This window comes from Pseudomonas sp. NPDC087690, assembly GCF_044743175.1.
Lineage (GTDB): Bacteria > Pseudomonadota > Gammaproteobacteria > Pseudomonadales > Pseudomonadaceae > Aquipseudomonas.
The window spans coordinates 1-44921 of sequence record NZ_JBIUVX010000022.1; the positions used below are offsets into that span (position 1 = coordinate 1).

A 44921-nucleotide genomic window follows, 5' to 3' on the forward strand; every position below is an offset into this window, starting at 1 on the left:
CAACCAGCGGAGATAGACGTACGGCGAACCGCAACGTGATGCTTATTCAGCAACGATCTTGCCCGCGGAACGCGTGGAGCCGACGAACAGAATCTTGTTTTTTCCCTGGGCCAGACGCTCTACGAAAGTCAGAGCTTCGTTGAACATTGGCAGGGTTTTTTCAAGGTTGATGATGTGAATCTTGTTACGCGCGCCGAAAATGTACTTACCCATTTTCGGATTCCAGTAACGGGTTTGGTGACCGAAGTGCACACCGGCCTTCAGCATATCGCGCATATTGACTTGGGACATGATAGTTCCTTAATAAGTCGGGTTTGGCCTCCACGTATCCCAATGACCAACCAGTGGCATAAAGCCAAAAGCACCCAGGTCATCGTGTCGACACGTGTGTGGATTTAAGCTTCTCGGGGTATCCCCGGAAAGCGGCGCATTTTATACCACAGGGTGCGCAGAAACGGAACACGAAATCTGTATTCGCACCAAGGACATGGGCGCAGCCCCCTTGGAATCGGCTTCAGGGGCACCATTGTATAGAGAGAAGCGATGCACGCAGGCGCTGAATTGCGCCGCGCGTCTGTTAGAATCGCGTTTTTCAGGGTCGCAAAACGAACACTTGCCACCCCATTCGTACCAGCAAGCGCCGCCGAGCGCAGAGAGAGCCTGTATGACCGTCAACCTCAAAACTCCCGAGGACATCGCTGGCATGCGTGTCGCCGGCAAACTGGCCGCCGATGTGCTGGAAATGATTGCCGAACACGTAAAACCGGGCATCACCACCGATGAGCTGAACCAGATCTGCCACGACTACATCGTCAACGTGCAGCAGGCCATCCCTGCCCCGCTGAATTACAAGGGCTACCCGAAGTCGATCTGCACCTCGATCAACCACGTGGTCTGCCACGGCATTCCGAACGACAAGCCGCTGAAAAACGGCGACACCCTGAACATCGATGTAACCGTAATCAAGGACGGCTACCACGGCGACACCAGCCGCATGTTCCACGTCGGCGAAGTACCGGTCTGGGCCGAGCGCCTGTCTCAGATCACTCAGGAATGCATGTACAAGGCGATCGAAATCGTCAAACCCGGCTGCCGCCTCGGCGACATCGGCGAAGTGATCCAGAAGCACGCTGAAAAGAACGGCTTCTCGGTGGTTCGCGAGTTCTGTGGGCATGGCATCGGCAAGGTTTTCCACGAAGAGCCGCAGATTCTGCACTACGGTCGCGCCGGCACCGGCATGGAACTGAAGGCCGGCATGACCTTCACCATCGAACCGATGATCAACCAGGGCAAGGCCGACACCAAAGTATTGGGTGACGGCTGGACCGCAATCACCAAGGACCGCAAGCTGTCGGCGCAGTGGGAACATACCCTGCTGGTCACCGACACCGGCTACGAGATCTTCACCCTGCGCGCTGACGACACCATCCCGCGCATCTCGGCCTGATCTACACAACGCTCCCAGCCTTATAAAAGGAAAGCCAATCGATGCCGCAGGTGGATCCCGAACTCTTCGACCGCGGCCAGTTCCAGGCTGAACTGGCCCTGAAAGCGAGTCCTATCGCGGCGTTCAAGAAGGCGATCCGCCAGGCTCGCGAGGTACTCGACACGCGTTTTCGCAATGGCCGCGACATTCGCCGCCTGATCGAAGACCGCGCCTGGTTCGTCGACAACATCCTGCAAAAGGCCTGGGACCAGTTCAACTGGAGCGAAGACGCCGACATCGCGCTGGTCGCGGTCGGCGGCTATGGTCGCGGTGAGCTGCACCCTTATTCCGATATCGATCTGCTGATCCTGCTGGACAGCGCCGATCACGAAGTCTTTCGTGACTCCATCGAGCGTTTTCTGACGCTGCTGTGGGACATTGGCCTGGAAGTCGGTCAGAGCGTGCGCTCGGTCGATGAATGCGCCGAAGAAGCCCGCGCCGATCTGACCGTGGTTACCAACCTGATGGAAAGCCGCACCATTTGCGGCCCCGAGCGCCTGCGCCAGCGCATGCTCGATGTCACCAGCACCGCCCACATGTGGCCGGCCAAGGAGTTTTTCCTGGCCAAGCGCGCCGAGCAAAAAGCCCGCCACCACAAATACAACGACACTGAATACAACCTGGAACCCAACGTCAAAGGCTCGCCGGGCGGACTGCGGGATATTCAGACGATTCTCTGGGTTGCGCGTCGCCAATACGGCACGCTCAACCTGCGCGCCCTCGCCGGTGAAGGCTTCTTGGTCGAGAGCGAAAACGCCCTGCTCGCCTCCTCCCAGGAATTTCTCTGGAAAGTGCGCTATGCGCTGCACATGCTGGCAGGTCGCTCGGAAGACCGCTTGCTGTTCGATCATCAGCGCACCATTGCCGGTTTGCTCGGTTTTGAAGGTGACGACGCGAAACAAGCGGTCGAAAACTTCATGCAGCAATACTTTCGCGTGGTGATGAGCATCGCCCAGCTCAGCGACCTGATCATTCAGCATTTCGAGGAAGTCATCCTCGCGCCGGAAGACGAAGCCCCGCCACAGCCGATCAACTCGCGCTTCCAGCTGCACGATGGCTACATCGAAGCGCGAAACGACAATGTGTTCTGCCGCACACCGTTCGCCATGCTCGAAATCTTCGTGCTGATGGCCCAGCAGCCGGAAATCAAAGGTGTGCGCGCCGATACCATTCGCCTGCTGCGCGAGAACCGTCATCTGATCGACGACACTTTCCGCAACGATATTCGCAACACCAGCCTGTTCATCGAGCTGTTCAAGTGCAAGATCGGCATCCATCGCAACCTGCGCCGGATGAACCGTTACGGCATTCTCGGGCGTTATCTGCCGGAGTTCGGCTTTATCGTCGGGCAGATGCAGCACGACCTGTTCCACATTTATACCGTCGACGCGCACACGCTGAACCTGATCAAGCACCTGCGCAAATTGCAGTACACGCAAGTGTCGGAAAAATTTCCGTTGGCCGCCAAACTCATGGCCAAACTGCCCAAGCCCGAACTGATCTACATGGCCGGTCTGTACCACGACATCGGCAAGGGGCGACACGGCGACCACTCGGAGATCGGCGCGGTCGATGCCGAAGCGTTCTGCCAGCGCCATCAGTTGCCGGTGTGGGACAGTCGCCTGATCGTCTGGCTGGTGCAGAACCACTTGGTGATGTCGACCACCGCCCAGCGCAAGGACTTGTCCGATCCGCAGGTGATTCACGATTTTGCCCTGGCGGTCGGCGATGAAACCCGTCTCGACTACCTCTACGTGCTGACCGTGGCCGACATCAACGCGACCAACCCGACGCTGTGGAACTCGTGGCGCGCCAGCCTGTTGCGTCAGCTCTACACCGAAACCAAACGCGCCCTGCGTCGTGGTCTGGAAAACCCGGTGGATCGTGAAGAGCAGATCCGCCAGACCCAAAGCGCGGCCCTGGATATTCTGGTGCGAGGCGGCACCGATCCGGACGACGTCGAGCAGTTATGGGCGCAGTTGGGTGATGACTATTTCCTGCGCCACACCGCTGGCGATGTGGCCTGGCACAGCGACGCGATCCTGCAGCAGCCCGTCGATGGCGGGCCGCTGGTACTGATCAAGGAAACCACTCAGCGCGAGTTCGAGGGCGGCACGCAGATCTTCATTTATGCACCGGATCAGCATGACTTCTTCGCCGTGACCGTGGCCGCGATGGATCAGCTCAACCTGAACATTCACGACGCCCGGGTCATCACGTCGAGCAGCCAGTTCACCCTCGACACCTACATCGTGCTCGACAACGAAGGCGAATCCATCGGCGACAACCCGGCGCGGGTCAAGCAGATCCGCGAAGGCCTGACCGAAGCCCTGCGCAACCCGGATGACTACCCGACGATCATTCAGCGCCGGGTGCCGCGCCAGCTCAAGCATTTCGCCTTTGCGCCGCAAGTGACGATCCACAACGACGCGCAACGCCCGGTGACGGTGCTGGAATTGACCGCACCTGATCGCCCGGGACTGCTGGCGCGGATCGGCGGGATTTTCCTTGAATTCGACCTGTCGCTGCAGAACGCCAAGATTGCGACCCTGGGCGAGCGAGTGGAAGACGTGTTCTTCATCACCGATGCGCACAATCAGCCGCTGTCCGACCCGCTGCTGTGCAGCCGCTTGCAGGATGCGATCGTTGAGCAGTTGAGCGTCAATCAGGAACCCGATATCAAGCTTTCGCGTGTCAGTATTTGAATTGAAGTAACCATTACTCCTGTGGGAAGGAAGACTCCGATACCAGCCTGTTCAACAAACCCCTTGTAGGAGTGAGCCTGCTCGCGATAGCGGTTCATCAGCTGCATAGATATTGAATGAGTCTTCCTCATCGCGAGCAGGCTCACTCCTACAGGTTTTGTGGATGGCGGATATTGAGGCAATCCCTCCCACATTCAACGAGGCCCCCATGAACAACGCTCTGAACCAGCTCCAGCCTTACCCGTTCGAAAAGCTCCGCGCCCTGCTCGGCACCGTGACCCCGAACCCGGACAAACGCCCGATAGCCCTGTCGATCGGCGAGCCGAAACATCGCTCGCCGAGCTTTGTCGCCGAAGCGCTGGCGAACAACCTGGATCAGATGGCGGTCTACCCGACCACTCTCGGCATCCCGGCCCTGCGCGAAGCAATCGCCGGCTGGTGCGAGCGTCGCTTTGGCGTGCCAAGCGGCTGGATCGATCCGGCGCGTAACGTACTGCCGGTCAACGGCACCCGCGAAGCGCTGTTCGCCTTCACCCAGACCGTAGTCAATCGCGGTGATGACGCTCTGGTAGTCAGCCCGAACCCGTTCTATCAGATCTACGAAGGTGCGGCGTTCCTCGCCGGGGCCAAACCGCACTATCTGCCGTGCCTTGACGAGAACGGCTTCAACCCGGATTTCGATGCGGTGTCGCCAGACATCTGGAAGCGCTGCCAGATCCTTTTTCTGTGCTCGCCGGGCAACCCGACCGGCGCGCTGATCCCGGTCGATGTATTAAAGAAACTGATCGCCCTGGCTGACGAATACGACTTCGTGATCGCCGCCGACGAGTGCTACAGCGAACTGTATTTCGAAGAACAGACCCCGCCGCCGGGCCTGCTGACGGCCTGCGTTGAGTTGGGCCGCAAGGATTTCAAACGCTGCGTGGTGTTCCATAGCCTGTCCAAACGCTCCAACCTGCCGGGCCTGCGTTCCGGTTTCGTTGCCGGCGACGCCAATATCCTCAAGGGCTTCCTGCTGTATCGCACCTACCATGGCTGCGCGATGCCGGTACAAACCCAATTGGCCTCTGTTGCCGCCTGGAACGATGAAGTCCACGTTCGCGCCAACCGCGCGCTGTACCGCGAGAAATTCGACGCCGTACTGGCAATCCTCAGTCCGGTGATGGACGTCCAGCGTCCGGATGGCAGCTTCTACCTGTGGCCGAACGTGCAGGATGACGATGCTGCGTTCTGCCGCGATCTGTTCGAACAGGAACACGTGACCGTAGTCCCGGGTTCTTACCTGTCCCGCGATGTCGATGGGGTCAACCCGGGCGCAGGTCGCGTGCGCATGGCGCTGGTTGCGCCGCTGGCAGAATGTGTCGAGGCTGCGGAACGTATTCGCGACTTCATCAAGCGTCGCTAACAAGCGTTTATATATTTCCGCACGACGCAATGTCGTGCGGAAACAAACACTACGCAACACATCAACTCTTCTTTCATCTTCCTATCTCCCCCATCGATACTTACTCTGTCCGCTCAAGCTGAACCTGGTTGTTTAAATATCAAACCCCATTAATAAACCAAACAGCAAATCATCAACTACGGAAAGTAATTCATGGATGATATAAAAGATTGTCTTGTTAAAGCACCGCAAGACATTAATGTGTCCTACCAAGCGGCCATCAACGAGAACTCCGCCAATCGCGGTACGTCCGGCGGTCGTCAGAAAAGAGCCGCGATCAAGCACCGCAAACTCTGGGCACCCGGCCGAACCCTGCGCGTTCGCGTGCTAGCGGGTGACGCAGCCTACAAGCAAGCCATCCGCGCGGCGGCAGCAACATGGACAGCGTTTATCAATCTGAACTTCGACTTTGTTGATGAAGGCGATGCCGAGATTCGCATATCCGATGACAACGGCGACTACTGGTCGCTGATCGGTACTGACGCATTGACCCAAGATGATCAAAGCGAAGCAACCATGAATCTTTCGCCTGATCACAACTTGTCGCCCAAGTTCTTCATGGCCAATGCCTTGCATGAGTTTGGTCACGTACTGGGTGCCGAACATGAACATCTGCACCCACAAATGACCATTCCCTGGGACAAGCAAGCCGTCTACGAGCACTTTGGCGCAGAAGATGATGATCTGGCTCGCAGCAACATCGACGAGCGCTATTTCAATCTTCTCGATGCCAGTGAAGTCGACAACTCGACTTACGACCCGAAGTCCATCATGCACTACGCCATCCGCCAGAGCTGGACCCAGGGTGACTTCCAGATTCAGCTGAATCTGCAGCTCAGCGACAAAGACAAGGCTTTCATGGCCGCCGCTTATCCACACCCCGATGCCTGACAGGACGTCAGGCTTCATCAAAACCACCTACCTCATGCATTACTTAAAAAGGATTTCAAGAATGCCAGTCTGCAAAATCTGCACGACACTGCCGCCGAAAAGCCAAAGTCTTTCCTATCAGGCCGCGCTTGCCGAGAACCCTGCCAACGTCAGCAGGCAGGGTATTTCCTTACTGGGCGTGGCCCTAGATGGAAAGGTATGGAAAGCGTTCAGGACGCTTAGCGTCACGTTTCTCGATAACCTGACGAACGAAGAGCAAACGCAGTATCGGGAAGTCATTCGGGAATGGGGTAACCATATCAACCTGGATATCGTGTTCACGAGCGAGCGCGATGCCGACATTCGCATCAAGACCAAAACCAGTGACAACAGCTCTGCCGTTGGCACAGACGCACTCACCGTCGATGTGCAGAATCCAACGATGTACATTGCCGAAAAGCCAGGCAGCAGCAGATTCAGAACGGTATTACTGCACGAGTTCGGCCACGCCCTGGGCTTCGAACACGAGCATTTGCACCCGTACGCCAACATCCCCTGGAACAAGCAAAAGGTTTACGACCACTTCACTCGACTCGGCATGAGCAGAGCCGCCATTGACGAAAACTTCTTCACCAAGATCAATCAAAAGATGTCTGTGACCGCTTATGATCCAAAGTCGATCATGCACTATCCGATAGAAAAAACCTTCACCGACGGAGTATTTGAGGTCACTGAAAACACCGAACTAAGTAGATTGGATATACACATGGCGCGAACCGTTTATCCCCGATAAAACCAGCAATCCGATCAACACCCATGCGGGACTACTTCAACGTTCCCAGATTGGCCTCACTCAAATCAAGCTCACCTAATACCTCGCGCAATACGTCATCACCGATCTGGTGATGACGGCTGAGGCTGTAGAGTTCCAGACGTTGCGCGCGCAGTGCCTTGAGGCGTAAACGACGCTCGAGCAGATCCATCTGAAACGCCAGGGCCTGTGCTTCGGCCGAGTCGTTGAAGACATCGAGCTGATGGCGGTACTCGGACATGATCCGCGCCTTGAGTTCTGCCGCGAGTGCGGCCTGCGCTGCATCCTGCGGGCCGACCTCCTCGGTTTCCAGCGCATGAATCGCTGCCTCGGCGGTCTTGCGCCAGGCGTCGCGCACTTCCTGGCGCCGCTTGTCGTCCGGGCTTTTCTCAATGCCGCGCAAAAGCAACGGCAAGGCGATGCAGGCGCAGACCAGCGACAGCAGAATCACCCCGGCAGCGATGAAGATCAGCAGATCACGCTCGGGAAACGCCTCCGCGCCCATCAACATCGGCACCGACATCACACCCGCCAGCGTCACCGCACCGCGCACGCCGCCGACCGTCAACAGCCAGCAGGAGCGCGCTGTCGGCACCTGAGTCAGCTCGTTCTTGCCACGCAAACGCCGCAGCAGCACCGACAAGCGCCAGATGCTCTGTACCCAGATGAACCGCAGCAGGACCAATGCAAGAAAGATCGCCACCACGTCGAGACAGCGATAGAACAGGGTCGGCCATAACGTCGGTTCGTGACTGACCACCGCTTTGATGATGTCCGGCAATTGCAGGCCCAGCAGCAGAAAGATCAATCCGTTGAAAGCAAATTCCAGAAGCGACCAGACACTGCGGTTGAGCAGGCGGGTGCTCGTCTGCCGTGGCAGCAGATCGAGCCAGCTCTGCATCATCCCCGCCGCCACCGCCGAAAGGATACCCGAGGCACCCAGTCGCTCGGCCAGTACATACGCGGCGAACGGCAGCAGCAACATGAACACCACGTGGGTGGCCGGATCGTCCCAGCCCCGGGCAATCATCCACGCGCGCAAGCGCCCGACCAGCCAGCTCAGTGCCACGCCGACTGCCAGCCCGCCGACTGCCACCAGCACAAACGTCAGGCTGGCATTGGCCAACGAGAACGCTCCGGTGATCGCCGCGGCCAGCGCGAATTTGAACGTTACCAGGCCCGAGGCGTCGTTCATCAACGCTTCGCCCTGCAAGATATGCATGAGCGGCGTCGGCAAGCGATTCTGTGAAATCGCCGAGACCGCCACGGCGTCGGTCGGCGACAGCACAGCGGCGAGTGCGAAGGCCACCGCCAGCGGAATGCTCGGCATCAACCAATGAATGAAGTAGCCGGCACCGACCACGGTGAACAGCACCAGCCCAACGGCCAGCGTCAGAATCGGCCCGCGCAGATGCCAGAACTCGCGTTTGGGCATGCGCCAGCCATCGGAAAACAGCAGCGGTGGCAGGAACAGAAACAGGAACAATTCGGGATCAAGGACCACATGCAGACCGAGGGTCGGCCAGGCGAGCAAAGCGCCGGCGGCGATCTGCACCAGTGGCAGTGGCAACGGGATGACCCGTCCGACCAGACGCGAGACGCTGACCAGCATCAGCAGGATCAGGACGGTGTAAGCAGTTTGCATAAAGCGCGAATCTCAGGCAGTCGACAGCGTTGAACTGCCATATTAGCCGTTTAGCATGCGTCTGACCCTTGCACCTATGTCGCAGCTGCTGGAACGCAGTCCCCTTGTGGGAGCGAGCCTGCTCGCGAATGCGGTGCGTCATTCAACAGAGATATTGCCTGACACGGCCCCTTCGCGAGCAGGCTCGCTCCCACAGGTTTTGCAGCGTTACGACAACCGTGGCCGACGAAACCGTTTGGTCATGGCATAATCCGACACCATTTTTCTCCAGCACCTGTAAAGGGGGCAATTCCTTGACCGTCTCAAGTAAAACGTTGCACCTTTTCGGCATCAAAGCCTGCGACACCATGAAAAAGGCGCGCACCTGGCTTGATGAGCACGCTGTCAGCTACGACTTTCACGATTACAAAACCGCCGGCATCGACCGTGAACACCTGACCCAATGGTGTGACGAGCATGGCTGGCAAACGGTGTTGAACCGCGCAGGCACGACCTTTCGTAAACTCGACGACGAACGCAAAGCCGATCTCGACCAATCGAAAGCCATCGAACTGATGCTCGCTCAACCCTCGATGATCAAGCGCCCGGTGCTCGATCTCGGTGACCGAACCCTGATTGGCTTCAAGCCAGATATCTACGCGGCCGCTCTGAAGTAAGCAGCCCGTCACTCTTTGTAGAGGTGTATTTACATGTCCAATTCCCTGTTCAGCATCGCCTTTGGTGTCGGCACTCAGAACCGTCAAGGCGCGTGGCTGGAAGTGTTCTACGCACAGCCACTGCTCAACCCATCGGCCGAGCTGGTCGCGGCGGTTGCGCCAATCCTCGGTTACACCGAAGGCAACCAGGCCATCACCTTCACCACCGCTCAGGCTGCCCAACTGGCCGAAGCCGTGAAAGGCATCGATGCCGTGCAAGGCAAGCTGCTGACCCGTCTGGCTGAAAGCCACAAGCCGCTGGTCGCCACCCTGCTGGCCGAAGACGCACAGCTGACCTCGACACCTGAGGCTTACCTCAAGCTGCACCTGCTGTCGCACCGTCTGGTCAAGCCACACGGCGTGAGCCTGGCCGGGATCTTCCCGCTGCTGCCGAACGTCGCGTGGACCAGCCAAGGCGCCATCGACCTGAGCGAACTGGCGGAAATGCAACTGGAAGCCCGTCTGCGTGGCGAGCTGCTGGAAGTGTTCTCGGTGGACAAGTTCCCGAAAATGACCGACTACGTGGTTCCGGCCGGCGTGCGTATCGCTGACGCCGCGCGTCTGCGTCTGGGCGCTTACGTCGGTGAAGGCACCACCGTGATGCACGAAGGTTTCATCAACTTCAACGCCGGCACCGAAGGCCCGGGCATGATCGAAGGCCGCGTATCGGCTGGCGTGTTCGTCGGCAAGGGTTCCGATCTGGGCGGCGGTTGCTCGACCATGGGCACCCTGTCGGGCGGCGGTAACATCGTGATCAAGGTCGGCGAAGGCTGCCTGATCGGCGCCAACGCCGGTATCGGTATTCCGTTGGGCGACCGCAACACAGTTGAGTCGGGCCTGTACGTGACCGCTGGTACCAAGGTGGCGCTGCTCGACGAAAACAACAACCTGGTTAAAGTCGTGAAGGCGCGTGAACTGGCCGGTCAGACTGATCTGCTGTTCCGCCGCAATTCGGAAACCGGTGCTGTGGAGTGCAAAACCCACAAATCGGCGATCGAGCTGAATGAAGCGCTGCACGCTCACAACTAAGTGCTTGGATAATCCATTGTAGGAGTGAGCCTGCTCGCGATGCCTTTAGCGCCCTCACGGACGCCATCGCGAGCAGGCTCACTCCTCCAGGATTTGGCGTACATCCCGCCCCTCTTCACCAGGGCTAAAGACCGTGATGATTCCCTCCCCGTGGCGCGCCGACTTCCCGGCCATCGCCGCACTGCAACGGCAAGACCAGACCTATCTGGACAACGCCGCCACCACGCAAAAACCCCAAGCCCTGCTCGACGCACTGACGCATTACTACGCCAACGGCGCAGCCAATGTGCACCGTGCGCAACACCTGCCCGGCGCTCACGCGACGCAGGCGTTCGAAGACAGTCGACTCAAGGTTGCCCAGTGGCTGAATGCCGGTGACAGCGGGCAGATCATCTTTACCCACGGCGCCACCAGTGCGCTGAACCTCCTGGCTTATGGCCTGGAACATCTTTTCCACCCGGGCGATGAAATTGTCATCAGCGCCCTGGAGCATCACGCCAACCTGCTGCCGTGGCAGCAACTGGCGCAACGGCGCAATCTGAAGCTGGTGATTCTGCCGCTGGATGCCGACGGTCTGATCGACCTTGCTGCCGCTGTGCACCTCATCGGCCCGCGCACGCGATTGCTGGCGGTCAGCCAGTTGTCCAACGTGCTCGGCGCCTGGCAGCCATTGCCGGCCTTGCTGGGCATGGCCAAGGCGCAGAACGCGCTGACCGTGGTCGATGGCGCGCAAGGCGTTGTCCATGGTCGGCATGACGTGCAGGCGCTGGGTTGCGACTTCTATGTGTTTTCCAGCCACAAGCTCTATGGCCCCGATGGCCTCGGCGTGCTGTTCGGGCGCAACGCTGCGCTTGAGCAATTGAAGCCTTGGCAGTTCGGCGGTGAGATGGTGCTGGAAGCCAACTATCACGACGCGCGCTTCCGCCCTGCTCCGCTGGGTTTTGAAGCGGGTACGCCGCCGATTGCCAGCGTGATCGGCCTTGGGGCGACGCTGGATTATCTGGCCGGGCTCGATCAGGACGCAGTGTCGGCCCACGAAGCGGCGCTGCATGACTATCTGCTGCGTGGACTCGCGGCGCGTAACGGCATTCGCTTGCTCGGCAAGCCGCAACTGGCGCTGGCGAGTTTTGTCGTCGAGGGTGTGCATAACGCGGATCTGGCGCATTTGCTGACCGAGCAAGGCATTGCCGTGCGCGCCGGACATCATTGCGCGATGCCGCTGTTGAAAAGCTTAGAGCTGGCCGGGGCGATTCGCGTGTCGCTGGCGTTGTACAACGATTCGGAGGATCTGGAGCGTTTCTTTGAAGCCCTGGATCAGGCGCTGGAGTTGTTGCGATGAGCCTGCCGGTCGAGGCAGCTGAAGCGCTGCAGACTTTTCAGAATGCAGCGGGCTGGGAACAGCGGGCGCGGTTGTTGATGCAGATTGGTGATCGATTGCCGGCGCTGGATGACGCGGACAAGTGCGAGGCCAACCGGGTGCATGGCTGTGAGAGTCAGGTCTGGCTGGTGGGGGCGTTGCGCGATGGTCACTGGCAGTTCGCGGCGAGTAGCGATGCACGGATGATTCGCGGGTTGGTGGCGTTGTTGCTGTTGCGGGTTAACGGCTTGTCTGCCGCTGAGTTGCAGCAGGTTGATCTGCCTGACTGGTTCAATCAGTTGGGCCTTTCGCGGCAGCTATCGCCGTCGCGCAGCAATGGCCTTAACGCCGTGCTCCAGCGGATGAATGAGTTGGCTCGCTGACTGATCGTTCCCACGCTCTGCGTGGGAATGCCTCAACGGACGCTCCGCGTTCGGCTCTGGATGGGACGCGGAGCGTCCCGGGCTGCGTTCCCACGCGGAGCGTGGGAACGATCAACCGGTCAGGCGTCAGATTTGACCCGGTCGGCCGGGCGCCGAACGCCCGCGACAATCTTGTCCACAGCCTTGGTCGCCGCGACCATCCCAAACGTCGCAGTCACCATCATCACCGCACCAAACCCACCCGCGCAGTCCAGTTTCACGCCATCGCCGACAAAACTCTTCTGCAAACAAATGCTGCCATCCGGTTTCGGATAGCGCAGTTGCTCCGTGGAAAACACGCACGGCACGCTGTAATGGCGGGTCACGGTGCGCGAAAAACCGTAATCGCGGCGCAATGTAGAGCGCACTTTCGAGGCCAGCGGGTCATTGAACGTGCGGTTGAGATCGCACACCTGAATCAGCGTCGGATCAATCTGCCCACCGGCGCCGCCGGTGGTGATGATCTGGATCTTGCGGCGCTTGCACCAGGCGATCAGCGCAGCCTTGGCGTTGACCGCGTCAATGCAGTCAATGACGCAGTCGATGTTCGCCGTGATGTATTCAGCCATGGTCTCGCGGGTGACGAAATCCGCCACCGCGTGCACGGTGCAATCCGGGTTGATCCCGCGCAGACGCTCGGCCATGACCTCGACCTTGGGTTTGCCGACGGTGCTGTCCAGCGCGTGCAACTGACGGTTGGCGTTGCTGACGCAGACGTCATCGAGGTCGAACAGCGAAATCTCGCCAACACCACAACGGGCCATGGCTTCCGCCGCCCAGGAACCGACGCCACCGACGCCGACAATCGCCACATGGGCCGCGCGCAGGCGTTCCAGGCCTTCAATGCCATACAAACGGGCGATGCCTGCAAACCGCGGATCTTCTGTACTCATGACCATTACCCCAAAAACCGGCGCGCATTATAGGGCTACGCGGCGACAAGTTCTAAACATCAGCTACAAGTGTAAGAACTTAAGTCAAAGTCGGCTGCCCAATGTCCGGCATTTCCCTGTCTGATGTACGACTTGCGAACTGCCGGTGTAGGATGCGCGCCCCTCGGGCGTCTAGCCGACCGATCCTTCGTTCCACAGCCTTTGGAACCCGAAATAGCTATGTCATCGCGTAAATTTGGACTCAACCTGGTGGTGGTTCTGGCAATCGCTGCCCTGTTCACCGGTTTCTGGGCGCTGATCAATCGCCCGGTTTCCGCGCCGAACTGGCCGGAGCAGATCTCCGGTTTCTCCTATTCGCCGTTCCAGCAAGGACAATATCCGCAGAAGGATCAGTATCCGTCTGACGAAGAAATGCGCCGCGACCTGGAGATCATGAGCAAGCTGACGGACAACATCCGCATCTACTCGGTCGACGGTTCGCTGCAAGACATCCCGAAACTGGCTGAAGAATTCGGCCTGCGCGTAACGCTGGGGATCTGGATCAGCCCCGATCAGGAACGCAACGAACGGGAAATCACCCGCGCCATCGAGCTGGCCAACACTTCGCGCAGCGTGGTTCGCGTGGTGGTCGGTAACGAAGCGATCTTCCGCAAGGAAATCACCGCGCAAGAGCTGAGCGTATTGCTCGATCGTGTGCGCGCGGCAGTGAAAGTGCCGGTGACCACCTCCGAGCAATGGCACGTCTGGGAAGAACACCCGGAGCTGGCCAAGCACGTTGACCTGATCGCTGCGCACGTTCTGCCGTACTGGGAATTTATTCCGGTCGACAAGGCTGGGCAGTTCGTTTTCGACCGTGCCCGCGACCTGAAAAAGCTCTTCCCGAAAAAACCGCTACTGCTCTCCGAGGTCGGCTGGCCGAGCAACGGTCGCATGCGCGGTGGCGCCGATGCATCGCCGGCGGATCAAGCGATTTACCTGCGTACGCTGGTCAACAAGCTCAACCGCCAAGGCTTCAACTACTTCGTGATCGAAGCGTTTGACCAGCCGTGGAAGGCCAGCGACGAAGGTTCGGTGGGCGCGTACTGGGGCGTGTTCAACGCCGCCCGCCAGCAGAAATTCAACTTCGAAGGCCCGGTGGTTGCGATTCCGCAATGGCGCGTGCTGGCCATCGGTTCGGTGGTGTTGGCGCTGTTGTCGCTGACCTTGCTGATGATCGACGGCTCGGCCCTGCGCCAGCGTGGGCGGATCTTCCTGACCTTTATCGCGTTCCTTTGCGGCTCGGTGCTGGTGTGGATCGGTTACGACTACAGCCTGCAATACAGCACGTGGTTCAGTCTGACCGTCGGGTTCCTCTTGGCGCTCGGCGCGCTCGGGGTGTTTATCGTGTTGCTGACCGAAGCGCATGAACTGGCCGAAGCGGTGTGGATTCACAAGCGCCGGCGCGAATTCCTGCCGGTCGAGGGCGACTCCAGCTATCGCCCGAAAGTGTCGATTCATGTGCCTTGCTACAACGAGCCGCCGGAGATGGTCAAACAGACCCTCGACGCCCTCGCCGCGCTGGATTATCCGGACTACGAAGTCTTGATCATCGACAACAACACCAAGGACCCGGCGGTCTGGGAACCGGTGCGCGACTACTGCGAAACCCTCGGCCCGCGCTTCAAGTTCTTCCACGTCTCGCCCCTGGCCGGTTTCAAGGGCGGCGCGCTGAACTACCTGATTCCACACACCGCCAAAGACGCCGAAGTGATCGCCGTGATCGACTCCGATTACTGCGTGCACCCGAACTGGCTGAAGCACATGGTGCCGCACTTCGCCGACCCGAAAATCGCGGTGGTGCAGTCGCCGCAGGATTATCGCGACCAGAACGAAAGCACCTTCAAGAAGCTCTGCTACGCCGAATACAAAGGCTTCTTCCACATTGGCATGGTCACCCGTAACGACCGTGACGCGATCATCCAGCACGGCACCATGACCATGACCCGTCGTTCGGTGCTGGAAGAGTTGGGTTGGGCCGACTGGTGCATCTGTGAAGACGCCGAACTCGGTCTGCGCGTGTTCGAAAAAGGCCTGTCGGCGGCGTATTACCACGACAGCTACGGCAAGGGTCTGATGCCGGATACGTTTATCGACTTCAAGAAACAGCGTTTCCGCTGGGCTTACGGTGCAATTCAGATCATCAAACGCCACACCGGCAGCCTGTTGCGCGGCAAGGACACCGAGCTGACCCGTGGCCAGCGCTATCACTTCCTCGCGGGCTGGTTGCCGTGGGTTGCGGACGGCATGAACATCTTCTTCACCGTCGGCGCGCTGTTGTGGTCGGCGGCGATGATCATCGTGCCGCAACGGGTCGATCCGCCGCTGCTGATTTTCGCAATTCCGCCGTTGGCGTTGTTCGTGTTCAAAGTCGGCAAGATCATCTTCCTCTACCGTCGCGCCGTTGGCGTGAACCTGAAAGATGCCTTCTGCGCGGCACTGGCCGGGCTGGCGTTGTCGCACACCATCGCCAAAGCGGTGCTGTACGGCTTCTTCACCACCAGCATTCCGTTCTTCCGCACGCCGAAAAACGCCGACAACCATGGCTTCTGGGTGGCGATTTCCGAAGCGCGGGAAGAATTGTTCATCATGCTGCTGTTGTGGGGCGCGGCGCTGGGGATCTACCTGGTCAACGGCATGCCGAGCAACGACATGCGCTTCTGGGTGGTGATGTTGCTGGTGCAGTCGCTGCCGTATCTGGCGGCGCTGATCATGGCGTTCCTGTCGTCGCTGCCGAAACCGGCCGCCGCGCCTGAGCCGGCGCCGGTCGTCTAAATCCTCATCGATGCACTAAACGGCGGCCAATGGTCGCCGTTTTGCTTTAAGATAACCGCCATTTTGCGGGGCTTGGCGGCGTTCGGCTCATTGGCCGAACCCAATTCCTGTAGGAGTGAGCCTGCTCGCGATAGCGGTGTAACAATCAATAGTTACGTTGACTGACACACCGCTATCGCGAGCAGGCTCACTCCTACAGGTAGTCCGCGCCCACATTCATGATCTTCGGAGTTTTCCATGACGGCCCACGCCGACCTTTCGCCGACCCTCCAACTCGCCATCGACCTGATCCGCCGTCCGTCCGTGACGCCGGTCGACGCCGATTGCCAGAAGCAGATGATGCAGCGCCTGGGCGATGCCGGTTTCAATCTCGAGCCGATGCGCATCGAAGATGTGGATAACTTCTGGGCGACCCACGGCACCAACGACGGCCCGGTGCTGTGCTTTGCCGGCCACACCGACGTAGTGCCGACCGGCCCGGTTACCGCGTGGCAGATCGACCCGTTCAACGCCGTGATCGATGAACACGGCATGCTCTGCGGCCGTGGCGCGGCAGACATGAAAGGCAGCCTGGCGTCGATGACCGTTGCCGCCGAGCGCTTTGTCGCCGACTACCCGAACCACAAAGGCAAGGTCGCGTTCCTGATTACCAGCGACGAAGAAGGCCCGGCGCACCACGGCACCAAAGCCGTAGTCGAGCGTCTGGCCGCGCGTAACGAGCGTCTGGACTGGTGCATCGTTGGCGAACCGTCGAGCACCACGCTGGTTGGCGACGTGGTCAAAAACGGTCGTCGCGGCTCGCTGGGCGCCAAGCTCACCGTCAAAGGTATTCAGGGCCACGTCGCTTACCCGCATCTGGCGAAGAACCCGATCCACCTCGCCGCTCCAGCACTGGCCGAACTGGCCGCCGAGCATTGGGATCACGGCAACGATTTCTTTCCGCCGACCAGTTTCCAGATTTCCAACGTCAACTCCGGCACCGGCGCGACCAACGTGATTCCCGGCGATCTGGTGGCGGTGTTCAACTTCCGTTTCTCCACCGAATCGACCGTCGAAGGCCTGCAGAAACGTGTTGCCGATATTCTCGACAAACACGATCTGGACTGGCACATCGACTGGGCGCTGTCCGGCCTGCCGTTCCTCACCGAACCGGGCGCACTGCTCGACGCGGTGTCGGCGAGCATCAAGGACATCACCGGTCGCGAGACCAAAGCCTCCACCAGCGGCGGCACGTCCGATGGTCGTTTCATCGCGACCATGGGCACGCAGGTGGTTGAACTGGGCCCGGTCAACGCGACCATCCACCAGGTCAACGAGCGTGTATTGGCAGCGGATCTCGACGTGTTGACCGAGATCTACTACCAGACCCTGATCAAGTTGCTCGCCTGATGCTTGCTTGCCCCATTTGCAGTGAACCGCTGAATGCGGTGGACAACGGCGTGGTCTGCCCCGCCGGCCACCGCTTCGACCGTGCGCGCCAGGGTTACCTGAACCTGCTGCCGGTGCAGCACAAGAACAGCCGCGACCCAGGCGATAATCAGGCCATGGTCGAGGCGCGTCGCGACTTCTTGAACGCCGGGCATTACGCGCCGGTGGCCAAGCGCCTGGCCGAACTGGCGGCGAGCTACGCGCCGGATCGCTGGGTCGACATCGGTTGTGGCGAGGGTTATTACACCGCGCAGATCGCCGAGGCCCTGCCGAACGCTGATGGCTACGCGCTGGATATTTCCCGTGAAGCGGTCAAACGCGCCTGCAAACGCAACCCGGCGATTAGCTGGTTGATCGCCAGCATGGCCCGTGTGCCGTTGGCGTCGGGCAGTTGCCAGTTTCTCGCCAGTGTTTTCAGTCCATTGGATTGGGAAGAAGCCAAGCGTCTACTCAGCGTTGGCGGCGGTCTGATGAAAGTCGGCCCGACCAGCGGCCATCTGATGGAACTGCGCGAGCGCCTGTACGACGAAGTGCGCGAGTACACCGACGACAAGCATCTGGCCCTGGTGCCGCAAGGCATGGCACTGGCGCACAGTGAAACCCTGGAATTCAAACTGACGCTGGACAAGCCCGAGGATCGAGCCAACCTGTTGGCGATGACGCCCCACGGCTGGCGCGCCAGTGCCGAGCGTCGCGCGGCGGTGATCGAACAGGCCGAGCCGTTCGAGACCACCGTGTCGATGCGCTACGATTATTTCGTTCTTCAATAACTTTTGGTCTCGGGCAAACGCCCGGGGCCGGCTAAATCCGCGAATGGATTTTTCAGACCCGCAGTGAGGACATCCATGCGCCAACCGGATATCGAGATTTACCTGAAAGACGCCGACGTCGACCACAAGGCCATTTCTGCCTGGCTGGGCGCCGCATTGGGCCCATGCAGCGACTGGGTACAAAAAGGCCAGACTTACAAATGCAAGGCCGGCAACGTGCCGGTGACCTGGCTGCCGAAAGCCGTGGGCAAATGGAACAGCCTGTACCTGGAAAGCGACCAGACCCCATGGGACGACGACATCGCCTGCGCCCGCGCCGCATTTGCTGCGCTGAACGTCGAAGTGCGCTGCGCGCCGGGCACGTGGGTCGAGGAAGAAGGTGAAGAGACGGCGGATCGGTGGATGCGCATCAGCGCAGACGGTGAAGAAGAAATCACCTGGAAAACTGCCTAAAAGCAAAAGATCGTCCGATCGCGGCCCGAGCCTTCGGCAGCTCCTACAGGGTTATGTGTACAGCTGTAGGAGCTGCCGAAGGCTGCGATCTTTGATCGTTCCCACGCTCCGCGTGGGAATGCAGTCCGGGACGCTCTGCGTCCCAAAGCGAACGCGGAGCGTCCGTTGAGGCATTCCCACGCAGAGCGTGGGAACGATCATTACAGGCCTACAACATCCTCAGCCTGCAAACCCTTCTCGCCAGTAATCACCGCGTATTCAACCTGCTGACCTTCAGCCAGCGACCGATGCCCTTCGCCGCGAATCGCGCGGTAGTGCACGAACACGTCCACCCCGTCTTCGCGCTGGATAAAGCCGTAGCCCTTGGCGTCGTTGAACCACTTCACGTTGCCGGTTTCACGTGTTGCCATCTGTTCATACTCCTTTTTTATTATTGAACAGGCTTTTCGCAGGAAAGCCTTAGAGGAACGTCAGCCTGCGTCCGACGTCCATACAAGGGCCCCGGCGACAGACCGCCGAGTATATGACAGGTGCGAAAAGTCTCAACAGGAGATTACTTCGCCGCTTTTTTGCCGATTTTCGGTGAATACGGCAAACTGTCGACCTCCCGAGCAACCGCTCGGTTTTATCCACTCATGCAGAAGCCGTATGACCCGTTCCCCGTTCCGCCGTCTTGTGTTTGGCACCCTGCGCCGACTGTTGTACCTCTGGGTTCGCTCGGAGACGATCAACCAGTCGTCGTTCACCCTCAACCTCGACCGCAGTCGTCCGGTGTTCTACGTCCTGCAAAACCCTTCGCTGACCGATCTGGCGGTGCTCGACACCGAGTGCACCAAGGCCGGCCTGCCGCGTCCGGTGCTGCCGGTGTCGGTGGGGCCGCTGATTGAACCGGCGGCGTTTTTCTACCTGACACCGGATCCGGACTGGCTCGGCCGTCAGGACAAACGCGGTGCGCCGCCGACCTTGACCCGACTGGTCAGCGCCCTCACGCAGAACGCTGCTGAAGATGCGCAAATTATCCCGGTCAGCGTGTTCTGGGGTCAGTCACCGGACAGCGAAAACAGTCCGTGGAAACTGCTGTTTGCTGACAGCTGGGCCGTTACCGGGCGCCTGCGTCGGCTGCTGAGCATCATCGTCCTCGGGCGCAAAACCCGCGTGCAGTTCTCCGCGCCGATCCACCTGCGTGAACTGATCGAGCACAACAAGGGCCACGAACGCACCGTGCGCATGGCCCAGCGGATCCTGCGCGTGCACTTCCGCAACCTCAAAGCCGCTGTCATCGGCCCGGACATTTCCCACCGCCGCAACCTGGTCAAAGGCCTGCTCAACCAGCCGCTGGTCAAGCAAGCGATCCTCGACGAAGCCGAGCGCGAAAACATCTCCGCGGAAAAAGCCAAGGCCCAGGCCCTGCGCTACGGCAACGAGATCGCCTCGGACTACACCTACACCGCGATCCGCTTCCTCGAAGTGGTGCTGAGCTGGTTCTGGAACAAGATTTACGACGGTATCAAGGTCAACCACATCGAAGGCGTGCAGAAAGTCGCTCAGGGTCACGAAGTGATCTACGTGCCGTGCCACCGCAGCCACATCGACTACCTGCTGCTGTCGTATCTGCTGTTCCGCAACGGCCTGACCCCGCCGCACATCGCCGCCGGGATCAACCTGAACATGCCGGTGATCGGCAGCCTGCTCCGTCGCGGCGGCGCGTTCTTCATGCGCCGCACATTCAAGGGCAATCCGCTGTACACCTCGGTGTTCAACGAGTACCTGCACACGCTGTTCACCAAAGGATTCCCGGTCGAGTACTTCGTTGAAGGCGGCCGCTCACGCACCGGACGCATGCTGCAACCGAAAACCGGCATGCTCGCCATCACGATGCGCAGCTTCCTGCGCTCGTCGCGGATGCCGATCGTGTTTGTGCCGGTGTACATCGGTTATGAGCGCGTGCTGGAAGGTCGTACCTACCTCGGCGAACTGCGTGGCGCGAGCAAGAAGAAAGAATCGATCTTCGACATTTTCAAAGTCATCGGCGCGCTCAAGCAGCGTTTCGGTCAGGTCGCCGTCAACTTCGGTGAGCCGATCAAACTGGCGGAATTCCTCGACGCCGAACAACCGGACTGGCGCCAGCAGGATCTCGGCCCGCAGTACAAACCGGCTTGGCTCAACGAAACCACCAATCGCCTCGGTGAGAAAGTCGCGCAGCATTTGAACGAAGCGGCGGCGATCAACCCGGTCAACCTGGTGGCGCTGGCGCTGCTGTCGACCACACGTCTGGCACTGGATGATCGCGCCATGGCCCGGGTACTGGATCTGTACCTGGCGCTGCTGCGCAAAGTCCCGTATTCGCCGCACACCACGCTGCCGGAAGGCGATGGTCGTGCGCTGATCGAGCACGTGAAGGACATGGACCTGCTCGCCGAGCAGAACGATGCGCTGGGCAAGATTCTCTATCTGGATGAGCAGAATGCCGTCCTGATGACCTACTACCGCAACAACGTACTGCACATATTCGCCCTGCCGGCGCTGTTGGCGAGTTTCTTCCAGAGTGCGTCGCGCATGAGCCGCGAACAGATCCTGCGTTACACCCGCGCGCTGTATCCGTACCTGCAATCGGAGCTGTTCATTCGCTGGACGCTGGACGAACTGGACGGTGTGGTCGATCAATGGCTGGAAGCGTTCGTCGAGCAAGGCTTGCTGCGCTTCGAGAAAGACGTCTACCTGCGTCCGGCGCCAAGTTCGCGGCATTTCGTCCTGCTGACGCTGCTGTCGAAGAGCATCGCCCAGACCTTGCAGCGCTTCTACATGACCGTGTCCTTGCTGCTCAACAGCGGCCAGAACAGCATCAGCGCCGAAGAGCTGGAAGACCTCTGCACGGTCATGGCCCAGCGCCTGTCGATCCTCCATGGCCTCAACGCCCCGGAGTTCTTCGACAAGAGCCTGTTCCGCCACTTCATCCAGACCCTGCTCGACCTCGACGTGCTGCGTCGCGACGAGGCCGGCAAACTGAGTTATCACGAGCTGCTCGGCGAACTCGCCGAAGGTGCGGCCAAACGTGTGTTACCGGCGGAGATTCGTTTGTCGATCCGTCAGGTGGCTCTGCATCGCAGTGAAGATGCTGCAGAAACAGCGGTAACTGCCGAAGGCTGAAACGTGCCGATAACTAACGGAGAGCCCGCCGGGTTCTCCCGTTAGTTGATTCGTGAATAAATAGGCTCACTTTAAAAATCACGATAAGGATATCGAGATGAGCCCGCTGCACGAACAAACTCCCATCGTCACCGTCGACTTCCGTTTGCCCCCAAACTTCCGCGCTCCTGTGGGCGGTGAGAATGAAACGGTGGTCAGCGTCAAAGTGGTTAACTCCACTTCTCCGATCAACATCAAAGACTGGCGGCACTCTTCAGTCTTCGATGTCGACTGGAAATTTTCTTTCCCGCATCACTACAGCGATGTCGGCGTGAAGTATCAGATCAACGTTCAGATGTTCCATGAGCAACAGCCTTTGCTCGTGGCGCTGGACTACTTCGTTGTCGTCAACAAAGCTCCGCACCGGCAGACGCTGCACTTGAGCCCGATCGGCTTTCTGTATGTAGAAGTTCAGGAGCCCAGTGTCGTTGCTGAACATGAAGCCGTGACGATAAGCCTGCACGATGTGGATCGTCCCGACACACAACTTGCGCGGGTCACTCACGATGAACGAGCCGCCACTTCGTTTTATCTGCAATACGATCCGGCGAGTGTTATCCCTGGCAAACGCTATGCACTAAGCGGCACTGAAAATCGCTACCACCAATCCATTCTGGTCACGCCGTGGCATGTCGAACTTGCGCCGGTTTCGCCCTCGTTGAGTTCGCGGCTATCGCAGTGGATCTCGCAGTGGCTGGAGAAGCCATTACGTTTGTTCACTGACGTTGATGGCAAAATCCGCTAGATTTCTCTTCGGCGCCGGGATTCTTCCGGCGCAAAAGTATTAGAGGTTCCGATGAAAAAACTCACCCTTCTCGCCGCCGCCACGCTGTTGAGCGCCTGCCAATCGACTACCCCCGCCGGCAAGGCCAGCCTCGATGGCGAAGTGTTCTACCTGCAACGCATCGCCCTGCCACCGAGCGCGACCCTGAGCGTGAGCCTGCAAGACGTTTCCCTCGCCGACGCCCCGGCGGTCGTGCTCGACGAGCAGAAAGGCCCGATCAAAGGCCAGGTGCCACTGCCGTTCCATTTGAGCTACGATCCAGCGCAGGTCAAACCCGGCCACCGTTATTCGGTCAGCGCGCGTATCGAAGTCAACGGTGAGCTGATGTTCATCACTACCGAAAACCACGCCGTGCAACTCGACGGCAACGACCCGCAGCCGCTGAAAATCCGCGTCGACGCGATTCGTTGATTCATTGTCCGCCACCACTTTCTGCAACAAGGAAGCCGCCATGCTCCGCCCTACCCTTCGCTTCGCCGGCCTGTGCGCCGGCCTGATGATCAGCGCCAACGCTCTGGCCCTGTCACTCAGCGACCTGTCCCAACAAGACGCCACCGGCGGCCTCAAGGATGCCCTGACCCAAGGCGCGCAAATCGCCGTCAAACAACTGGGCACCCCGGGCGGCTTCAGCAACAACCCCGACGTGAAAATCGAACTGCCGGGCAAACTCGGCAAAGCCGCGAGCAAGATGAAAGCCTTCGGCATGGGCGCCCAGGTTGAAGAACTCGAAACCGCGATGAACAAAGCGGCAGAAAGTGCAGTGACCCAAGCCCAGCCAATCCTCGTCGACGCCGTGAAAAAAATGAGCGTCGCCGACGCCAAAGGCATCCTCAGCGGCGGTACGGATTCGGCCACGCAATACCTCGACAAATCCAGCCGCGAACAGATCCGCGCCAAGTTCCTGCCGATCGTCAAACAGGCGACCGACAAAGTCGGCGTGGCGCAAAAGTACAACTCATTTGCTGGTCAGGCCGCTGCGTTTGGCGTTGTTGATGCGAAAAGCGCGAATGTCGAAAACTACGTGACCGAACAAGCGCTGAATGGCTTGTTCGAAATGATCGGCAAACAAGAAGAAACCATCCGCAAGAACCCTGCCGCTGCGGCGACGAGTCTGGCGAAGAAAGTCTTCGGCACGTTGTAACGTCCCGTGTAGGAGCTGCCGCAGGCTGCGATCTTTTTGATCTTGTCTTTGCTGTCGAGCGTTGAAGATCAAAAGATCGCAGCCTTCGTCACCTCCTCCACCAAACCCGCGGCGTAGCCGCACCACTCAACAATGAGCGCAAGCTCGAGTAAAGCTTTTGATCTTGCCATGCCGGCCCCATCGGTAGGCTGAGTGGAGGGGTTGATCCGGGGGTGGGAGCGCAGCGACCGTTTGGCGCAGCCAAACACATCGAGAGGAGGTGCAGCGAAGCAAACCGTAGGCGATGCCCCCCGGATCGATCCCGGAGCGAAGGAACCCCGAGCCCCAGCGAGCGGGCCGAACGCCGGGGCCCAGCCTTTTGCTTACTTTTCGGCGTCTGGAAAAGTGAGTCGCCGTAAGGGCGAAACCGCCAGCCGCCCCACCCGCAGAAACGGATATTCACCCAAACCCCAAGAACATGGTCGGCCCGAAGGCCGCCACGTAACAAAAAAGATCACCCCTCGCGCCGAACCCGGAACCAAGCCGCATACAACGCCGGCAAAAACAACAACGTCAGCGCAGTCGCAACAATCAACCCACCCATGATCGCCACCGCCATCGGCCCAAAAAACACACTGCGCGACAACGGAATCATCGCCAGCACCGCCGCCAACGCCGTCAACACAATCGGCCTGAAGCGTCGAACCGTAGCCTCGATAATCGCCTGCCAAGGCTTAAGCCCGGAAGCAATATCCTGCTCGATCTGATCCACCAGAATCACCGAATTGCGCATGATCATCCCCGACAACGCAATCGTCCCCAACATCGCCACAAAGCCGAACGGCTGACGAAACACCATCAAAAACAGCACCACCCCGATCAACCCCAACGGCGCCGTCAAAAACACCATCGCCGTGCGTGAAAAACTGCGCAACTGCACCATCAGCAACGTCAGCACCACGACAATGAACATCGGCACCCCGGCATTCACCGACTTCTGCCCCCGCTCGGAATCCTCCACCGTGCCACCGACATCCAACAGATAACCATCGGGCAACTCGGCGCGAATCGAATCCAGCGTCGGCATGATCTGCTTCACCAGCGTCGCCGGCTGCTCCTTGCCATAAATATCGGCACGTACGGTCACGTTCGGCAAGCGATTGCGATGCCAGATAATCCCTTCCTCAAAGCCATATTCCAGCGTGGCAATCTGCGACAGCGCCACACTGCGGCCGTTGTCCGTCGGCACCGCCAGACTCGGCAGCAACGACAATTCAGTGCGTTCATGAACCGTGCCGCGCAGCAGAATCTCGATCAATTCGTTGTCTTCGCGATACTGGCTGACACTCGAACCGGTCAACGAACTCTGCAGAAATTTCGCCAGATTCGCCGTGCTCACACCCAACGCCCGGGCACGATCCTGATCGATGTTCAGGTACACCACCTTGCTCGGCTCTTCCCAATCCAGATGCACATTGACCACATGCGGATTCTCGCGAACCTTGGCCGCGACTTTACGCGCCAGCGCACGAACTTCTTCGATGTGCTCCCCCGTCACGCGAAACTGCACCGGATAGCCAACCGGCGGGCCGTTTTCCAGGCGCGTGACCCGCGAACGCAGCGCCGGAAATTGCTCGTTAAGCGTCTCGATCAACCAAGTGCGCAGCGCCTCACGCTCTTCGATGGTCTTCGCCAACACCACAAACTGCGCGAAGCTCGCCGCCGGCAGTTGCTGATCCAGCGGCAGATAGAAACGCGGTGATCCGGTGCCGACGTAAGCCACGTAATTGTCGATGCCAGCGTGATCTTTGAGCATCGCCTCCAGCCGTTTGACTTCACCGGCGGTATTGGCCAGTGAAGCGCCTTCGGCCAGTTTCAGATCGACCATCAACTCCAGTCGATTTGAGGCCGGGAAGAATTGCTGCGGGACGAAGCGGAACAACATCACCGAGGCAATAAACAGCCCGACTGTCAGCACGATCACGGTCTTGCGATGCGCGACGCACCACTCCACCAAGCGCCGAACGCGCTGATAAAACGGCGTGCCATACGGATCCGGCTGACCGTCACCCGTGCCATGTTTGGCCGCATGAATTTTCGCCAGATCCGGCAGGAGTTTTTCCCCCAGATACGGCACAAACACCACCGCCGCGACCCATGACGCGAGCAACGCGATGGTCACCACCTGGAAGATCGAGCGTGTGTACTCGCCAGTACCGGACTGCGCCATGGCAATCGGCAAAAAGCCGGCGGCGGTGATCAATGTGCCGGTGAGCATCGGGAACGCGGTGCTGGTCCAGGCATAACTCGCCGCACGGATGCGGTCGAAGCCCTGCTCCATTTTGATCGCCATCATTTCCACGGCAATGATCGCGTCGTCCACCAGCAAACCCAGCGCCAGCACCAACGCGCCAAGGGAGATTTTGTGCAGGCCGATGCCCAGGTAATACATGCAGGCGAAGGTCATCGCCAGCACCAACGGAATGGTCAGCGCCACCACCATGCCGGTGCGCACGCCGAGGGAGAAGAAGCTCACCAGCAAGACAATCGCCAGCGCTTCGACCAGTACCTGAACAAACTCGCCAACCCCGGTTTTCACCGCAGCCGGTTGATCGGAAACCTTGCGCAATTGCATACCGGCCGGAAGGTTTTTCTGGATGCGCGAGAACTCGCCTTCCAGTGCCTTACCCAGCACCAGAATGTCACCGCCATCCTTCATCGCCACCGCCAGCCCAATCGCGTCTTCGCCCATGAAGCGCATGCGCGGCGCCGGAGGATCGTTGAAACCGCGACGCACATCGGCGACATCGGAGATCCGAAACGTACGATCACCGACGCGGATCGGGAAGTTTTTTATCTCCTCGACCGTCTGAAAATTCCCCGAGACACGTAGCTGCAAGCGCTCACTGCCGGTTTCGAAGAACCCGGCGGTCGACACCGCGTTCTGCTCTTGCAGCGCCTGTTGCACCGCCGCCAGCGGCAAGCCGAGGGTCGCCAGTTTGACGTTGGACAGTTCGACCCAGATCTTCTCGTCCTGCAAACCGAGCAAGTCGACCTTGCCGACATCCTTGACCCGCTGCAGCTGGATCTGGATGCGATCGGCGTAATCCTTGAGCACCGCGTAATCGAAACCGTCGCCGGTCAGCGCATAGATATTGCCGAACGTGGTGCCGAATTCATCGTTGAAAAACGGCCCCTGAATATCCGGCGGCAAGGTTTGACGAATATCACTGACCTTCTTGCGCACCTGGTACCAGAGGTCGGGAATTTCCTTGGAGTGCATCGAGTCGCGGGCAATGAACGTGACTTGCGATTCACCGGGGCGCGAGAACGACACGATGCGCTCGTACTCGCCGGTTTCCATCAGTTTCTTTTCGATGCGTTCGGTAACCTGGCGCGAGACTTCCTGCGCGGTCGCACCCGGCCAACGGGTCTGAATCACCATGGCTTTGAAAGTGAACGGAGGGTCTTCGCTCTGGCCGAGTTTGGTGTAGGACAACGCACCGACGATGGCCAGCAAAAGCATCAGGAACAGTACGATCTGGCGATTACGCAACGCCCATTCAGAAAGGTTGAAGCGCATCGGGGCTTACTCCTTGTCCGCCAGATTGACCACACGGTTGGAGCGATCCACCGGGCGCACCTGCTGCCCTTCGAGCAACACATGCACGCCCGCGGCTACCACCCAGTCACTGGCGTTCAAACCTTCGAGCACCGGCACGCTTTTCTCGCCGAACGGGCCGATGCGCACCGGGGTTTTCTTCAGGGTGTTGTTGCCGTTGACGACCCAGACGTAGGTCGCGCCGTTTTCCGCCGTGAGTGCCGAAAGCGGCACCGACAGGGAAACGCTGTCAGCCGATTGCACAAACACACGAGCGCTCTGGCCCAGTTCGGCCGGGACTTTGCCGCCGGTGAAGGAAATACGCGCCGCAAAGGTGCGTGAGCGTGGATCGGCAGCGGGCGACAATTCGCGGATCTTCCCGGCGAAGCGCTGGTTTTGCTGGGTCCACAATTCGACTGTCACCGGCTGACCGACCTTGAAGCGGCCGAAGCTCTGCTCCGGCAGGCTGATCAGCACTTCGCGCTCGCCATCGGTGGCGAGGGTAAACACGGTTTGCCCGGCGGCGACGACCTGCCCCACCTCGACCGAACGTTTGGCCACCACGCCATCCTGCGGCGCACGCAGCACCGCGTAACTGGCCTGATTGGTCGATACGTTGAATTCGGCTTTGATTTGTTTAAGGCGGGCTTCACCGGAACGGTAAAGGTTTTCGGCGTTGTCATAGGCCGAGCGGCTGACCATCTGCCGATCCATCAGGGTCTTGTAGCGATCACGCTCGGCACGCACCAGATTGAGATTGGCTTCGGCGGCGGCGACTTGCGCACGGGTGGCTTCCAGTTGCAGGCGTACATCCTGCGGGTCGAGTTCGGCAAGCGGTTGATCGGCCTTTACACGCTGACCTTCATCGACCAGTCGTCGGCTGACTTTGCCGCCAATGCGGAAAGCCAGATCGGGTTCGTAACGGGCACGCACTTCGCCCGGATAACTTTCCATCGCCTGCGCCGAAGGCTCTGGCTGCACCACCATGGCCGGTCGCACGGTGACTTGCGTCGCCTCTTCCTGACCACACGCTGACAAAAGGAACGCCAGACTTACTGGCAACGCGAGGGACAACGCATGGCGGAACATGGTGACGGACCTTTCGCTAATGGTGCTTGGAATAATTATACTGGCGGGTATGTTATTAATAGCAAACTCACCAGTCCAGTATTAAAAGCGAAGAATGTCGAACAATCTTTCAGCTCCAAACGGTCCGGGCCGCCCCAAGGATCTGGCCAAGCGCCAGGCGATCCTCGAGGCGGCGAAAATTCTGTTTCTGAGTCATGGCTATGCCAACACCAGCATGGACGCGGTCGCCAGCGAAGCCGGCGTGTCGAAGCTGACGGTCTACAGCCATTTCAACGACAAGGAAACGCTGTTCTCCGCCGCCGTGGTGGCCAAATGCGAGGAGCAGTTACCGCCGCTGTTCTTCGAATTGCCCGAAGGCATTGCCGTGGAAAATGTGTTGCTGAACATTGCCCGAGGCTTTCATCAACTGATCAACAGCGATGAGTCGGTGAATCTGCACCGTTTGATCATGGCGTTGGGGGTTCAGGATCCGAAGCTGTCGCTGATCTTCTTCGAGGCGGGGCCGCAGCGCATGGTGCAGGGCATGGAGCGGTTGCTGACGCAGATCCATGACAGCGGCGTGCTGAGCATCGACCTGCCGCGCAATGCAGCCGAGCATTTCTTTTGCCTGATCAAGGGCGCGGGGAATTTTCGGCTGTTGTATGGGTGTGGGGAGCCGTTGACTGAAGAGGCTGCGCAGAGCCATATTGAGGAAGTGGTGGGGTTGTTTATGCGCGCCTACAAACCTTAGCTTTTGCGCTGTTTGGGCTGGCCCTATCGCGAGCAGGCTCACTCCTACAGTGGATTTGTGTGCACCACAGATCAATTGTAGGAGTGAGCCTGCTCGCGATAGGGGCGACGCGGTTTTAAGGCTTGAGCGCTTTCTTCGGGTAGATATCGTATCGACTGGATTTGCCATCCAGCGCATGACTCGGCTTCGGCCCCGCAATACACGGCGCCTTGCGCGGTCGCTTGACCACCACCCGGTGCGTCGCCAGCGCCAACGCGGCTTCGAGCAGCGCCGGCGCATCCGGATCATCACCCACCAACGGCCGGAACAGACGCATTTCCTTCTTCACCAGCGCAGTCTTCTCCCGGTGCGGAAACATCGGGTCGAGGTAGATCACCTGCGGCGGTTCACCCTCCCAGTTCTGCATGACCTCAATGGAATTGCCCTTGAGCAATTTCATCCGCGCCACGATCGGCGCGACATCGAAATCTTCCGCGCCGCGCGCCAGACCATCTTCCAGCAAGGCGCCAATCAGCGGCTGGCGCTCGATCAGGCTCATCTCGCAACCCAGGCTCGCCAGCACAAACGCATCCTTGCCCAGCCCCGCCGTGGCATCCAGCACGCGTGGGCGCACGCCTTGGGCAATGCCGACAGCCTTGGCGATCATCTGCCCGCTGCCGCCACCGTACAAACGCCGATGCGCCGCGCCGCCTTCAACGAAGTCAACGCGCACCGGCCCAGGTGCATCCGGGCCGAGCTGTTGCAGCTGCAAACCCTGCTCGCCGACCTGCAAGGCAAACTCGCCGTCCGCGACTTGCAGCGGCAAGCCGAGACGCTCGGCCCACTGTTCGGCTTGCGCTTCAAACGTCGGGCCGAGGGCCTGAACATGGATGCGGCAGGCCGCGGGTTGCTCAATCATGGAAAACACGCTCAAAAATTCAAGGAGCGGCAAAAACCGCCGATAACTCATTCAACGCGCATTTTGCCAGAGCTGAGCGTCAACCGAAAAAAATGTCAGGCATTCTTCCCACATCGATTGGCTACATCTCGCCCCATGGCGACTTTAGCCGTCAAAACACTCAAGCACTGAGCGGCGTCAGTCACCTGTGGCAGGATTTCTTCGCCCAGGCGCTGGCTGAACAGTCGAGTGAAGTGGTGCCAGCCTGCGGCACATTTCCACCGGTTGACCTGAACAGCCCGGAAGAACCGACCGTCGGCAGCGAGCTGCACGCGCATATCGTCAGCCAGCGCGAATGCGATGTGGTCGAGACCGAAGTACGCCCGCCAGAGCCGCTGTTCCTGCCGATCGCCGAATTCGAAATGGAACTGCTGGACAAGCCGTTCCCGGCGTTTGCGCCTGAAGAACTCAAAGCTCAGCAAGAGCAACAGGATTTCGACAGCAGCTGGGTTCGTCCTGTCGTGATCAACAATGGTCACCCGACCCCAGAGCCAGGCCCTGCGCCGCAGAAGAAGCCACTGTACCTGCCGATTGCCGAGTTCGATCTGGATCTGCTGCAAAAGCCTTTCCCGCCGTTCCCTGCGGAAGAAATCGTCGAGCAACAGAAAGCTCTGGACTTCGATAACGGCTGGGCTCGTCCGATCGTTCTGCAGAACCTGCGCCTCGCCGCTTAACCTTCAGCGACACACGCTCCAGCGTCCGACATCGACATGAAAGTGATTGCGATGGGCGGCGTTGTAATCCGGACTCAAGACCACACTGAACGCATCGCAGGCGCCGTCACGCACCTTGCGCAAAAACTGCGCGTCCTGATTTTGCTTCGGCCAGTCCTTGAGTACGCTGATGCTGCGCCCGTCGGCCAGACGAAACCCGGCAATATCCAGCGCATCGGCGCTGGCGTGGCGGCTTAGCGCCCCGCTTTCGCGGTTGTAGACGTTGCGACAAGCGAAGCTGCCAAGATGATCGACACGCGCGACCTTCTGCCCGTAAACAGATTGTGCGGCGGGTAGCAGGGTGTGGTGTTCGAACATCGCGTAGGCCACCGCCAACGGACAACTGGCGAGGAAACTGCTGCTCAGCGCCACCTCACCGCCCTGCACGCGCAAGGCACCGATCAGCGGGCACTTGGCACCCGGGCTGGCGGATTGTTGCGTAACGCGAAGGTCAGAGCTGCTCAATGCCTGGGCGCAGAGTTCAGGGTCACTGCGCAAGCGCATCAGCTTGTAGCCGGTCAGCCAGTTGGGCGCGGCTTTGACGTCCAGTGGCGCCCAAGGATTCCATTGCGACGGGACCTCGAGCCAACCGCGCCAGACACTGACCGCAGCGCCGCCAATCATCAGCAGCACCAGCCAGAAAATCCATCGCCCCATGCTCAGCCTTTGAAAAACTGATTGGCCTTGGCGTACGGCATCGATTGCGAGGTAAAGCCGAACGTGCCGGAGCGCTGGATTTCTTCAGCGGCGCGGAAGAATTCACCGAACGCCGCCAGCGCCAGTGCCGATCCGGTGCTGACGCGGCGCACGCCCATTTCTGCCAGCTCCTGCACGGTCAGCTTCAAGCCGCCGGACATCAACACATTCACCGGTTTCGGCGCAACCGCACGCACCACCGCCAACACTTCTTCGGCGCTGCGCAAACCCGGCGCGTACAGCACATCGGCGCCAGCCTCGGCGAAAGCCTGCAAGCGGCGGATGGTGTCGTTGATATCGGGATTGCCGTGCAGATAGTTTTCCGCGCGCGCCGTCAGGATGAAGGGGAATGGCAACGTGCGCACGGCGGCGACGGCGGCTTCGATGCGCGCCACGGCATGTTCGAAGCAATAGATCGGCGCATCCGGGCGTCCCGTCGCGTCTTCGATCGAACCACCAACCGCGCCCGCTTCGGCGGCACGCAACAAGCTTTTCGCGGACTCGGTCGGGTCATCAGAAAAGCCGTTTTCCAGATCCACAGCCACCGGCAAATCGGTCGCAGCGACAATCGCGCGGACATTGTCCAGAGTCTCATCCAGACTCAACGCACCATCGGCCTTGCCCTGGGAAAACGCATAACCGGCGCTGGTCGTCGCCAAGGCCTGATAGCCGAGGCTGGCGAGCATCTTCGCCGAGCCCGCATCCCAGGGATTGGGGATGACGAAAATCTCCGGACGCTCATGCAGCGCTTTGAAGGCGTGGGCTCTAACGGTTTGCGCGTCCATCGGCAGGCTCCGGGGCAGGAAAAAAAACCGCCTCAGAGCAGGCCAAGTTGCTCGGCGGCGGGTTCTCTGTATAGCTCAGGCAGCGCTGGCAAGCCAGGCAAACGTTGCATCAATTTTGCGTGAAAACGTTGCGCCAGCTTGGCCGCCAACAGGTTGTCGGCGGTGTGCAGGAAGATGTACGGAGTGCGCCCCTCCTCGATCCACTCGGCGATTTTCGCCACCCATGGCACGAGGAAAGTGTCGTTGGCTTCAAGCTCGGGATGGCCGATGAAGCGCACTTGCGGCCATTGCGTGAACGCCGCCGGACGCGTCGGCACTCGGGGCTTTTTCGATTGCGCGTGGATCACCGAAGACTCGGTCGACAGGCAGCTGAACAATGCCCGCGGGTCGAGGCAAATTCGCTCGACACCACGATCCAGCAACAGCCGATTGAGCAAGCGTTCGCTCTCACCCTTGGCGAAGAACTGTTCATGCCGTACTTCCACCGCCAGTGGGCAATCCAGCGCATCGATGAACGCCGCCAGTTCGGGCAGCCGATGCGGCGTGAAACTTTTCGACAACTGCAGCCACAGCGGCGAAACACGCTGACCGAGTGGCTTGAGTAATTGCAGAAATGTTTCGGCGGCGGTCAGTTGATCGCGCAGGTCGCCACTGTGGCTGATGTCGCCGGGGAATTTGGCGGTGAAACGAAAGTGTTCGGGCATGACCTCAGCCCAACGCTGCACGGTAGCGGGCGACGGGCTGGCGTAGAAAGTCGTGTTGCCTTCGACAGCGTTGAATACTTGCGCATAAAGACCGAGGAAGTCAGAGGTCTTGGCGTCTACCGGGTACAGATACTCGCGCCAGGCGTTTTCGCTCCAGGACGGACAACCGAGGTAGTAAGGCAGATCCATCAGATGTACAGATCAAGGCCCAGCACGTCCGCATCCCAATCGACAAAACCGGCGGTACTCAGGTAGCTGGCGAGGGCCATGGCTACGCTCTTTTTCATCGCACGGTGGTAGATCATGTCTTGCTGACGGGCAGGCAGATTGGCGAGGCGTTGTGCGGAGGCTTTGGCAGCACGGGCGGCCATTTGCTCTTCAGTCGGGAATTCCAGCTCGCCATCGATATCGTCGACGGATTCATCCAGCGCCGCATTGCCTTTGCGAGGCTTGCGCTTGATGGGGTAAGACTGAGAGGAAAGGCCGTCTATACGCATAATTTCATGCTCGGTATCGATGATGGCAATTTAGCGGCACCTGACCGACTTAGCAAATCGCCGAGTGATAACTAGAACACATAAAGCGCAAAAGGTTTAAAACCGGAGGGTGGAAACTGACGATTGGTGTTTTGAAAATCAAAAGATCGCAGCCTGCGGCAGCTCCGACATGTGTACCTGTGTAGGAGCTGCCGCAGGCTGCGATCTTTTAAAGGCTCAGCGAGCTTTGGGGGTGGCGACTTTGTCGCGCAGGTAAACCGGTTGCGCATCATCCGCCGGGATCGATTCGCCGCGTTCCCAGGCGAAGCGCGCCAGGGTCAACAGGTCTTCGGCGTGCGGCAGCATGCCGGCGTCGGAGCCGGTCAGTTGGACGGCGATGCGCTCGGCATAACCCCAACCGGTGCCGGCACCGAACCACTCGCCACTGGCATCCGCTGGCAACGCCGCCGCTTCCGGCGGCAACACCGCTTCGGCACCCACAAGACGCATCTCCCCTGCGGTCTCGCGATAGCAGCCCCAATACACTTCATCCATCCGTGCATCGATGGCCGCCGCGACCTGGCTCTCGCCATGCTCACGCAACGCCCGCTGCGCCAGCACCGCCAGGTTGGACACCGGCAACACTGGGCGATCCAGCGCAAACGCCAGCCCCTGCACCACACCAATGGCAATCCGCACGCCGGTAAACGCGCCAGGCCCGCGACCGAAGGCAATCGCGTCGACCGCTTGCAACGTCGTTCCAGCGTCGGCCAGCAATTGCTGGATCATCGGCAGCAGCTTCTGCGCGTGCAGGCGCGGGATCACCTCGTAATGGCTCGTGACCTTGCCGTCATGCAGCAAGGCAACGGAGCAAGCTTCAGTCGCGGTGTCCAGGGCCAGCAAGGTGCTCATCGATGTTTCCAAAACAGGGGTGGGAAAAAGTGCGTCAGTATAAACAACTACGGCCCGCAAGCGGGCCGTGGATGATGCAGCCGATCAGACTTTTCAGCTCAGCGCGGCCAGCACCTTGGCGGTGATCGCATCAACCGAACCGACGCCCGGAATGTGGCTGTACTTCGGCTTGCCAGCGTTCTTGGCGGACAGGCTCTGATAGAACTCCACCAGCGGCTTGGTCTGCGAGTGGTAGACCGACAGGCGATGACGCACGGTTTCTTCTGTATCGTCCTTGCGCTGTACCAGCTCTTCGCCGGTGATGTCGTCTTTGCCGGCGATTTTCGGCGGGTTGTAGACGATGTGGTAAACGCGGCCGCTGGCTTCGTGAACACGACGGCCGGCGATGCGTTGAACGATTTCTTCGTCTTCAACAGCGATCTCAACCACTGCATCCAGCTCAACGCCGGCAGTGACCAGTGCTTCAGCCTGCGGAATGGTGCGCGGGAAGCCGTCGAACAGGAAGCCGTTGGCGCAGTCTGGCTGAGCGATACGGTCCTGAACCAGTGCGATGATCAGGTCATCCGACACCAGGCCGCCGGCATCCATGATGCTCTTGGCTTGCACGCCCAGCGGAGTACCGGCCTTGACCGCTGCACGCAGCATGTCGCCAGTGGAAATTTGTGGAATGCCGAATTTTTCGGTGATGAACTTTGCCTGAGTACCTTTACCGGCCCCGGGAGCTCCCAGCAGAATGACGCGCATTAGATGTGCTCCTCAATTTTTTTATAAAAAGCTTTTACAAAACAAAGGATTCGCCTCTTGGGACGAATCCTGAAAATACGGGTCGTGGCCGCAGAAACGGCCAAAGGCTGATCAAGATACACAGCAGGCTGCGCCCACACAAGACGCCAAAAGTCGGAGAAACCGACGGCCCCCGCGACCTTGCGACGCGGTAACCCAAGTCGCAACCCCATCATTAACTGTCGCCTGGCGGCACTTTCGCCGGGCAGGCAAAGCGGCATTCGGCGTTTGTGACCGGTGCCGCGCGCCACGCCAAAAACCTTAGCCGGTATTGCGCAAACCGGCGGCAATCCCCGCCACAGACACCAGCAACGCCTGTTCCACCGGGCTGCCCTGCTCGACATCCTGTTGCCGCGAACGGGCCAACAACTCGGCCTGCAATAGATGTAGCGGGTCAAGGTAAGTGTTGCGCAGACGGATGAATTCGAGGGTGTCCGGGCTATGTGCCAGCAGCTGCGACTGACCGGTCAGGCCGAGCACTACCGCGCACGCCTGCGACAATAGGTCGCGTAACTGCGCGCCCAACGGCAGCAGATCCGGCTCGACCAGACGCTGATCGTAGGACAACGCAATGTCGGCGTCGGCCTTGGCCAGCACCATTTCCAGCATGTCGATACGGGTGCGGAAGAACGGCCACTGCTCGCGCATCTGCCCGAGCAACTCGCCTTCGCCGCGCTCCAGCGCCTTGCTCAACGCCGATTCCCAGCCGAGCCACGCCGGCAGCATCAGCCGCGTTTGTGTCCAGCCGAAGATCCACGGGATCGCCCGCAGGCTTTCGATGCCGCCGGCACGGCGTTTGGCCGGACGACTGCCGAGCGGCAAACGCCCCAGTTCCTGCTCCGGTGTGGACTGGCGGAAATACTCGACGAACTGCGGATTTTCCCGCACCACCTGACGGTAAGCACTGACACCGTCAGCCGCCAATTCGTCCATCAAATGGCGCCATTCAGCGGTCGGTGGCGGTGGTGGCAGCAGCGTTGCTTCAAGCACCGCCGCCAGATACAGATTGAGGTTTTGCTCGGCGATGTCCGGCAGGCCGAATTTGAATCGAATCATTTCCCCCTGCTCGGTGGTGCGGAAACGCCCCGCCACCGAACCCGGTGGCTGCGACAGAATCGCCGCATGCGCCGGGCCACCGCCACGGCCGACGGTGCCGCCGCGACCGTGGAACAGCAGCAGTTCGACTTGCTGCTCACGGCAGATTTCCACCAAGCGTTCCTGCGCGCGATATTGCGCCCAGGCCGCTGCAGTGGTGCCGGCGTCCTTGGCCGAGTCGGAGTAGCCGATCATCACTTCCTGCGGGCCTTGCAGCCGTGCGCGATAGCCCGGCAGCAGCAATAGCCGCTCCATCACCGGCCCGGCATTGTCGAGGTCGGCGAGGGTTTCGAACAGCGGTACTACACGCATCGGCCGCAGCACGCCGGACTCTTTGAGCAGCAGTTGCACGGCGAGCACATCGGAGGCGGCGCCGGCCATGGAGATCACGTAGGAACCGAGCGAAGCGCCCGGTGCGGCGGCGATTTCCTTGCAGGTGTTGAGCACTTCTGCGGTGTCGGCTGATGGCTTGAAATGCGCTGGCAGCAAAGGCCGACGATTGCTCAGTTCGCGGGTCAGGAAAGTGATGCGCTGTTCTTCATCCCAATCTTCATAGCGACCGAGACCGAGGTAATCGGTGATTTCGGTCATCGCCGAGCTGTGTCGCGACGAATCCTGGCGTACATCGAGACGCACGAGGAACAAGCCGAAGGTCACCGCCCGACGCAGGCAATCGAGCAGCGGGCCGTCGGCGATCACGCCCATGCCGCATTCGTGCAGCGAGTTGAAGCACAGCTCCAGCGGATCGAGCAGATCGCGGTTGTTGTGCAGCACATCAGCCGGCGCAGGCGTTGGAGCGGTCAGCGCAGCATGTGCCCAGTTGCGCGTCGCACGCAGGCGTTCACGCAGTTGTTTGAGCACCGCGCGATACGGTTCGGCGCTGTCGCCAGCCTTGGCTTTCAACGCATCGCTGGCTTGCTGCATCGACAACTCGGCAGCCAAATGATCGACATCACGCAGGTACAAATCGGCGGCCATCCAACGCGCCAGCAGCAACACTTCGCGGGTTACCGCAGCGGTGACGTTGGGGTTGCCGTCACGGTCGCCGCCCATCCACGACGCGAAGCGAATCGGCGCCGCCTCCAACGGCAAGCGCAGGCCGGTCGCTTCATGCAAAGCCTTGTCGGCCTTGCGCATATGGTTGGGGATCGCTTGCCACAGCGAATGTTCGATCACCGCGAAACCCCACTTGGCTTCATCGACCGGCGTCGGGCGCGTGCGGCGGATTTCTTCGGTGTGCCAGGCTTCGGCGATCAGCCGCTGCAGGGTGTTCTGGATCTGTTCGCGTTCGGCAGTGGTCAGGTCGCGATGATCTTGCGCGGCGAGTTGCCCGGCGATGGCGTCGTACTTCTGGATCAGCGTGCGTCGCGCGACTTCGGTGGGGTGCGCGGTCAGCACCAGCTCGATTTCCAGCCGTGACAGTTGACGTGCCAGCGACTCGGTGCTGTGACCTTCGTTGCGCAAACGCGCAAGCAATTCCGGCAACACGCGGGATTCGAACGGCGCCGGCTGCGACTCTTCGCGCCGATGGATCAACTGATACTGCTCGGCGATATTCGCCAGGTTGAGAAACTGGTTGAACGCCCGCGCCACGGGGAGCAATTCGTCCTCGCTCAATTGATTGAGGCTGGCGCTCAGTTCAGCGTCCATCGAGCCACGCCGGTCGGCCTTGGCGCCCTTGCGAATCTGCTCGATCTTGTCGAGAAACGCCTCGCCGTACTGATCTCGAATGGTGTTGCCCAACAGCTCTCCGAGCAGGTGAACGTCTTCGCGCAAGCGTGCATCAATATCGGTCATCAGCAATTCCCCAGCAGTAATCCGGACGGCTTAGAAACGAGTGCATGACCTAGAGAGTGCCGCTCTACGACGCTTCTTACAAGCATCCGACCAAGGGACTTTAAACCTTGTGGGCGAAAGCTAGTCTCAACAGTAAGCCGTACAACGGCTTGCCGCCGGCGCTGCCGGACACTCACCCAGGCCTGCCAAGAGCAGGCGCGAAATGAGGTCATCATGAAAATTCGTGAACTCGCCCAGCATTGGGAAGAAAACGCCAAGGGTCGCCTGACCGACACTGGCTACACGATTCATCTGGACGTTGAAGCCGCTGCGCGTCTGGCAGCGATTGCCGAGATGTACCCCAAACGGCATGCCGAAGAGCTGCTCGGGGAATTGATCGGCGCAGCCCTTGAAGAGTTTGAAGCGAGCCTGCCGTATGTGAAGGGTTCGACGGTGGTGGCGACCGATGAGGAAGGTGATCCGTTGTATGAGGATGTCGGGCCTACGCCTCGTTTTCTGGCGTTGTCGCGCCGGCACTTGCATGACCTCTCGGCTGTTGAAGGCAAGCCAAAACACTGACACAACACACATCAAACTGTAGGAGTGAGCCTGCTCGCGATGGTGGTTTTTCATTCAACATTTTTGTTGTCTGATACGACGCCATCGCGAGCAGGCTCACTCCTACAGGGATTGTATTTCCGCCTTAAAATCGCCGTATTTTCGGTATTAGAAACACCCGCGCGTACCGCTTCATCCCGCCAAAGTTCCCGCTCTAGAGCCTTGTCCATTCGGTCAAAAAATATTTTGGCGATAGGCCATCTTTTCTGAACTTTTGAAAAACGCCTCCGGTCGGAAGCTGTAACCACGCCTGGAACGAGCGTTTCAAATAACGCACTTGGATACGACATTTTCGGCTCCTCGACCAGGATGGATTCAGATGTTTTCAGGAGATGCCCAATGGAGTTGAAGACCATGAAAAACCAAACCTCGTTTACCCACCTGCGCGGTCTGAAACTGGCGGCTCTGGCCATCGGCACCAGCTTCGTACTGGCCGGTTGCGCCGGTAACCCACCGACCGAGCAATACGCCGTGACTCAATCGGCAGTGAACAGCGCGGTCAGCGCCGGCGGTACCGAATTCGCTGCCGTTGAGATGAAGCAGGCGCAGGACAAACTGAAACAAGCCGAAATCGCCATGCATGACAAGAAGTATGACGAAGCGCGCACTCTGTCCGAGCAAGCCGAGTGGGACGCTCGCGTAGCCGAACGCAAGGCTCAGGCCGCAAAAGCCGAACAGGCTGTGAAGGATTCCCAGAAAGGTGTTCAGGAACTGCGTCAGGAAAGTCAGCGCACCGTGCAGTAAGCGCGCATCCCGATGGCAACGCTGAAACTTTATCGATAGAAAGGACGAAAAATTATGCGTAAGCAACTGATGATTCCAGCTCTTCTGGCCGCAAGTGTCGCTCTGGCTGCCTGCTCGACTCCACCTAACCCGAATCTGGAACAGGCACGCACCAACTACGCCGGCCTGCAAGCCAACCCGCAAGCGAGCAAAGTCGCGGCGCTGGAAACCAAAGACGCCAGTGATTACCTCGACAAGGCCGACAAGGCTTATCTGGACAAGCAAGACGCAGCCAAGGTCGACCAACTGGCCTACCTGACCAACCAGCGCGTGGAAGTGGCCAAGCAGACCATCGCCCTGCGCACCGCTGAAAACAATCTGAAGAACGCTGCCGCCCAACGTGCCCAGGCGCGTCTGGATGCGCGTGATCAGCAGATCAAACAGCTGCAGGACAGCCTGAACGCCAAGCAGACCGATCGCGGTACGCTGGTGACCTTCGGCGACGTGCTGTTCGCCACCGACCGTGCTGACCTGAAATCCAGCGGTCTGGTCAACATCAACAAACTGGCGCAGTTCCTTCAGGAAAACCCGGATCGCAAAGTGATCGTCGAGGGTTACACCGACAGCACCGGTACTGCGAGCCACAACCAGACTCTGTCTGAACGTCGCGCCAATTCCGTACGTACCGCTCTGGTGAAAATGGGCGTTGATCCCGCGCGCATCGTCGCTCAGGGTTATGGCAAGGAATACCCGGTTGCCGAGAACGGCAGCGTCTCCGGCCGTGCGATGAACCGTCGTGTGGAAGTGACCATTTCCAACGACAACCAGCCGGTTGTGCCACGTTCGGCGGTCAGCTCGAACTAAGCGCCCTGCTGTAACGCAAAAGCCCCGCCTGACTGAGTCACGCGGGGCTTTTTTAGATGAAAAGATCGCAGCCTTCGGCAGCTCCTACATTGGAATGCGTTTCCTGTAGGAGCTGCCGAAGGCTGCGATCTTTTGCTTTTAAGGCTGGAGTTTTTGCGGGGTCTCTTCACCCATGCAGCGCACGGCTTTCTTCTGCGCGTTGATCAGTACACCGGTCAAGCCTTTCTGCTCGGTATCGAACAACACCAGCACGCCATCGATGCACTGCGCCACTTGCGGCGCCGGGTCGAGCGAGACTTTGTAGTCTTCGCCCGGCACGGTCTTGAGCATGGTGAAGTCGTTGAGCAGCAACGCATCCTCGGGTTTGGCGAAATGCAGGTAACCGTAGTACCACAACGCCCCGACGGTGCCGAGGATGCTGCAGATACCGGTGATGATCAGCGGGATGGCGTTACGTTCTTCACTCATTGCGGACTCTCATCTTCAGAATTCGGGGGTGTCGGGAAATTAGGGATTTCGCCGAGGCGGCGCAGGCCGTTGAAATGCTCGGGATCGTCCAGATAGCGCAGCATCACCTGGCGCCACACCGGATCACCGAAGGTCTGCACATGGCCGCCACGGGTCAGTTGCAGCACACGCGGGGGGGGCGCAGCTTGATACAGGCGGATGCCGTTGGAAAGCGGCACCAGCGGATCGTCAATGCTGTGAAAGATCAGCTTCGGCACGCCGTTGAGCTGCGGCATCGAATGGATTGCGCTGTCACTGTCCGGCACCAGCCACGACAGTGGCACCTGGAACGGCCAGGTCAGCCACGAGGTGCTGAGCGCGTATTGGCCGACACTGCGATAGCTGGCGGGTACACCATCGAGCACCAAGGCCTTGAGCTGTTTCTGCCGCTCTGGATGCTGCACCAGCCAATGCACGGCCATCGAACCGCCGAGGCTCTGACCGAGCAGAATCAGCGGCTTGCCTTTGACATCCGGCGCCTTGTCGAGCCAAGCGAACGCGGCGTCGATGTCCTGATAGATCGCCGGCAAACTCGGCTTGCCCTCGGACAGGCCATAACCGCGATAGTCCACCAACAGCACCTGATAGCCGTTTTTTGGCAACCACCAACTGCCGCCGAGATGCATCGGCAGATTGCCGCCGTTACCGTGCAGGTGCAGCACGGTGCCTTTGACCTCGACGCCGGGTTTGGCCGGCAGCCACCAGGCGTTGAGCTTGAGGCCATCCGCCGTGACCAGCGTAACGGTGCGGTATTCGAGCTTGGCTTTTTCCGGGGTGAACATCTGCCCCGGTTCGGGGTAGAACAACAAAGAGCTGCAACCGCTGAGGGTCAGAAGCAGGCAGATGATGCCGAGGATTCTCATCCGGTGAAACCTCGCAAAAATTCAGGTTCAGATCGTTCCCACGCTCTGCGTGGGAATGCATCCCGTGACGCTCTGCGTCACAGTGGACGCGGAGCGTCCATGGCGGCATTCCCACGCGGAGCGTGGGAACGATCGGTCTGTAGTGGGCTAGAGGATGTTGGAGTAATCCGCTTCGATCCGGTCCAGGCTCAAATGATTGAGGAAATTGGAGAAACACATCCACGCCGACAACGCATTCATGTCGCGGAACTGCTCCGGCAGATACTTAGGCGGCACCACCAACCCTTCATCCACCAATTGACGCAACGTACGCATGTCTTCCAGCGTGGTCTTGCCGCAGAACAACAGCGGGATCTGCTCAAGCTTGCCCTTACGCACGGCCAACTGAATGTAGTTGTAAACCATGATAAAGCCCTTGAGGTAGGACAAGTCTTTGGTGAATGGCAGTCCGTTCGGTGTCGATCCACGGAAAACACGACTGGCGTTGCCGTAGCTTTCCGCCATTTCGAAGCCCTGCTCGCGGAAGAATTCGAATATCTGCAGGAAGTCGGCGCCCTCCTCGACCATATGAATGGCGCGGGTGCGGTTGGTCAGTTTGCGCAGACGGCTTGGGTAGGAAGCAAAGGTGATGATCTCCATCAGGATCGCCAGGCCTTCCTGGGTCACCGTCGAAGATGGCGGGCCTTTGGACAGGAAGGTGCAGATTGGCTGGTTCAGGCCGTTAAGCGTGGTGCCTACGTGCACCAGCCCCTCATGGACTTCCAGCGCACGCACGTCGCGATCGTTGAACATCGCGTCGGTGCGGATCTTGATGTAATCCGCGCCCGCCGCCGCGTCAGCGACGATGCCGTCGGACTCGAACACGCGAATGGTTTCTTCAGCTTCACCGAACACCTTGTTCAGACGGGTCTGCAGCAGATGCACCGCGTCTTTGGCGGTGAGGACTTTTGGCTCATCCTTCAGATCGCCACGGCCATCGATGTTGTTCAAATAGTCGGACATCATCAGGCCGAGGTCAGCCAGGGTCGGGTCACCGGCGTGGAAGGCATCGGAGGCGGCGCCATACAGCTCTTGCGAGATCAGGCCGAAATCCTCGGTGCCGCGCGCTTCGAGCATGCGCACCACCATGCGGTACTCCTTGCACATACGCCGCATGATCTGCCCGACCGGGTTGAACTGGCCGAGCTGGCGGGTGATGTCACGCTCGATGTTCTGGAATTCCAGTTTGACCTTGCTTGAATCGAAACTCAGTGGCCGATTGAGGTAGTAGTCGCGATCCACCGCCGGCATTTCCTTGCCTTTGGCCTTGAGGAAGCCCTTGCGGATGTTCTCGTCCCACTTGACCGCGTCGAGCACACGGATCGGTGTCTGCGCCAGCACAATGCGGTCGGACAACATGCGTATCGTCTGCTGGTAATCGTCCACCCGAAACTCCTGTAGAAAACCTGACGTAATGAATTATTGGGCGCGGGTCTGGCGCTGGTAGCGCACGGCTTCAACGAAGACATCGGAATTGGCCGGATCGTCGAGGTAAGCAAAGACCTTGTCGAGACTGCTGTCGACTTGCACACCGTCGCCATCGTCGGTCTGGAAGGCCTGACCGTCGAGGTTTTTTTGTTTGATCGCCTGGTTGATCTGCTCAAGGTCGAGGTTATAGACCACCAGTTCGTGTTTATCGGTGAGTTCGAAACCGGCGATGGTGTAGTGGCCGCCGTACTGCGCCGGGACTTTCGCCGACAGATACCAGCGGTTGCCATGGCGCGACACGGTGAACGGATAGGCTTCGCGTTCACGGGGCTTGGCCTTGAAGTACGTGACGGCCTGATAGCGATCGTTGCCCAGGCGCGTCAGCTCAAGGTTCATCGGCTCGCCCCAGGCATTGGTGCTCGACCATTTGCCGAGCAAGCCCTTGGGCGCCGGGTCAGTAGTGGCCAGCGGTTCCTTGAAGGTCACCAGACAGCCGCTGAGCAGCAGGAACGACAAGGCGATCAGCACGCCACGCCAGGCTTTCATTCAATACTCCCTATGAACATTCGCCGCCCTTAAGGTGATTGCGTTCCCCTGTAGGAGTGAGCCTGCTCGCGATAACGGATTTACATTCAACATCTTAGTTGTCTGATACACCGCTATCGCGAGCAGGCTCACTCCTACAGGGGATTTGCGTCAGACCGATGCGAGCACCAGGTGCATGTAGCGCGTCAGAATGCCGAGCATGTCCTCTTCGGCCAAAGGCTCGGCGTCGTTGAGCAGGCCCTGATATTCCATCCGTCCGATAATCGCCGTCAACACCTTGGCATCCTGCTGCGGTTCACGCGAACCCAAGACCTGGAACAACTGGCAGGTGCCCTGCAGCAGAATCTGTTGATGGGAACGCACCAGAATCGCCAGGCGCGGGTTGAGCAGCGCTTCCTGACGGAATGCCTGCTCGGCCATCAAATGCTCGCGACGGTTAACCAATTGTCGATGCACGTAGTCGGCCATCAACCGCGCAATGTCATCGGCCAGTTGCGAACGCGATTCGGGGCTGCCGTCACCACTGACGACCATGTCACGCAACAGACCTTCATTGTTGATCCACAACTTGGCCATGTACGCCGCACTGCGTTCAACGTATTGGGCGAAGGTATCGGTGAGCAGGTCGTCGATGTCCTTGAAGTAATAGGTAGTCGCCGACAACGGCACACCAGCCTCTGCGGCCACTGCGCGATGGCGCACGGCACGTACACCGTCGCGCACGACAATCCTCATCGCCGCGTCGAGAATGTCCTGTCGACGCTGCTCACTGCCCTGTCGGCTGGCCTTGCGACCCTGGTACTGAACACTTTCAGCGACCGCAGTGGCGATACCCGCTGCACCTTCTTGAGCTATTGCACCCATCACGACAGAACTTCCTCTGCTATTGCGAAATTAACCAATTGATACATTTGTACCAGACAGGCAATAAAAAGCCGCCTGTTTTAGGCGGCTTTTTAACTGAAACGTTTACGCTTGCGGTCGCATGTGCGGGAACAGGATCACATCGCGGATCGACGGCGAGTTGGTCAGCAACATCACCAGACGGTCGATGCCGATGCCTTCACCGGCCGTTGGCGGCATGCCGTACTCCAGCGCGCGAACGAAGTCGGCGTCGTAGTGCATGG

General features: G+C 59.5%; 43 protein-coding genes and 1 pseudogene. 22 read left to right on the forward strand and 22 right to left on the reverse strand.

What is annotated here, in order from left to right; translation table 11 throughout:
* Positions 1-45: 45 nt before the first annotated feature.
* Positions 46-291, reverse strand: a pseudogene (gene rpsB / locus ACIPIZ_RS19290) (30S ribosomal protein S2); the annotation flags it as partial.
* Between the two features lie 373 nt (positions 292-664).
* On the opposite strand from rpsB, the gene map reads away from it, so the two are divergent.
* The 5 genes from map (at position 665) to ACIPIZ_RS19315 (ending at position 7298) form a co-directional block, all read left to right on the forward strand.
* Positions 665-1447, forward strand: a complete 783-nt coding sequence (gene map, locus ACIPIZ_RS19295; RefSeq protein WP_105707334.1) for a type I methionyl aminopeptidase — start codon at positions 665-667, stop codon at positions 1445-1447.
* Between the two features lie 41 nt (positions 1448-1488).
* Positions 1489-4191: a [protein-PII] uridylyltransferase gene (locus ACIPIZ_RS19300; protein WP_401166758.1), complete on the forward strand. Its 2703-nt coding sequence runs from the start codon at positions 1489-1491 to the stop codon at positions 4189-4191.
* A 208-nt stretch (positions 4192-4399) separates the two neighbouring features.
* Positions 4400-5596 (forward strand): succinyldiaminopimelate transaminase, encoded by a 1197-nt coding sequence (gene dapC, locus ACIPIZ_RS19305; protein WP_401166761.1) that lies wholly within the window; start codon positions 4400-4402, stop codon positions 5594-5596.
* 192 nt (positions 5597-5788) lie between these two features.
* The gene (locus ACIPIZ_RS19310; protein WP_122662200.1) at positions 5789-6526 is read left to right on the forward strand and encodes a hypothetical protein; all 738 of its coding nucleotides are present in this window, start codon (positions 5789-5791) and stop codon (positions 6524-6526) included.
* Between the two features lie 61 nt (positions 6527-6587).
* Positions 6588-7298: a M12 family metallopeptidase gene (locus ACIPIZ_RS19315; RefSeq protein WP_401166765.1), complete on the forward strand. Its 711-nt coding sequence runs from the start codon at positions 6588-6590 to the stop codon at positions 7296-7298.
* 31 nt (positions 7299-7329) lie between these two features.
* On the opposite strand, the gene ACIPIZ_RS19320 is transcribed toward ACIPIZ_RS19315, so the two are convergent.
* Complete coding sequence (locus ACIPIZ_RS19320) at positions 7330-8961, reverse strand: Na+/H+ antiporter (RefSeq protein ID WP_401166768.1); 1632 nt, start codon at positions 8959-8961, stop codon at positions 7330-7332.
* 293 nt (positions 8962-9254) lie between these two features.
* Between ACIPIZ_RS19320 and ACIPIZ_RS19325 the strand changes: the two genes are divergently transcribed.
* From ACIPIZ_RS19325 to ACIPIZ_RS19340, 4 genes are all read left to right on the forward strand, one after another.
* Positions 9255-9617, forward strand: a complete 363-nt coding sequence (locus ACIPIZ_RS19325; protein WP_003222107.1) for an ArsC family reductase — start codon at positions 9255-9257, stop codon at positions 9615-9617.
* 33 nt (positions 9618-9650) lie between these two features.
* Positions 9651-10685 carry a 2,3,4,5-tetrahydropyridine-2,6-dicarboxylate N-succinyltransferase gene (dapD, locus tag ACIPIZ_RS19330; RefSeq protein WP_041478134.1) on the forward strand — a complete coding sequence of 345 codons (1035 nt, stop codon included), beginning with the start codon at positions 9651-9653 and terminating at the stop codon, positions 10683-10685.
* A 133-nt stretch (positions 10686-10818) separates the two neighbouring features.
* A complete protein-coding gene (locus ACIPIZ_RS19335) occupies positions 10819-12024 on the forward strand; it encodes a cysteine desulfurase (RefSeq protein ID WP_122853569.1) in 1206 nt (401 codons plus the stop codon).
* Positions 12021-12425: a SufE family protein gene (locus ACIPIZ_RS19340; RefSeq protein WP_122853568.1), complete on the forward strand. Its 405-nt coding sequence runs from the start codon at positions 12021-12023 to the stop codon at positions 12423-12425. The genes ACIPIZ_RS19335 and ACIPIZ_RS19340 overlap by 4 nt, the downstream gene beginning before the upstream one ends.
* Positions 12426-12544: 119 nt before the next feature.
* Here ACIPIZ_RS19340 and tcdA read toward each other — a convergent pair whose 3' ends face one another.
* Positions 12545-13363, reverse strand: coding sequence for a tRNA cyclic N6-threonylcarbamoyladenosine(37) synthase TcdA (gene tcdA, locus ACIPIZ_RS19345; protein WP_401166772.1), 819 nt, complete (start codon positions 13361-13363; stop codon positions 12545-12547).
* Between the two features lie 213 nt (positions 13364-13576).
* Here tcdA and ACIPIZ_RS19350 point away from each other — a divergent pair, with 213 nt between their 5' ends.
* From ACIPIZ_RS19350 to ACIPIZ_RS19365, 4 genes are all read left to right on the forward strand, one after another.
* Positions 13577-16168 carry a glycosyltransferase gene (locus tag ACIPIZ_RS19350; protein ID WP_122853567.1) on the forward strand — a complete coding sequence of 864 codons (2592 nt, stop codon included), beginning with the start codon at positions 13577-13579 and terminating at the stop codon, positions 16166-16168.
* A 237-nt stretch (positions 16169-16405) separates the two neighbouring features.
* On the forward strand, positions 16406-17557 hold the full coding sequence (gene dapE / locus ACIPIZ_RS19355) for a succinyl-diaminopimelate desuccinylase (RefSeq protein ID WP_064393202.1): 1152 nt from the start codon (positions 16406-16408) through the stop codon (positions 17555-17557).
* Positions 17557-18366, forward strand: coding sequence for a putative RNA methyltransferase (locus ACIPIZ_RS19360; RefSeq protein ID WP_064393203.1), 810 nt, complete (start codon positions 17557-17559; stop codon positions 18364-18366). The genes dapE and ACIPIZ_RS19360 overlap by 1 nt, the downstream gene beginning before the upstream one ends.
* A 75-nt stretch (positions 18367-18441) precedes the next feature.
* Positions 18442-18819 (forward strand): hypothetical protein, encoded by a 378-nt coding sequence (locus ACIPIZ_RS19365; protein ID WP_007908869.1) that lies wholly within the window; start codon positions 18442-18444, stop codon positions 18817-18819.
* Positions 18820-19019: 200 nt separating this feature from the next.
* On the opposite strand, the gene ACIPIZ_RS19370 is transcribed toward ACIPIZ_RS19365, so the two are convergent.
* Complete coding sequence (locus tag ACIPIZ_RS19370; protein ID WP_053117589.1) at positions 19020-19229, reverse strand: cold-shock protein; 210 nt, start codon at positions 19227-19229, stop codon at positions 19020-19022.
* A gap of 238 nt (positions 19230-19467) precedes the next feature.
* On the opposite strand from ACIPIZ_RS19370, the gene plsB reads away from it, so the two are divergent.
* From plsB to ACIPIZ_RS19390, 4 genes are all read left to right on the forward strand, one after another.
* Positions 19468-21966, forward strand: a complete 2499-nt coding sequence (gene plsB / locus ACIPIZ_RS19375) for a glycerol-3-phosphate 1-O-acyltransferase PlsB (RefSeq protein ID WP_064393204.1) — start codon at positions 19468-19470, stop codon at positions 21964-21966.
* A 97-nt stretch (positions 21967-22063) separates the two neighbouring features.
* Positions 22064-22750 (forward strand): hypothetical protein, encoded by a 687-nt coding sequence (locus ACIPIZ_RS19380; protein WP_105707313.1) that lies wholly within the window; start codon positions 22064-22066, stop codon positions 22748-22750.
* A gap of 51 nt (positions 22751-22801) precedes the next feature.
* A complete protein-coding gene (locus ACIPIZ_RS19385; protein WP_053117584.1) occupies positions 22802-23200 on the forward strand; it encodes a YbaY family lipoprotein in 399 nt (132 codons plus the stop codon).
* Positions 23201-23240: 40 nt separating this feature from the next.
* Complete coding sequence (locus ACIPIZ_RS19390; RefSeq protein ID WP_064393207.1) at positions 23241-23930, forward strand: DUF4197 domain-containing protein; 690 nt, start codon at positions 23241-23243, stop codon at positions 23928-23930.
* Positions 23931-24423: 493 nt separating this feature from the next.
* Here the strand turns inward: ACIPIZ_RS19390 and ACIPIZ_RS19395 are convergent, their stop codons facing one another.
* Complete coding sequence (locus ACIPIZ_RS19395; protein ID WP_401166780.1) at positions 24424-27492, reverse strand: efflux RND transporter permease subunit; 3069 nt, start codon at positions 27490-27492, stop codon at positions 24424-24426.
* Between the two features lie 6 nt (positions 27493-27498).
* Entirely contained in the window at positions 27499-28599 is a 1101-nt protein-coding gene (locus tag ACIPIZ_RS19400) for an efflux RND transporter periplasmic adaptor subunit (RefSeq protein WP_105707308.1), read from the reverse strand.
* Between the two features lie 94 nt (positions 28600-28693).
* On the opposite strand from ACIPIZ_RS19400, the gene ACIPIZ_RS19405 reads away from it, so the two are divergent.
* The gene (locus ACIPIZ_RS19405) at positions 28694-29329 is read left to right on the forward strand and encodes a TetR/AcrR family transcriptional regulator (RefSeq protein ID WP_401166783.1); all 636 of its coding nucleotides are present in this window, start codon (positions 28694-28696) and stop codon (positions 29327-29329) included.
* A 115-nt stretch (positions 29330-29444) separates the two neighbouring features.
* Here ACIPIZ_RS19405 and ACIPIZ_RS19410 read toward each other — a convergent pair whose 3' ends face one another.
* On the reverse strand, positions 29445-30227 hold the full coding sequence (locus ACIPIZ_RS19410; RefSeq protein WP_105707531.1) for a class I SAM-dependent methyltransferase: 783 nt from the start codon (positions 30225-30227) through the stop codon (positions 29445-29447).
* 92 nt (positions 30228-30319) lie between these two features.
* Here ACIPIZ_RS19410 and ACIPIZ_RS19415 point away from each other — a divergent pair, with 92 nt between their 5' ends.
* On the forward strand, positions 30320-30940 hold the full coding sequence (locus ACIPIZ_RS19415) for an energy transducer TonB (RefSeq protein ID WP_122853560.1): 621 nt from the start codon (positions 30320-30322) through the stop codon (positions 30938-30940).
* 3 nt (positions 30941-30943) lie between these two features.
* On the opposite strand, the gene ACIPIZ_RS19420 is transcribed toward ACIPIZ_RS19415, so the two are convergent.
* The 8 genes from ACIPIZ_RS19420 to ppc form a co-directional block, all read right to left on the reverse strand.
* Positions 30944-31636 carry an extensin family protein gene (locus tag ACIPIZ_RS19420; protein WP_122662216.1) on the reverse strand — a complete coding sequence of 231 codons (693 nt, stop codon included), beginning with the start codon at positions 31634-31636 and terminating at the stop codon, positions 30944-30946.
* Positions 31637-31638: 2 nt separating this feature from the next.
* Positions 31639-32460, reverse strand: a complete 822-nt coding sequence (locus ACIPIZ_RS19425) for an oxaloacetate decarboxylase (RefSeq protein WP_401166786.1) — start codon at positions 32458-32460, stop codon at positions 31639-31641.
* Between the two features lie 32 nt (positions 32461-32492).
* A complete protein-coding gene (locus tag ACIPIZ_RS19430; protein ID WP_122662218.1) occupies positions 32493-33353 on the reverse strand; it encodes a DUF72 domain-containing protein in 861 nt (286 codons plus the stop codon).
* A complete protein-coding gene (locus ACIPIZ_RS19435; protein ID WP_064393215.1) occupies positions 33353-33661 on the reverse strand; it encodes a hypothetical protein in 309 nt (102 codons plus the stop codon). Before ACIPIZ_RS19435 ends, ACIPIZ_RS19430 begins: the two co-directional genes overlap by 1 nt.
* A gap of 216 nt (positions 33662-33877) precedes the next feature.
* Positions 33878-34552, reverse strand: a complete 675-nt coding sequence (gene tsaB, locus ACIPIZ_RS19440; RefSeq protein ID WP_401166789.1) for a tRNA (adenosine(37)-N6)-threonylcarbamoyltransferase complex dimerization subunit type 1 TsaB — start codon at positions 34550-34552, stop codon at positions 33878-33880.
* Positions 34553-34645: 93 nt separating this feature from the next.
* The gene (gene adk / locus ACIPIZ_RS19445) at positions 34646-35296 is read right to left on the reverse strand and encodes an adenylate kinase (RefSeq protein ID WP_008078383.1); all 651 of its coding nucleotides are present in this window, start codon (positions 35294-35296) and stop codon (positions 34646-34648) included.
* The gene (locus ACIPIZ_RS19450) at positions 35296-35586 is read right to left on the reverse strand and encodes a hypothetical protein (RefSeq protein WP_401166793.1); all 291 of its coding nucleotides are present in this window, start codon (positions 35584-35586) and stop codon (positions 35296-35298) included. Before ACIPIZ_RS19450 ends, adk begins: the two co-directional genes overlap by 1 nt.
* 10 nt (positions 35587-35596) lie before the next feature.
* Positions 35597-38227 (reverse strand): phosphoenolpyruvate carboxylase, encoded by a 2631-nt coding sequence (ppc, locus tag ACIPIZ_RS19455; RefSeq protein WP_401166796.1) that lies wholly within the window; start codon positions 38225-38227, stop codon positions 35597-35599.
* Between the two features lie 213 nt (positions 38228-38440).
* Between ppc and ACIPIZ_RS19460 the strand changes: the two genes are divergently transcribed.
* Positions 38441-38785, forward strand: coding sequence for a hypothetical protein (locus ACIPIZ_RS19460; RefSeq protein ID WP_064393219.1), 345 nt, complete (start codon positions 38441-38443; stop codon positions 38783-38785).
* A gap of 50 nt (positions 38786-38835) precedes the next feature.
* Here the strand turns inward: ACIPIZ_RS19460 and ACIPIZ_RS19465 are convergent, their stop codons facing one another.
* Positions 38836-39180: a hypothetical protein gene (locus tag ACIPIZ_RS19465; protein ID WP_163030256.1), complete on the reverse strand. Its 345-nt coding sequence runs from the start codon at positions 39178-39180 to the stop codon at positions 38836-38838.
* Between ACIPIZ_RS19465 and ACIPIZ_RS19470 the strand changes: the two genes are divergently transcribed.
* On the forward strand, positions 39164-39568 hold the full coding sequence (locus ACIPIZ_RS19470) for a DUF4398 domain-containing protein (protein ID WP_034154861.1): 405 nt from the start codon (positions 39164-39166) through the stop codon (positions 39566-39568). The two genes, ACIPIZ_RS19465 and ACIPIZ_RS19470, sit on opposite strands and share 17 nt — an antisense overlap.
* A gap of 54 nt (positions 39569-39622) precedes the next feature.
* Positions 39623-40411, forward strand: coding sequence for an OmpA family protein (locus ACIPIZ_RS19475; RefSeq protein WP_064393220.1), 789 nt, complete (start codon positions 39623-39625; stop codon positions 40409-40411).
* A gap of 138 nt (positions 40412-40549) precedes the next feature.
* On the opposite strand, the gene ACIPIZ_RS19480 is transcribed toward ACIPIZ_RS19475, so the two are convergent.
* The 6 genes from ACIPIZ_RS19480 to ACIPIZ_RS19505 form a co-directional block, all read right to left on the reverse strand.
* The gene (locus ACIPIZ_RS19480; RefSeq protein ID WP_064393221.1) at positions 40550-40879 is read right to left on the reverse strand and encodes a hypothetical protein; all 330 of its coding nucleotides are present in this window, start codon (positions 40877-40879) and stop codon (positions 40550-40552) included.
* The gene (locus ACIPIZ_RS19485) at positions 40876-41781 is read right to left on the reverse strand and encodes an alpha/beta hydrolase (RefSeq protein ID WP_150646947.1); all 906 of its coding nucleotides are present in this window, start codon (positions 41779-41781) and stop codon (positions 40876-40878) included. Before ACIPIZ_RS19485 ends, ACIPIZ_RS19480 begins: the two co-directional genes overlap by 4 nt.
* A 147-nt stretch (positions 41782-41928) precedes the next feature.
* Positions 41929-43179, reverse strand: a complete 1251-nt coding sequence (locus ACIPIZ_RS19490; RefSeq protein WP_177330993.1) for a flavohemoglobin expression-modulating QEGLA motif protein — start codon at positions 43177-43179, stop codon at positions 41929-41931.
* A 60-nt stretch (positions 43180-43239) separates the two neighbouring features.
* On the reverse strand, positions 43240-43794 hold the full coding sequence (locus ACIPIZ_RS19495; RefSeq protein ID WP_122662228.1) for a hypothetical protein: 555 nt from the start codon (positions 43792-43794) through the stop codon (positions 43240-43242).
* Positions 43795-43944: 150 nt separating this feature from the next.
* A complete protein-coding gene (locus ACIPIZ_RS19500) occupies positions 43945-44658 on the reverse strand; it encodes a TetR/AcrR family transcriptional regulator (protein WP_016983549.1) in 714 nt (237 codons plus the stop codon).
* Between the two features lie 105 nt (positions 44659-44763).
* Positions 44764-44921, reverse strand: a 158-nt coding sequence (locus tag ACIPIZ_RS19505) for an amino acid--tRNA ligase-related protein (protein WP_401166842.1), incomplete at its 5' end; no start/stop codon positions are given.

Bases quoted from the DNA above. Each gene is read 5' to 3' on its own strand.
- map (WP_105707334.1), top strand. From the start codon at position 665: ATGACCGTCAACCTCAAAACTCCCGAGGACATCGCTGGCATGCGTGTC.
- ACIPIZ_RS19300 (WP_401166758.1), top strand. From the start codon at position 1,489: ATGCCGCAGGTGGATCCCGAACTCTTCGACCGCGGCCAGTTCCAGGCT.
- dapC (WP_401166761.1), top strand. From the start codon at position 4,400: ATGAACAACGCTCTGAACCAGCTCCAGCCTTACCCGTTCGAAAAGCTC.
- ACIPIZ_RS19310 (WP_122662200.1), top strand. From the start codon at position 5,789: ATGGATGATATAAAAGATTGTCTTGTTAAAGCACCGCAAGACATTAAT.
- ACIPIZ_RS19315 (WP_401166765.1), top strand. From the start codon at position 6,588: ATGCCAGTCTGCAAAATCTGCACGACACTGCCGCCGAAAAGCCAAAGT.
- ACIPIZ_RS19320 (WP_401166768.1), bottom strand. From the start codon at position 8,961: ATGCAAACTGCTTACACCGTCCTGATCCTGCTGATGCTGGTCAGCGTC.
- dapD (WP_041478134.1), top strand. From the start codon at position 9,651: ATGTCCAATTCCCTGTTCAGCATCGCCTTTGGTGTCGGCACTCAGAAC.
- ACIPIZ_RS19340 (WP_122853568.1), top strand. From the start codon at position 12,021: ATGAGCCTGCCGGTCGAGGCAGCTGAAGCGCTGCAGACTTTTCAGAAT.
- tcdA (WP_401166772.1), bottom strand. From the start codon at position 13,363: ATGGTCATGAGTACAGAAGATCCGCGGTTTGCAGGCATCGCCCGTTTG.
- ACIPIZ_RS19350 (WP_122853567.1), top strand. From the start codon at position 13,577: ATGTCATCGCGTAAATTTGGACTCAACCTGGTGGTGGTTCTGGCAATC.
- dapE (WP_064393202.1), top strand. From the start codon at position 16,406: ATGACGGCCCACGCCGACCTTTCGCCGACCCTCCAACTCGCCATCGAC.
- ACIPIZ_RS19360 (WP_064393203.1), top strand. From the start codon at position 17,557: ATGCTTGCTTGCCCCATTTGCAGTGAACCGCTGAATGCGGTGGACAAC.
- ACIPIZ_RS19365 (WP_007908869.1), top strand. From the start codon at position 18,442: ATGCGCCAACCGGATATCGAGATTTACCTGAAAGACGCCGACGTCGAC.
- ACIPIZ_RS19370 (WP_053117589.1), bottom strand. From the start codon at position 19,229: ATGGCAACACGTGAAACCGGCAACGTGAAGTGGTTCAACGACGCCAAG.
- plsB (WP_064393204.1), top strand. From the start codon at position 19,468: ATGACCCGTTCCCCGTTCCGCCGTCTTGTGTTTGGCACCCTGCGCCGA.
- ACIPIZ_RS19380 (WP_105707313.1), top strand. From the start codon at position 22,064: ATGAGCCCGCTGCACGAACAAACTCCCATCGTCACCGTCGACTTCCGT.
- ACIPIZ_RS19385 (WP_053117584.1), top strand. From the start codon at position 22,802: ATGAAAAAACTCACCCTTCTCGCCGCCGCCACGCTGTTGAGCGCCTGC.
- ACIPIZ_RS19390 (WP_064393207.1), top strand. From the start codon at position 23,241: ATGCTCCGCCCTACCCTTCGCTTCGCCGGCCTGTGCGCCGGCCTGATG.
- ACIPIZ_RS19395 (WP_401166780.1), bottom strand. From the start codon at position 27,492: ATGCGCTTCAACCTTTCTGAATGGGCGTTGCGTAATCGCCAGATCGTA.
- ACIPIZ_RS19400 (WP_105707308.1), bottom strand. From the start codon at position 28,599: ATGTTCCGCCATGCGTTGTCCCTCGCGTTGCCAGTAAGTCTGGCGTTC.
- ACIPIZ_RS19405 (WP_401166783.1), top strand. From the start codon at position 28,694: ATGTCGAACAATCTTTCAGCTCCAAACGGTCCGGGCCGCCCCAAGGAT.
- ACIPIZ_RS19410 (WP_105707531.1), bottom strand. From the start codon at position 30,227: ATGATTGAGCAACCCGCGGCCTGCCGCATCCATGTTCAGGCCCTCGGC.
- ACIPIZ_RS19415 (WP_122853560.1), top strand. From the start codon at position 30,320: ATGTCAGGCATTCTTCCCACATCGATTGGCTACATCTCGCCCCATGGC.
- ACIPIZ_RS19420 (WP_122662216.1), bottom strand. From the start codon at position 31,636: ATGGGGCGATGGATTTTCTGGCTGGTGCTGCTGATGATTGGCGGCGCT.
- ACIPIZ_RS19425 (WP_401166786.1), bottom strand. From the start codon at position 32,460: ATGGACGCGCAAACCGTTAGAGCCCACGCCTTCAAAGCGCTGCATGAG.
- ACIPIZ_RS19430 (WP_122662218.1), bottom strand. From the start codon at position 33,353: ATGGATCTGCCTTACTACCTCGGTTGTCCGTCCTGGAGCGAAAACGCC.
- ACIPIZ_RS19435 (WP_064393215.1), bottom strand. From the start codon at position 33,661: ATGCGTATAGACGGCCTTTCCTCTCAGTCTTACCCCATCAAGCGCAAG.
- tsaB (WP_401166789.1), bottom strand. From the start codon at position 34,552: ATGAGCACCTTGCTGGCCCTGGACACCGCGACTGAAGCTTGCTCCGTT.
- adk (WP_008078383.1), bottom strand. From the start codon at position 35,296: ATGCGCGTCATTCTGCTGGGAGCTCCCGGGGCCGGTAAAGGTACTCAG.
- ppc (WP_401166796.1), bottom strand. From the start codon at position 38,227: ATGACCGATATTGATGCACGCTTGCGCGAAGACGTTCACCTGCTCGGA.
- ACIPIZ_RS19460 (WP_064393219.1), top strand. From the start codon at position 38,441: ATGAAAATTCGTGAACTCGCCCAGCATTGGGAAGAAAACGCCAAGGGT.
- ACIPIZ_RS19470 (WP_034154861.1), top strand. From the start codon at position 39,164: ATGGAGTTGAAGACCATGAAAAACCAAACCTCGTTTACCCACCTGCGC.
- ACIPIZ_RS19465 (WP_163030256.1), bottom strand. From the start codon at position 39,180: ATGGTCTTCAACTCCATTGGGCATCTCCTGAAAACATCTGAATCCATC.
- ACIPIZ_RS19475 (WP_064393220.1), top strand. From the start codon at position 39,623: ATGCGTAAGCAACTGATGATTCCAGCTCTTCTGGCCGCAAGTGTCGCT.
- ACIPIZ_RS19480 (WP_064393221.1), bottom strand. From the start codon at position 40,879: ATGAGTGAAGAACGTAACGCCATCCCGCTGATCATCACCGGTATCTGC.
- ACIPIZ_RS19485 (WP_150646947.1), bottom strand. From the start codon at position 41,781: ATGAGAATCCTCGGCATCATCTGCCTGCTTCTGACCCTCAGCGGTTGC.
- ACIPIZ_RS19490 (WP_177330993.1), bottom strand. From the start codon at position 43,179: ATGTTGTCCGACCGCATTGTGCTGGCGCAGACACCGATCCGTGTGCTC.
- ACIPIZ_RS19495 (WP_122662228.1), bottom strand. From the start codon at position 43,794: ATGAAAGCCTGGCGTGGCGTGCTGATCGCCTTGTCGTTCCTGCTGCTC.
- ACIPIZ_RS19500 (WP_016983549.1), bottom strand. From the start codon at position 44,658: ATGGGTGCAATAGCTCAAGAAGGTGCAGCGGGTATCGCCACTGCGGTC.